At 60.7% G+C, this 54,690-nt stretch carries 61 protein-coding genes (1 of these 61 only partly in view); 35 read left to right on the top strand and 26 right to left on the bottom strand.

Going from position 1 to position 54,690, the window contains the following annotated elements; genetic code table 11:
• Window positions 1–70: the beginning of a chorismate mutase gene (locus QDY28_RS24590; protein ID WP_028751355.1), read on the bottom strand. 233 nt of this gene lie to the left of the window's left edge; only the first 70 of its 303 coding nucleotides appear in the window; the start codon lies at window positions 68–70; its stop codon lies off the left edge, out of view.
• Between the two features lie 18 nt (window positions 71–88).
• Window positions 89–1,678, bottom strand: coding sequence for a signal recognition particle protein (ffh, locus tag QDY28_RS24585; protein ID WP_331384103.1), 1,590 nt, complete (start codon window positions 1,676–1,678; stop codon window positions 89–91).
• Between the two features lie 325 nt (window positions 1,679–2,003).
• Here ffh and QDY28_RS24580 point away from each other — a divergent pair, with 325 nt between their 5' ends.
• Window positions 2,004–3,023 carry an MBL fold metallo-hydrolase gene (locus tag QDY28_RS24580; RefSeq protein WP_331384102.1) on the top strand — a complete coding sequence of 340 codons (1,020 nt, stop codon included), beginning with the start codon at window positions 2,004–2,006 and terminating at the stop codon, window positions 3,021–3,023.
• Between the two features lie 75 nt (window positions 3,024–3,098).
• Here the strand turns inward: QDY28_RS24580 and QDY28_RS24575 are convergent, their stop codons facing one another.
• A complete protein-coding gene (locus QDY28_RS24575) occupies window positions 3,099–3,410 on the bottom strand; it encodes a hypothetical protein (protein ID WP_331384101.1) in 312 nt (103 codons plus the stop codon).
• Between the two features lie 99 nt (window positions 3,411–3,509).
• Window positions 3,510–4,610: a porin gene (locus tag QDY28_RS24570; RefSeq protein ID WP_331384100.1), complete on the bottom strand. Its 1,101-nt coding sequence runs from the start codon at window positions 4,608–4,610 to the stop codon at window positions 3,510–3,512.
• A gap of 400 nt (window positions 4,611–5,010) precedes the next feature.
• On the opposite strand from QDY28_RS24570, the gene dapF reads away from it, so the two are divergent.
• From dapF to QDY28_RS24545, 5 genes are read left to right on the top strand one after another with little or no spacing between them, the layout of a single operon-like run.
• Window positions 5,011–5,916, top strand: a complete 906-nt coding sequence (gene dapF, locus QDY28_RS24565) for a diaminopimelate epimerase (protein WP_331384112.1) — start codon at window positions 5,011–5,013, stop codon at window positions 5,914–5,916.
• Entirely contained in the window at window positions 5,913–7,187 is a 1,275-nt protein-coding gene (gene mtaB / locus QDY28_RS24560) for a tRNA (N(6)-L-threonylcarbamoyladenosine(37)-C(2))-methylthiotransferase MtaB (protein ID WP_331384099.1), read from the top strand. Before dapF ends, mtaB begins: the two co-directional genes overlap by 4 nt.
• A 23-nt stretch (window positions 7,188–7,210) precedes the next feature.
• Window positions 7,211–8,686, top strand: a complete 1,476-nt coding sequence (gene ftsY, locus QDY28_RS24555) for a signal recognition particle-docking protein FtsY (RefSeq protein ID WP_331384098.1) — start codon at window positions 7,211–7,213, stop codon at window positions 8,684–8,686.
• A gap of 56 nt (window positions 8,687–8,742) precedes the next feature.
• Window positions 8,743–9,420 (top strand): septation protein A, encoded by a 678-nt coding sequence (locus QDY28_RS24550; protein WP_331384111.1) that lies wholly within the window; start codon window positions 8,743–8,745, stop codon window positions 9,418–9,420.
• A complete protein-coding gene (locus tag QDY28_RS24545; RefSeq protein ID WP_331384097.1) occupies window positions 9,417–10,007 on the top strand; it encodes a DUF2585 domain-containing protein in 591 nt (196 codons plus the stop codon). Before QDY28_RS24550 ends, QDY28_RS24545 begins: the two co-directional genes overlap by 4 nt.
• Before the next feature lie 169 nt (window positions 10,008–10,176).
• Here QDY28_RS24545 and QDY28_RS24540 read toward each other — a convergent pair whose 3' ends face one another.
• The 5 genes from QDY28_RS24540 to ccmA form a co-directional block, all read right to left on the bottom strand.
• The gene (locus QDY28_RS24540) at window positions 10,177–10,788 is read right to left on the bottom strand and encodes a DsbE family thiol:disulfide interchange protein (protein ID WP_331384096.1); all 612 of its coding nucleotides are present in this window, start codon (window positions 10,786–10,788) and stop codon (window positions 10,177–10,179) included.
• Window positions 10,785–10,958: a heme exporter protein CcmD gene (gene ccmD / locus QDY28_RS24535; protein ID WP_331384095.1), complete on the bottom strand. Its 174-nt coding sequence runs from the start codon at window positions 10,956–10,958 to the stop codon at window positions 10,785–10,787. The genes QDY28_RS24540 and ccmD overlap by 4 nt, the downstream gene beginning before the upstream one ends.
• A gap of 1 nt (window position 10,959) precedes the next feature.
• On the bottom strand, window positions 10,960–11,721 hold the full coding sequence (locus QDY28_RS24530; protein WP_331384094.1) for a heme ABC transporter permease: 762 nt from the start codon (window positions 11,719–11,721) through the stop codon (window positions 10,960–10,962).
• Between the two features lie 58 nt (window positions 11,722–11,779).
• Window positions 11,780–12,439 carry a heme exporter protein CcmB gene (gene ccmB / locus QDY28_RS24525; protein ID WP_331384093.1) on the bottom strand — a complete coding sequence of 220 codons (660 nt, stop codon included), beginning with the start codon at window positions 12,437–12,439 and terminating at the stop codon, window positions 11,780–11,782.
• A 328-nt stretch (window positions 12,440–12,767) separates the two neighbouring features.
• Complete coding sequence (ccmA, locus tag QDY28_RS24520; RefSeq protein WP_331384092.1) at window positions 12,768–13,415, bottom strand: heme ABC exporter ATP-binding protein CcmA; 648 nt, start codon at window positions 13,413–13,415, stop codon at window positions 12,768–12,770.
• A gap of 263 nt (window positions 13,416–13,678) precedes the next feature.
• Here ccmA and acnA point away from each other — a divergent pair, with 263 nt between their 5' ends.
• From acnA to QDY28_RS24505, 3 genes are all read left to right on the top strand, one after another.
• Window positions 13,679–16,369, top strand: coding sequence for an aconitate hydratase AcnA (gene acnA, locus QDY28_RS24515; RefSeq protein WP_331384091.1), 2,691 nt, complete (start codon window positions 13,679–13,681; stop codon window positions 16,367–16,369).
• Between the two features lie 262 nt (window positions 16,370–16,631).
• Window positions 16,632–17,375 (top strand): DUF1223 domain-containing protein, encoded by a 744-nt coding sequence (locus QDY28_RS24510; protein WP_331384090.1) that lies wholly within the window; start codon window positions 16,632–16,634, stop codon window positions 17,373–17,375.
• A 360-nt stretch (window positions 17,376–17,735) separates the two neighbouring features.
• Window positions 17,736–18,137 carry a DUF2794 domain-containing protein gene (locus QDY28_RS24505; protein WP_331384089.1) on the top strand — a complete coding sequence of 134 codons (402 nt, stop codon included), beginning with the start codon at window positions 17,736–17,738 and terminating at the stop codon, window positions 18,135–18,137.
• A 257-nt stretch (window positions 18,138–18,394) separates the two neighbouring features.
• Here QDY28_RS24505 and QDY28_RS24500 read toward each other — a convergent pair whose 3' ends face one another.
• The 4 genes from QDY28_RS24500 to QDY28_RS24485 all read right to left on the bottom strand — a co-directional run bounded on the left by QDY28_RS24500 (window position 18,395) and on the right by QDY28_RS24485 (window position 23,315).
• The gene (locus QDY28_RS24500; protein WP_331384088.1) at window positions 18,395–18,952 is read right to left on the bottom strand and encodes a GNAT family N-acetyltransferase; all 558 of its coding nucleotides are present in this window, start codon (window positions 18,950–18,952) and stop codon (window positions 18,395–18,397) included.
• A 122-nt stretch (window positions 18,953–19,074) separates the two neighbouring features.
• A complete protein-coding gene (locus tag QDY28_RS24495) occupies window positions 19,075–19,818 on the bottom strand; it encodes a Bax inhibitor-1/YccA family protein (RefSeq protein WP_331384087.1) in 744 nt (247 codons plus the stop codon).
• A gap of 243 nt (window positions 19,819–20,061) precedes the next feature.
• Window positions 20,062–22,608: an ABC transporter permease gene (locus tag QDY28_RS24490; RefSeq protein WP_331384086.1), complete on the bottom strand. Its 2,547-nt coding sequence runs from the start codon at window positions 22,606–22,608 to the stop codon at window positions 20,062–20,064.
• Complete coding sequence (locus QDY28_RS24485) at window positions 22,605–23,315, bottom strand: ABC transporter ATP-binding protein (RefSeq protein ID WP_331384085.1); 711 nt, start codon at window positions 23,313–23,315, stop codon at window positions 22,605–22,607. Before QDY28_RS24485 ends, QDY28_RS24490 begins: the two co-directional genes overlap by 4 nt.
• Window positions 23,316–23,389: 74 nt before the next feature.
• Between QDY28_RS24485 and QDY28_RS24480 the strand changes: the two genes are divergently transcribed.
• Complete coding sequence (locus tag QDY28_RS24480; RefSeq protein ID WP_331384084.1) at window positions 23,390–24,040, top strand: arylesterase; 651 nt, start codon at window positions 23,390–23,392, stop codon at window positions 24,038–24,040.
• 68 nt (window positions 24,041–24,108) lie between these two features.
• On the top strand, window positions 24,109–24,705 hold the full coding sequence (thpR, locus tag QDY28_RS24475; protein ID WP_331384083.1) for an RNA 2',3'-cyclic phosphodiesterase: 597 nt from the start codon (window positions 24,109–24,111) through the stop codon (window positions 24,703–24,705).
• Here thpR and QDY28_RS24470 read toward each other — a convergent pair.
• Window positions 24,636–25,118 carry a low molecular weight protein-tyrosine-phosphatase gene (locus QDY28_RS24470; protein ID WP_331384082.1) on the bottom strand — a complete coding sequence of 161 codons (483 nt, stop codon included), beginning with the start codon at window positions 25,116–25,118 and terminating at the stop codon, window positions 24,636–24,638. The genes thpR and QDY28_RS24470 overlap by 70 nt on opposite strands.
• Window positions 25,119–25,154: 36 nt before the next feature.
• Here QDY28_RS24470 and QDY28_RS24465 point away from each other — a divergent pair, with 36 nt between their 5' ends.
• The 5 genes from QDY28_RS24465 to QDY28_RS24445 all read left to right on the top strand — a co-directional run bounded on the left by QDY28_RS24465 (window position 25,155) and on the right by QDY28_RS24445 (window position 28,742).
• Window positions 25,155–25,460, top strand: coding sequence for a 4a-hydroxytetrahydrobiopterin dehydratase (locus QDY28_RS24465; protein ID WP_331384081.1), 306 nt, complete (start codon window positions 25,155–25,157; stop codon window positions 25,458–25,460).
• 67 nt (window positions 25,461–25,527) lie between these two features.
• A complete protein-coding gene (locus QDY28_RS24460) occupies window positions 25,528–25,917 on the top strand; it encodes a YkvA family protein (protein ID WP_331384080.1) in 390 nt (129 codons plus the stop codon).
• A gap of 329 nt (window positions 25,918–26,246) precedes the next feature.
• Entirely contained in the window at window positions 26,247–26,807 is a 561-nt protein-coding gene (locus QDY28_RS24455; RefSeq protein WP_331384079.1) for an invasion associated locus B family protein, read from the top strand.
• Window positions 26,808–27,072: 265 nt separating this feature from the next.
• Entirely contained in the window at window positions 27,073–28,308 is a 1,236-nt protein-coding gene (gene rlmN / locus QDY28_RS24450) for a 23S rRNA (adenine(2503)-C(2))-methyltransferase RlmN (protein ID WP_331384078.1), read from the top strand.
• Between the two features lie 5 nt (window positions 28,309–28,313).
• On the top strand, window positions 28,314–28,742 hold the full coding sequence (locus QDY28_RS24445) for a hypothetical protein (RefSeq protein ID WP_331384077.1): 429 nt from the start codon (window positions 28,314–28,316) through the stop codon (window positions 28,740–28,742).
• On the opposite strand, the gene QDY28_RS24440 is transcribed toward QDY28_RS24445, so the two are convergent.
• Together QDY28_RS24440 and QDY28_RS24435 are read right to left on the bottom strand one after the other, a co-directional pair.
• A complete protein-coding gene (locus tag QDY28_RS24440) occupies window positions 28,726–29,367 on the bottom strand; it encodes a LysE family translocator (protein WP_331384076.1) in 642 nt (213 codons plus the stop codon). The two genes, QDY28_RS24445 and QDY28_RS24440, sit on opposite strands and share 17 nt — an antisense overlap.
• Before the next feature lie 63 nt (window positions 29,368–29,430).
• Window positions 29,431–30,285, bottom strand: coding sequence for an SDR family NAD(P)-dependent oxidoreductase (locus QDY28_RS24435; RefSeq protein ID WP_331384075.1), 855 nt, complete (start codon window positions 30,283–30,285; stop codon window positions 29,431–29,433).
• Between the two features lie 83 nt (window positions 30,286–30,368).
• Here QDY28_RS24435 and QDY28_RS24430 point away from each other — a divergent pair, with 83 nt between their 5' ends.
• The 3 genes from QDY28_RS24430 (at window position 30,369) to QDY28_RS24420 (ending at window position 32,249) form a co-directional block, all read left to right on the top strand.
• Entirely contained in the window at window positions 30,369–30,614 is a 246-nt protein-coding gene (locus tag QDY28_RS24430) for a type II toxin-antitoxin system ParD family antitoxin (RefSeq protein ID WP_331384074.1), read from the top strand.
• A complete protein-coding gene (locus tag QDY28_RS24425) occupies window positions 30,611–30,901 on the top strand; it encodes a type II toxin-antitoxin system RelE/ParE family toxin (RefSeq protein WP_331384073.1) in 291 nt (96 codons plus the stop codon). The genes QDY28_RS24430 and QDY28_RS24425 overlap by 4 nt, the downstream gene beginning before the upstream one ends.
• 124 nt (window positions 30,902–31,025) lie before the next feature.
• Window positions 31,026–32,249, top strand: a complete 1,224-nt coding sequence (locus QDY28_RS24420) for an argininosuccinate synthase (RefSeq protein ID WP_331384072.1) — start codon at window positions 31,026–31,028, stop codon at window positions 32,247–32,249.
• Between the two features lie 77 nt (window positions 32,250–32,326).
• Here QDY28_RS24420 and QDY28_RS24415 read toward each other — a convergent pair whose 3' ends face one another.
• The gene (locus QDY28_RS24415) at window positions 32,327–32,809 is read right to left on the bottom strand and encodes a MarR family winged helix-turn-helix transcriptional regulator (protein WP_028751321.1); all 483 of its coding nucleotides are present in this window, start codon (window positions 32,807–32,809) and stop codon (window positions 32,327–32,329) included.
• Between the two features lie 160 nt (window positions 32,810–32,969).
• Here QDY28_RS24415 and QDY28_RS24410 point away from each other — a divergent pair, with 160 nt between their 5' ends.
• Together QDY28_RS24410 and QDY28_RS24405 are read left to right on the top strand one after the other, a co-directional pair.
• Complete coding sequence (locus tag QDY28_RS24410; RefSeq protein ID WP_331384071.1) at window positions 32,970–33,611, top strand: LysE family translocator; 642 nt, start codon at window positions 32,970–32,972, stop codon at window positions 33,609–33,611.
• A gap of 96 nt (window positions 33,612–33,707) precedes the next feature.
• Window positions 33,708–35,771, top strand: a complete 2,064-nt coding sequence (locus QDY28_RS24405; RefSeq protein ID WP_331384070.1) for a M3 family metallopeptidase — start codon at window positions 33,708–33,710, stop codon at window positions 35,769–35,771.
• 97 nt (window positions 35,772–35,868) lie between these two features.
• Here the strand turns inward: QDY28_RS24405 and QDY28_RS24400 are convergent, their stop codons facing one another.
• Complete coding sequence (locus QDY28_RS24400) at window positions 35,869–36,324, bottom strand: MarR family winged helix-turn-helix transcriptional regulator (protein ID WP_331384069.1); 456 nt, start codon at window positions 36,322–36,324, stop codon at window positions 35,869–35,871.
• A gap of 120 nt (window positions 36,325–36,444) precedes the next feature.
• Here QDY28_RS24400 and QDY28_RS24395 point away from each other — a divergent pair, with 120 nt between their 5' ends.
• The 4 genes from QDY28_RS24395 (at window position 36,445) to ppa (ending at window position 40,598) form a co-directional block, all read left to right on the top strand.
• A complete protein-coding gene (locus QDY28_RS24395) occupies window positions 36,445–37,128 on the top strand; it encodes a glutathione S-transferase family protein (RefSeq protein WP_331384068.1) in 684 nt (227 codons plus the stop codon).
• Window positions 37,129–37,316: 188 nt separating this feature from the next.
• Entirely contained in the window at window positions 37,317–39,134 is a 1,818-nt protein-coding gene (gene typA, locus QDY28_RS24390; protein ID WP_331384067.1) for a translational GTPase TypA, read from the top strand.
• Between the two features lie 207 nt (window positions 39,135–39,341).
• Window positions 39,342–39,848: a GNAT family N-acetyltransferase gene (locus QDY28_RS24385; RefSeq protein ID WP_028751315.1), complete on the top strand. Its 507-nt coding sequence runs from the start codon at window positions 39,342–39,344 to the stop codon at window positions 39,846–39,848.
• Window positions 39,849–40,064: 216 nt separating this feature from the next.
• A complete protein-coding gene (gene ppa, locus QDY28_RS24380) occupies window positions 40,065–40,598 on the top strand; it encodes an inorganic diphosphatase (protein ID WP_028751314.1) in 534 nt (177 codons plus the stop codon).
• Here the strand turns inward: ppa and QDY28_RS24375 are convergent, their stop codons facing one another.
• Window positions 40,599–40,913 carry a DUF167 domain-containing protein gene (locus QDY28_RS24375; RefSeq protein ID WP_331384066.1) on the bottom strand — a complete coding sequence of 105 codons (315 nt, stop codon included), beginning with the start codon at window positions 40,911–40,913 and terminating at the stop codon, window positions 40,599–40,601. It lies immediately after the preceding gene.
• On the bottom strand, window positions 40,910–41,203 hold the full coding sequence (locus QDY28_RS24370; RefSeq protein ID WP_028751312.1) for a YggT family protein: 294 nt from the start codon (window positions 41,201–41,203) through the stop codon (window positions 40,910–40,912). Before QDY28_RS24370 ends, QDY28_RS24375 begins: the two co-directional genes overlap by 4 nt.
• A 133-nt stretch (window positions 41,204–41,336) precedes the next feature.
• Between QDY28_RS24370 and QDY28_RS24365 the strand changes: the two genes are divergently transcribed.
• From QDY28_RS24365 to QDY28_RS24355, 3 genes are read left to right on the top strand one after another with little or no spacing between them, the layout of a single operon-like run.
• Entirely contained in the window at window positions 41,337–42,593 is a 1,257-nt protein-coding gene (locus tag QDY28_RS24365) for an MFS transporter (protein ID WP_331384065.1), read from the top strand.
• Window positions 42,594–42,641: 48 nt separating this feature from the next.
• On the top strand, window positions 42,642–43,646 hold the full coding sequence (locus tag QDY28_RS24360) for an HlyD family secretion protein (protein WP_331384064.1): 1,005 nt from the start codon (window positions 42,642–42,644) through the stop codon (window positions 43,644–43,646).
• Window positions 43,643–44,743, top strand: a complete 1,101-nt coding sequence (locus QDY28_RS24355) for an FUSC family protein (protein ID WP_331384063.1) — start codon at window positions 43,643–43,645, stop codon at window positions 44,741–44,743. Before QDY28_RS24360 ends, QDY28_RS24355 begins: the two co-directional genes overlap by 4 nt.
• A 28-nt stretch (window positions 44,744–44,771) precedes the next feature.
• Here QDY28_RS24355 and QDY28_RS24350 read toward each other — a convergent pair whose 3' ends face one another.
• The 6 genes from QDY28_RS24350 to hemC form a co-directional block, all read right to left on the bottom strand.
• A complete protein-coding gene (locus QDY28_RS24350; RefSeq protein ID WP_331384110.1) occupies window positions 44,772–45,503 on the bottom strand; it encodes a glutamine amidotransferase in 732 nt (243 codons plus the stop codon).
• The gene (locus QDY28_RS24345) at window positions 45,496–45,981 is read right to left on the bottom strand and encodes a tellurite resistance TerB family protein (protein ID WP_028751307.1); all 486 of its coding nucleotides are present in this window, start codon (window positions 45,979–45,981) and stop codon (window positions 45,496–45,498) included. Before QDY28_RS24345 ends, QDY28_RS24350 begins: the two co-directional genes overlap by 8 nt.
• Before the next feature lie 12 nt (window positions 45,982–45,993).
• Entirely contained in the window at window positions 45,994–47,595 is a 1,602-nt protein-coding gene (locus tag QDY28_RS24340; protein WP_331384062.1) for a heme biosynthesis protein HemY, read from the bottom strand.
• A 14-nt stretch (window positions 47,596–47,609) separates the two neighbouring features.
• Window positions 47,610–48,881, bottom strand: a complete 1,272-nt coding sequence (locus QDY28_RS24335; RefSeq protein WP_331384061.1) for a COG4223 family protein — start codon at window positions 48,879–48,881, stop codon at window positions 47,610–47,612.
• Between the two features lie 79 nt (window positions 48,882–48,960).
• Window positions 48,961–49,689, bottom strand: a complete 729-nt coding sequence (locus QDY28_RS24330) for a uroporphyrinogen-III synthase (protein WP_331384060.1) — start codon at window positions 49,687–49,689, stop codon at window positions 48,961–48,963.
• A 6-nt stretch (window positions 49,690–49,695) separates the two neighbouring features.
• On the bottom strand, window positions 49,696–50,625 hold the full coding sequence (gene hemC, locus QDY28_RS24325; RefSeq protein WP_331384059.1) for a hydroxymethylbilane synthase: 930 nt from the start codon (window positions 50,623–50,625) through the stop codon (window positions 49,696–49,698).
• Between the two features lie 83 nt (window positions 50,626–50,708).
• Between hemC and tsaD the strand changes: the two genes are divergently transcribed.
• The 7 genes from tsaD to QDY28_RS24290 all read left to right on the top strand — a co-directional run.
• Window positions 50,709–51,806: a tRNA (adenosine(37)-N6)-threonylcarbamoyltransferase complex transferase subunit TsaD gene (tsaD, locus tag QDY28_RS24320; protein WP_331384058.1), complete on the top strand. Its 1,098-nt coding sequence runs from the start codon at window positions 50,709–50,711 to the stop codon at window positions 51,804–51,806.
• Complete coding sequence (locus QDY28_RS24315; RefSeq protein WP_331384057.1) at window positions 51,803–52,792, top strand: NAD(P)H-dependent glycerol-3-phosphate dehydrogenase; 990 nt, start codon at window positions 51,803–51,805, stop codon at window positions 52,790–52,792. Before tsaD ends, QDY28_RS24315 begins: the two co-directional genes overlap by 4 nt.
• Window positions 52,793–52,851: 59 nt before the next feature.
• Window positions 52,852–53,151: a hypothetical protein gene (locus tag QDY28_RS24310; RefSeq protein WP_331384056.1), complete on the top strand. Its 300-nt coding sequence runs from the start codon at window positions 52,852–52,854 to the stop codon at window positions 53,149–53,151.
• Window positions 53,148–53,582 carry a PIN domain-containing protein gene (locus QDY28_RS24305; RefSeq protein ID WP_331384055.1) on the top strand — a complete coding sequence of 145 codons (435 nt, stop codon included), beginning with the start codon at window positions 53,148–53,150 and terminating at the stop codon, window positions 53,580–53,582. The genes QDY28_RS24310 and QDY28_RS24305 overlap by 4 nt, the downstream gene beginning before the upstream one ends.
• 67 nt (window positions 53,583–53,649) lie before the next feature.
• Window positions 53,650–53,943, top strand: a complete 294-nt coding sequence (locus tag QDY28_RS24300; RefSeq protein ID WP_331384054.1) for a YciI-like protein — start codon at window positions 53,650–53,652, stop codon at window positions 53,941–53,943.
• Between the two features lie 3 nt (window positions 53,944–53,946).
• Window positions 53,947–54,378 carry an EVE domain-containing protein gene (locus QDY28_RS24295; RefSeq protein WP_107109598.1) on the top strand — a complete coding sequence of 144 codons (432 nt, stop codon included), beginning with the start codon at window positions 53,947–53,949 and terminating at the stop codon, window positions 54,376–54,378.
• A gap of 119 nt (window positions 54,379–54,497) precedes the next feature.
• On the top strand, window positions 54,498–54,690 hold a 193-nt coding region (locus tag QDY28_RS24290; RefSeq protein WP_442967579.1), incomplete at its 3' end, for a class I SAM-dependent methyltransferase.

Raw genomic sequence — 54,690 nt, 5'->3', positions numbered from 1 at the left:
GTGCGGCATCGATATTGTCGATCGACTGGCGGTAGTTGCCCAATTGGGCTTTGACGTCTGGATCAATCATGGGGGTCCGCGATCCTTCTCACTTCTTCTTCGGCAAACCGGGCAATCCCGGGAAACCACCGCCGAGGCCGGGGAGCTTAGCGCCGCCGAGACCCGGCAAACCACCGCCGCCGCCAAGACCCGGCAATCCGCCCGGCATGCCGCCGGGACGGCCGAGGCCGGCGGCTTCGGCCTGCTTCTGCAGGGCTTCCAACTGCTTGGGATCGATGTTCGACAGATCGGGCATGCCGCCCATTCCACCCATGCCGCCGCCGAGGCCCATCTTGCCGGCAAGGCCGCCCATGAGCTGCTTCATCATGCCGCCTTTGCCCTTGCCGCCCATCATCTTCATCATGTCCGCCATCTGGCGGTGCATCTTCAGAAGCTTGTTGATGTCGGCGGCATCGGTGCCGGAGCCGCTAGCGATGCGCTTCTTGCGCGAATGCTTCAAAAGGTCCGGATTGGCGCGCTCGGCCTTGGTCATCGACGAGATGATGGCGAGCTGGCGGCCGAACAGCTTGTCGTTGAGCCCTGCGGCAGCCATCTTGTCCTTCATGCCGGCCATGCCGGGCATCAGGCCCATGATGCCGCCCATGCCGCCCATCTTCTGCATCTGCCTGAGCTGATCGGCGAGATCGTTCAGGTCGAACTTGCCCTTGGCCATCTTGGCGGCCATGGCAGCGGCCTTCTCGGCGTCGATGTTCTCGGCGGCCTTTTCGACGAGCGAGACGATATCGCCCATGCCAAGGATGCGGTCGGCGATACGGCGAGGGTGAAACTCCTCGAGCTCGCCCATCTTTTCGCCGACACCGATCAGCTTGATCGGCTTGCCGGTGACGGCGCGCATCGAAAGGGCGGCACCGCCGCGGCCGTCGCCGTCCATGCGGGTCAGCACGAGGCCGGTGATGCCGACGCGCTCGTCGAAATTGCGGGCGAGATTGACGGCGTCCTGACCGGTCAAGCTATCGGCGACCAGCAGGATTTCATGCGGATTGGACTTCTTCTTGATGTCCGCCATCTCGACCATGAGCGGCTCGTCGATATGCGTCCGGCCGGCGGTGTCGAGGATGACGATGTCATGGCCGCCGAGCTTGGCGGCCTGCACGGCGCGAGCGGCAATATCGGTCGGCGATTGGCCGGCGATGATCGGCAGCGTATCGACGCCCGTCTGGACGCCGAGCTGGCGCAACTGCTCCTGCGCGGCCGGACGGCGTGTGTCGAGCGAGGCCATCAGCACCTTCTTGCGGTCGCGGCTCGTCATGCGGCTGGCGATCTTCGCCGTGGTGGTCGTCTTACCAGAACCCTGCAGACCAACCATCATGACGACGACCGGGGCTGGCGCGTTGAGGTCGATGCCGACGCCTTCGCCGCCGAGCATTTCGATCAGCTCGTCATGGACGATCTTGACGACCATCTGGCCGGGCTTGATCGACTTCAGGATTTCGGCGCCGACGGCCTTTTCACGGACGCGGTCGGTGAAGGAGCGTACGACATCCAGAGCCACGTCGGCTTCAAGAAGCGCGCGGCGAACCTCGCGAAGTGCTGCGGAAACATCGGCTTCCGAAAGCGCGCCGCGGCCTGTCAGTCCATTCAGAATGGAACCAAGACGGTCCTGGAGGTTTTCAAACATCGGTTCTTCCTTATCGATCGCTTGGGATTGGCTTTGCGCAACTTGCGCGGTTCCTCGCCCGAAAACGTCGTGCTTTTCCATGACGAAAACAAGACGCAAAGCCAAAAAGCACCCGAGGGCGCATCGCGCTGTCGGGTGTGGACCTCCGGGATCTCTTTATACCTTAACGGGTCCCGGTCGGTGGCTCGGAGGCTTGTGCTCGTCGCAGATTGGCGGGGATAAACAGGAAACGGCTGGGAAAGTCAAGCCAAGAGGGCGGAAAGGCTTTCAAAAGCCTGATGTTTACCCCACATCTGCGCCAACAGAAAAATCCAACGGCGCATTCATGACAGATAGATCCGGCTCCCGGAAGACATCGAACCCCTATTATCAAGGTCCAATTTCCGATCACTTCGACGGGCTACGCTTCTTCAACCCAGACGGCGTGGAACCGGGTGGTTTTCGGGACCTGTTGAAATGGCAACTCGGCGGCGGGCGGGCGCGTTGGCCGCGTCCGGTCGTCAGCCTGTTTCCGCCGGCGAAGCCCGACAGCCGTGTTTTCGGCGACGCATTGCGGGTGACGATGGTTGGCCATGCCACGATGCTGATCCAGGCGGCCGGTCTCAATATATTGACCGATCCGGTGTGGTCGGACCGCGTGAGCCCTTTCACCTTCATCGGGCCCAAGCGGGCGGTTCCGCCCGGCATCCGCTTCGAAGACTTGCCGCCGATCGATCTCGTGTTGGTCTCGCACAATCACTATGACCATCTCGACCTCGCGACGCTGAAGCGATTGCACGAGACGCATGCGCCGAAAATCCTCACGCCGCTCGGCAATGATGCCATTATCCGCCGCGGGGCGCCCGACGCGCGGATCGCGACGATGGATTGGGGCGATCGCATCAGCGTCACCGACAAGGTGGTCGTCGACGCCGAGCCCTGCCATCACTGGTCGGCGCGTGGCACCGGCGATCGCCGCATGGCGCTCTGGGCCGCTTTCGTCATCACGACTCCCGCCGGCAAGATCTACCATATCGGCGACACCGGCTTTCATGGCGGCTTGAATTATGAGGCGGCGCGGCAAAAGCATGGTGGCTTCCGCCTCGCCATCCTGCCTTTCGGCGCCTATGAGCCGCGCTGGTTCATGAAGGGCCAGCATCAGAATCCGGAAGAAGCGGTCAAGGGCATGAAGCTCTGCAATGCCGCTCACGTCGCCGGCCACCATTTCGCGACCTTCCAGCTCACCGACGAGGCGATCGATGCGCCGGTCAAGGCGCTGGATGCGGCGCTGCGGGAGGAAGGCGTGGAGGCGGATCGCTTCAGGCCGCTGAGGGCAGGGGAAGTCTTCGACGTACCGGTTGTCTGAGCGTTTCAGCTTTCATGGAAACGCTGAAACGCTCTATCTCTTTATTTTCCGCAATTCCGGACGGAAACGGATACGCTAGTGGTTCTTATTCGGACCTTTTCCGGTGGTGAAATTGCAGGTCTTCATTTTGCATTTCGGATCGTCGCTGGTGGGAACGCTGGCGCTGGCCATCGCTCCTTGTCCGAGGCAGGACATCGAATTCGATACGTAACGATTGTACATCATAAGGCCCGGATGGCTTGACGGATATTGCAGCACCACAGTGCCTTCCTGCGCCATTTTATCGCGGACCGACGAACAGGTCATCGATTTGGAATTATACATGGGTCCGGCGATCGCGTTGGTGCAAACCATTCCCATTGCCGCGAGCATGATGATCTTCTTCATGGGTTTTCCTTTAGTCGTTCCGACATCTCGAATGAAAGACCCAACGGGGAGGCGCGGACCTGTCATTCTTCGTGGGTGTTCAGGCAAATGCGGTAGGCATTAGAACGTGCGCTCAAAACGAAGGATGCCGGAGAAGGTGTCATCGCCCGGCAGGTCGTAATGAACGTATGTGACTTCCGGCTCTATGAGCAGGTTCTTGACGGGGTTGAACTTCACGTTCGTCGTTGCTTCGAAGATCTTCGAGTCGGTGTAGGCGAGCTGCAGGTTCCACTTCAGCTTTTCGTTGATCGGAACGCCAACACCGCCCCAAAGCGCCCAGTCGCCCCAGCCGCAATCTGCGCCGTGAACAACGCCGTCAGACGTGGTGCATGCGGAGACGTTCTGGTTCGAACCGGCATACTGGTTCAGCTTGTCGCCATCGGTGTTCCAGCCGCCCATCAAGAAGGCCGAGAAGGCGCCGAAGTCAGTGTCCACACGGGCCTTGATGGCGCCTTCTTCGACGATGGAGTCATAACCGCCGACAATGCGGAACTGCCAAGCGCCAGCCTTGTAGCCAGCACCGGCAACGACGTTCGGAGCATAGTGGTCAGCCTCGGACAACTGCCAGGCGCCGCCATAAGCGGTGCTGGTGGTGCCGGAGTTGCTGTCTTCCAGCGAGATGACCGCCGTAAAGCCGTTGCCGGCGTCGTAGTTGTAGGTCAACTGGTTGAGTTCGTACGGGCCGTCATAGATCACGTCGTCCTGAATGACGTCGCCGGCATATCCCATGAACAGGTTGTATTGCGAGTCAAGCTTGCCAACGCTGAAGCCGCCAAGGTTGATATAGGCCCATAGCAGGTTCGTACCGGTGGAGCCGCCGTCATTCCAGTCCCAACGAACGATGGTTTCGGTCTTCAGCGGGCCGTATTCGGTGTCGGTTGCCGTGTTGACGTTCAATTCTGCGCGGGTATGCCATTTCGTGCCGAAGTTGCTGTCGCGATTGTAGGGATCCTTCCACTGACCCTCGGTGCGAACCTTGCCGCCGATCCTAAGGCAGGTTTCGGTGCCCGGAATGAAGAAGTAGCCTGCACCGAATGCGTCGCAGATGCGAACGTATTCGAGCGGCTCCGGTTCAGCGGCAACGATGGCGTCGGCTGCGTGAGCGCTGGATACTGCTGCGAGCGCAGCAGCGGAGCCGAGAAGAAGGCCCTTAATATGCATTGTGACTTCCCTCTTGATATGGATTTGAGCGGCATTCGAAGCAGAAGAGCTCGTTCGACATTCAAGATTTCGTTCGCTTACCCGAAGCGTCGCGGCTCTGATGCGGCCGCGAATGCACCACGATTTTCCCTCGGCAACGCCGCCATGATACTTGATGTATATGTCAGTAATATACGAATTTAAGTTGCTGAGTTGCCACGCTTAAAGCCAGGGCCATCGTTCTGAAATGTAACCGGGGCTCCAATGGTGAGCGGCCCGTAAGACTGGCCACGCAGGGCACATTCTGCGTCTCTCAATGAGGAGGCCCGCGGCGTCGCAATCCGCCCCCCTGATCATGGCACTGGTAATTCCCATGCGTTTCCGCCATATACATCGCGATACAGAGACGGACTGGCACACCATGAGCAACACGGTCGAATTCGCGCGGATGAACGGGCTTGGCAACAAGATCCTGGTTGTCGACATGCGTGGCCGCAAAGACGTGGTGACAGCGGCTGCAGCGATTGCGCTGAATGCAGATCCGGCCACGGAATTCGATCAGATCATGGCGATCCACGATCCGAAGGCAGAGGGTACCGACGCCTGGATCGATATTCTGAATTCCGACGGCACCAAGGCGCAGGCCTGCGGCAACGGCACGCGCTGCGTCGTGCAGGCGCTTGCCGCCGAGACCGGCAAGAAGATGTTCACCTTCCAGACCGTCGCCGGCATTCTGAATGCCGTCGAGCACGAGGACGGCACGATTTCGGTCGATATGGGCAAGCCGATCTTCGCGTGGGACAAGATCCCGCTCGCGGAGGAGTTTGCCGATACGCGCCGCATCGAGCTGCAGATCGGGCCGATCGACAATCCTGTCTTGCATTCGCCTTCGGCCATGTCGATGGGCAATCCGCATGCGGTCTTCTGGGTCGACAAGGATCCGATGTCCTACGATCTCGCCCGCTTCGGGCCGCTGCTCGAAAACCATCCGATGTTTCCCGAGCGTGCCAATATCACCTTGGCGCAGGTGCTTTCGCCGACCATGCTGCGCACGTGCACTTGGGAGCGTGGCGCGGGGCTGACGCTGGCCTGCGGTTCGGCCGCCTGTTCAGCCGCCGTCAGCGCGGCGCGCACGGGTCGGACCGGCCGCAAGGTGACGATCGACGTCGCCTCTGCCCCTGCCTCGGGCCAGCTCACCATAGAGTGGCGGGAAAGCGACGATCATGTCGTCATGACCGGTCCGGCGGAATGGGAATGGTCAGGCTCCGTCGATCCCGTGACGGGTCGCTGGACGCGCGATCAGGAGCAGGGAGCTCAGGCGCAGTGAGCGGGGTCGAGGTCATCACCTTCGGCTGCCGTCTCAACACCTATGAGTCAGAAGTGATGCGGGCCGAGGCCGAGAAAGCCGGGCTCAACAACGCCATCCTAGTCAATACCTGCGCCGTCACCGGCGAGGCGGTGCGCCAAGCGCGCCAGGCGATCCGCCGCGCACGGCGCGACAATCCCCATGCCCGCATTATCGTCACCGGCTGCGCCGCGCAGACGGAAAAACAGACTTTCGCCGAAATGGCCGAAGTGGATGCCGTGCTCGGCAATGAGGAGAAGCTGGCGAGCGCTTCCTATCGTTCCCTGCCGGATTTCGGCGTTTCGGCCGAAGAGAAGCTGCGCGTCAACGACATCATGAGCGTGCGGGCAACCGCGCCGCAGATGATCAGGCATATTGACGGGCATGTACGCGCCTTTATCCAGGTACAGAATGGCTGCGACCACCGCTGCACCTTCTGCATCATTCCCTATGGCCGCGGCAATTCCCGTTCCGTGCCGATGGGCGCGGTGGTGAGCCAGGCGCGCAATCTCGTCGAAAGCGGTTATCGCGAGATCGTCTTGACCGGCGTCGATGCCACCAGCTACGGCGCCGACCTGCCCGGTCAGCCGACGCTGGGCCTTCTGGCGAAGACGCTGCTGAAACAGATTTCTGAGATCCGCCGCTTGCGGCTTTCCTCGATCGACAGCATCGAGGCCGATCAACATCTGATGGACCTGATCGCCGACGAGCCGCGCTTCATGCCGCATTTGCATCTGTCGCTGCAGCATGGCGACGACATGATCCTGAAGCGGATGAAGCGGCGACATTTGCGCGCCGATGCCGTTCGTTTCATAGCGGATGCTCGCCGTCTGCGGCCGGAAATGAGTTTTGGCGCCGATATGATCGCCGGTTTTCCGACCGAAACGGAAGCGATGTTCGAAAACGCCGTCAGCCTGGCGGAAGAGGTTGGCATTGCGCATCTGCATGTCTTTCCCTATAGCCCGCGTCCCGGCACGCCGGCCGCGCGGATGCCGCAACTCGACCGGGCGCTGGTCAAGGAACGCGCTGGCCGCCTGCGCTCGACTGGACAAAAGCTGCATCAGTCCCATCTCGACTCCATGGTCGGCACGCGGCAATGGCTGCTCGTGGAAAATAACGGGCTGGCGCATACGGAAAACTTCACGCTTGTCGCAGCCCCAAGCCTCAGACCGCGCGACCTTGTGCAGGTGGCGATCACCGGCCACAATGGCAAGCATCTCGACATGCAACTTGCGGCCGCCGACGCGGCCTGATCCTACTCGCTCACGGAATTTTCATGGCGCTCAATTTCATCAAAAAAGTCTTCACCTTCGGCCGCGAAAAGCCGACGGAAGAGCAGGCGCCGGGTGTTGAAACGTCCGTTCCGGAGCAAGTGGCGCCTATCGCGGAACGTTCTATTAACTCCGAGTTTGCCGAGCCGGCGTCACCCCCCTCTGTCCCTTCGGGACATCTCCCCCTCAAGGGGGGAGATCGTTTGGAGAGTGATGCGCCTTCGGAACCAGAAGGGCAGGTAGAAGACATTCGCGCTGCGTTGAATGCTCAGGTGATCGAGGCTGAGAAAGCTGCTACGGCAGAGCATCCTGTGGCGAGCGAAGTTGGTGATGAACCTGATGAGACCGCCTCCGAAACGATCTCCCTTGTGGGGGAGATGTCCGCCAGGACAGAGGGGGGTGAGAAAGCCTCGGCCGACGCGGAACTTTCGTCGGAAATCACCGAAGCTCCTGCAGACTCCGAGCCTTCATCCGAAACCCCTGCCGACGCTCCTATCCTTCCCAAAGGCTTCATCACTGCCTCCAGCATTCCCGAGCCGGCACCTGAAGCCCCGAGGCAAAGGCAGACCTGGTTCCAGCGCCTGCGCGCCGGCCTGGCGCGCACCTCATCGCAGCTCACCGGCCAGATCACGGCGCTTTTCACCAAGCGCAAGCTTGACGATCAGACGCTGCAGGATTTGGAAGACCTGCTGATCCAGGCCGATCTTGGCGTCGAGACCGCGATGCGGGTCACCGATACGCTGGCCTCGGAACGCTACGGCAAGGATGTGACCGGCGAGGATGTCAGCCGGATCATGGCGCAGGAAATCGCCAAGGTGCTGAAGCCGGTTGCCAAGCCGTTGCAGCTCGATCTCAGTCACAAGCCGCATGTCATCCTCATAGTCGGCGTCAACGGCACCGGCAAGACGACGACGATCGGCAAGCTGGCGGCGAAATTGTCCGGCGCGGGCCTGAAGGTCATGGTGGCCGCCGGCGATACCTTCCGCGCCGCTGCCATCGAGCAGTTGAAGATCTGGGCCGACCGCACCAAGTCGGAATTCATCGGCACCAAGCTCGGCGCCGATGCCGCCGGCCTTGCTTTCGATGCCTTTCAGCAGGCCAAGGCCAATAAGAGTGACGTGCTGATCATCGACACCGCCGGGCGGCTGCAGAACAAGGCGGAGCTGATGGCGGAGTTGGAAAAGATTGTCCGGGTTCTCGGCAAGCTCGATCCGGATGCGCCGCACACCGTCCTGCAGACGCTGGATGCGACCACTGGCCAGAATGCGCTCAATCAGGTGGAAATCTTCCGCAATGTCGCGGGCGTCAACGGTCTGATCATGACCAAGCTCGACGGCACGGCACGGGGCGGCATCCTGGTGGCCATCTCGGCCAAGCACAAGCTGCCGGTCTATTTCATCGGCGTCGGCGAAGGTGTAGACGATCTCGAGCCCTTCGAGGCTGAGGATTTTGCCCAGGCCATTGCCGGGATCGGTCAATGAACGACAAGATGAAATTCGATGACAATGCCCAGTCCCATGACCATGAAAGTGCCGCGATGACGACCAGCGACAGTGATCTCACCCCAAGTGCTGCCGACAAGCATCATCCGCTGCTGAAGCTGGTGCTGGAGCTCGGGCCGCTGCTGGTCTTCTATTTCGGCAATCTGCGCGGCGAATGGCTGGCGCAGCATTTTCCGCAACTGGCGGCGCTCGGCGGACCTCTCTTCGTTGCCACCGGCCTCTTCATGGCTGCAACGGTGATCTCGCTCGTCGTCTCGAAAGTCATGCTCGGCCACCTGCCGCTAATGCCTTTCATCTCCGGCATCGTCGTCGTCACTTTCGGCGCGCTCGGCATCTATCTGCAGAATGAGACCTTCATCAAGATGAAGCCGACCATCATCAACGCCCTTCTCGGCGTGGTGCTGCTCGGCGGGCTTGCCTTTGGCAGATCGCTGCTCGGCTATGTCTTCAACGCTGCCTTCCAGTTGGATAGCGACGGCTGGCGCAAGCTCACCATGCGCTGGGGCGTCTTCTTTCTGTTTCTCGCCGTGCTCAACGAAATCGTCTGGCGCGGGTCGAACTGGTATTACCTGCCCGATGCCAAAGCCGCGGATAATCTCTGGGTGCTGTTCAAGGTCTGGGGTACGACGCCGATCACCATCATCTTCACCCTGTCGCAGATGCCGCTGATCATGAAGCATACGGTCAATCCGCCGGCGGAAACCGAAGAATGACGGCGCTGGCTGACGCCGAAAATCGCTACCGGCAGCAGAGCTTCTGGTTGATTGCCTGTGCTGTGGTTCTGCTCGTCCAGATCGTCGCGGAATATATGATGGGCCGGGTGCCGATCTGCACCTGCGGCTATGTCAAGCTCTTCGAGCCCGTCGTCAATTCCAGCGGCAATTCGCAGCATCTCGCCGACTGGTATACGCCGTCGCATATCATTCACGGTTTCCTGTTCTTTGGGCTGACGCATCTCGCCATGCGCCGCAAGCCGCTGTCGATGCGCTTGTTCGTTGCTATGCTGATCGAATCCGGCTGGGAGCTGCTTGAGAATTCGCCGATCATCATCAACCGCTACCGCGCAGCAACGATCTCGCTCGATTATGTCGGCGACAGCATCTTGAATTCCGCGATGGACGCGGTGTTCATGGTCGGCGGCTTCCTGTTCGCATGGCGTGCGCCGGTCGCGCTGACCGTCGTGATCGCCATCTTCTTCGAGCTGCTCACCGGCTGGCTGATCCGCGACAATCTCACGCTGAACATCATCATGCTGGTCTGGCCGATCGAGGCGATCAAGACCTGGCAGGGCGGGCTTTAACCCTCGCCCCATCGGGGAGAGGGTGGCGCCCCTGAGTTTATCGAAGGCGCCGGGTGAGGGGGCGTTACTGGCAGATTGCCTTTCGCTTGCCGCTCAACGCCCTCGTCGCTTCGCTACTCGGCCCCCTCATCCGCCCTTCGGGCACCTTCTCCCCGAGGGGAGAAGGTATTCAAGACGCCGGCTTGGCCAGGGCCCTTTCGATCGCCGGATACAGCCCTTCCTTCAGGCTGGTCGCGGTAAAAGGCCCGACCTGTTTGTAGAGGATCGTACCGTCGGGGGAAACGAGATAGGATTCGGGGATGCCGTAGACGCCCCAGTCGATGGCCGCCGAACCATTCGGATCGACACCGATGGCACTATAGGGATTGCCGAGTTCGCCGAGGAAACGCAGGGCGTTTTCGCCCGTGTCCTTATAGTTGATGGCGACGATGTTCAGTCGTCCGTCCTTGGCGAGTTGTTTCAGGACCGGATGTTCCTCGCGGCAGGGGAGGCACCAGGAGGCGAAGACGTTGACGAGCGTCAGCTTGCCCTTGATGGCATTGTCTGTCAGCGCCGGCAGGTTGGAGCCGCCGAGCGGAGCGAGCGCCAATGTCGGGGCTTTTGTGCCGATCAGGGCAGAGGGGATGGCGGAAATATCGGTGCCGTGGACTTCCTGATCATACATCACCTTGCCGACGGCAAGGGCAATGCAGGCAAAGACGATCAGCGGAATGAGCGCCAGCAGATAGCGGCCGGTGCCCGCCGATTTCGGCTTGTTGCCTTCTTCGGTTCCCAAGCTCATTTCGCCTTGCCTTCCGGCGTGCGCTGCGACCGGCGGCGGATTCCGGAGGCTTCGAGTGCGGCGATTTCCTTGCGGCGCAGACGCCCGTCGATCCAGGTCCAGGCGATAACGGCGATGATCATGGCGGCGGTAAAACCATAGGAGCCGTAGACATAGAAGGGATGCGTCATGCTATTCCTCCCGGGCGGCCATGCGCGCGGCGATACGGCGCTGCGCGGCGATACGGCGACGCCAGATCTCGTTGCGGATCGCCATCAGATGCAGCGTGAAGAATAGCAGCGTGAAGGCAAGCGCCATAGTGAAGAGCGGCCACAGGAATTGCGCATCGATGGTCGGGCCGCCCACGCGCATAATGCTTTCGGACTGGTGTAGCGTGTTCCACCAATCGACCGAGAACTTGATGATCGGAATGTTGATGAAACCGACAAGGATCAGCACGGCGCTGACCCGCGCTGCCTTCGACGGATCGTCCATGGCGCGGTTCAGCGCGATCAACCCGAGATACATCAGGAAAAGGATAAAGACCGAAGTGAGCCGGGCATCCCAGACCCAATAGGTGCCCCACATCGGCTTGCCCCAGAGCGAGCCGGTCACGAGGGCAACCAGGGTAAAGGCGGCGCCGAGCGGCGCGGCAGCCTTGGCGGCGACATCGGCGAGCGGATGGCGCCAGACCAGCGTGCCGATCGCCGACATGCTCATGATCGTATAGCACATCATCGACAGCCAGGCGGCCGGCACGTGGATATACATGATGCGGACGGTATCGCCCTGTTGGTAGTCGCCCTCGGTCGAGAAGGCGAGATAGAGGCCGATCGCGAAGAGCACGGCCGATATGGCCGCCAGCCAGGGAATAAGACGCGCCGAAAGCGCCAGGAACCGTGTCGGGTTGGCGAGGTCGGAAAATCGGCTGATCGCAGGACTGATATCGCTCATTTTTCCTGTTTAAACTGATATCGCTTATACGGCAATCGACCCCAGCATTTCCGGGCGATCAATCCGTCGTGTTGCGCAAGGCAAGAGCCGCCGCCGCAGGCCCGAGCACGGCAAAGAATAAGGTCAGGGCCATCAGGATCAGGAAAGGTGGCAGGAAGGGCTGAGGACCTTGGACGGCGGCATAGGTGGCGCTGACGCCGAAGATCAGCACGGGAATGGTCAGCGGCAGCACCAGGATCGACACGAGCAGCCCGCCACGCGGCAAGGCGACGGCAACGGCGGCGCCGACCGCGCCGATGAAGGTGATCGCCGGCGAGCCGACGAGCAAAGTCAGCGCTGTCGCGCCGATCGCCATCTCGTTCATGTTCATGAAGAGGCCGAGCAATGGCGAGGCGATGACCAGCGGCAGGCCGGTCGCCGTCCAGTGCGCGGCGCATTTGGTGAGCACGGTCAGCACGAGCGGCGTTTCCTGCATGACCAGCAGATCGAGCGATCCGTCATCGCGTTCGGCCTGAAACAGGCGATCGAGGCCGAGCAAGGCGGACAGCAGCGCGCCGATCCAGACGATGGCCGGGCCGATACGCGACAAGAGCTTCAGGTCGGGGCCGACGCCAAAGGGAATGACGGCGACGACGGTGAGAAAGAAGAGGATGCCGATGAGCGCGCCGCCACCGGCGCGGACCGAAAGTCGGAGGTCGCGGAGGAAGAGGGCGGTCATGGGTGATGGCTTTCCGGGAACGTCGCGAGATTGCCTTTCGCAGTGCTCAAGGCGCGAGAAGCTTTGGCTTCTCGCCACCCCCCTCTGTCATTTCGTGACATCTCCCCCACAAGGGGGGAGATTGGTAACCTGCGGCTCGGCTCCCTCCAGGTAATCGCTTCCCGAATTCGCAGAGCATTTTGAAGTTGAGCGAGGTGAGAGGTTGCCGCTCGTGATCTCCCCCCTTGTGGGGGAGATGCCCCGAAGGGGTAGAGGGGGGTCGCTCGGAGCGTCAGCGATGAGCGTCTTGAGCGAGGCGAAAGACAATCTTTGCTTATATGCGGAGCTATCATCCCCAAACCCCCGCACTCACTCCAGCAAACCCGGTCATCCGCATTTCCCGCGCATTCGAAAGACCCAGCGGCTGATGGGTCGCCGCCAATACGATGCCTCCGGACCTCTGATGGGCTGTGATCAGATCCGCAAGCAGCCGATCCGCCGCCGCGTCCAGCGCTGCCGTCGGTTCATCGAGGATCCAGATCGGGCGATGGGCGACCAGCAGTTTGGCGAAGGCGATGCGGCGTTGCTGGCCGGCGGAGAGATAGCCGAAGGGCAGGTGGGTAATGCCGGCAAGGCCGACAGCTTCGGCCGCTTCGTCGACATCCAGACCGAAGCCGCCTGCCATGTCGCCGAGAAAGGTTTTCCAGAAGGCCAGATTTTCGGCCACGCTGAGTTCGGATTTCATCGCATTGCGATGGCCGAGATAGTGACTGACCTCGCATGGCGGGCGGTCTGATTCGCCCTCGGAATCGATGAAAACGACGCGGCCCTTTTCCTGCTTTAGCAGGCCCGCAACAACACGCAGAAGCGTCGATTTTCCCGAGCCGTTGCGGCCGGTCAAAATGAGGGCCTCACCATTGCCCAAGCTAAAGGAAACATTCGTGAAAATCAGGTCTTCGCCCCGCCTTGCCGCCAGGTTTTCAGCGCTTAGATGCATCCGCTCAGGCTTTCCCCGTTTTCGTTGCCGCAGCGCGCAAAAAATTGTCCAAATTTGCGCTTTGTCACTCTGGCAAGTCTTTACGAAATTATCTATAAGACCCGCAACCACGCCAGCGGTCGGCGTGAATTTCATCCTTGCGCCGAACATAAGGTTTTCTGCCTTACGTGCGGACAGCGGAAATGGCCGTACCCGCATCCTGATGTGCATAAAGTGCATAGGCGTTCGCACGACTGTGTTGGCTATCAGAAACGGGGTCTCTCGTGTCTAAATCTCTTGACAGTTTCAATTGTCGTTCCACGCTGACCGTGAACGGGAAAGACTATGTCTATTTCAGCCTGCCCAAGGCTGAAGCCAATGGTCTGCCCGGTGTGTCCAAATTGCCTTATTCCATGAAGGTATTGCTGGAAAACCTGCTGCGCTTCGAGGATGGGCAGTCGGTCACCAAGGACCATATCGTTGCGATCGCCGAATGGCTGACCAACAAGGGCACCGTCGAGAACGAAATCGCCTATCGCCCGGCGCGCGTGCTGATGCAGGACTTCACCGGCGTTCCGGCCGTGGTCGATCTCGCTGCCATGCGCGACGCGATGGTGTCGCTCGGCGGCGATCCGGAAAAGATCAATCCGCTGGTTCCCGTCGACCTCGTCATCGACCACTCGGTTATCGTCGACGAATTCGGCACGCCGCAAGCCTTCGCCAAGAACGTCGAGCTGGAATATCAGCGCAACGGCGAGCGCTACCGCTTCCTGAAATGGGGCCAGCAGGCATTCAAGAACTTCCGCGTCGTTCCCCCCGGCACCGGCATCTGTCACCAGGTCAACCTCGAATATCTCGGCCAGACCGTCTGGACGAAGGAAGAAGACGGCGAAACCATCGCCTATCCGGACACCTGCGTCGGTACAGACTCGCACACGACCATGATCAACGGTCTCGGCGTTCTCGGCTGGGGCGTTGGCGGTATCGAAGCTGAAGCTGCCATGCTCGGCCAGCCGGTCTCCATGCTGCTGCCCGAAGTCATCGGCTTCAAGCTGACCGGCAAGCTCAAGGAAGGCGTCACCGCGACCGACCTCGTGCTGACGGTCGTGCAGATGCTGCGCAAGAAGGGCGTCGTTTCGAAGTTCGTCGAATTCTTCGGTCCCGGCCTCGACAACATGCCGCTCGCCGACCGCGCCACCATCGGCAACATGGGTCCGGAATACGGTGCGACCTGCGGCTTCTTCCCGGTCGACAAGGAAACGTTGAACTATCTCAACATGTCCGGCCGTGCGAAGGACCGTATTGCTCTCGTCGAAGCCTATTCGAAGGCTCAGGGCATGTGGCGCGAAGGCGACGGTTCCGATCTCGTATTCACCGACACGCTGGAACTCGACCTCAACGACGTCGTGCCGTCGATGGCTGGCCCGAAGCGCCCGGAAGGCCGCATTGCGCTGGAAAACATCGCTTCCGGTTTCGCGACCTCGATGGACACCGAATACAAGAAGCCCGGCCAGCTTTCGAACCGTTATGCTGTCGAAGGCACGGATTTCGATCTCGGCCATGGCGACGTCGCCATCGCCGCCATCACCTCCTGCACCAACACCTCGAACCCATCGGTGCTGATCGCTGCCGGCCTGCTCGCCCGCAACGCCGTTGCCAAGGGCCTGAAGACCAAGCCCTGGGTCAAGACCTCGCTGGCGCCTGGATCGCAGGTTGTTGGCGAATATCTCGCCAAGTCTGGCTTGCAGGCCGATCTCGATAAACTCGGCTTCAACTTGGTCGGCTTCGGCTGCACCACCTGCATCGGCAATTCCGGCCCGCTGCCGGCGCCGATCTCGAAGACGATCAACGACAAGGGCCTTATCGTTTCCGGCGTTCTCTCCGGCAACCGCAACTTCGAAGGCCGTATCTCGCCGGACGTCCAGGCAAACTACCTTGCTTCCCCGCCGCTCGTCGTCGCTTATGCGCTCGCCGGCACGGTGCAGATGGATCTGACGAAGGAGCCGATCGGCGAGGACCAGAACGGCAAGCCGGTCTTCCTCAAGGACATCTGGCCGACCTCGCAGGAAGTGCAGGAATTCATCCTGAAATACGTCACCCGCGAACTTTATGAAACCAAGTACGCCGACGTCTTCAAGGGCGATGCCAACTGGCAGGCCGTGCAGGTTCCTCCGGGCCAGACCTATGCCTGGGACGACAACTCGACCTATGTGCAGAATCCGCCTTACTTCGTCGGCATGGGCAAGACCGGCGCCGGCGTTTCCGACATCAAGGGCGCTCGCGTTCTCGGCCTCTTCGGCGACAAGATCACCACCGACCACATTTCCCCGGCCGGTTCGATCAAGGCTGCTTCACCAGCCGGTTCCTATCTGATCGGCCATGGCGTCGGCGTTGCCGACTTCAACCAGTACGGCACGCGCCGCGGCAATCATGAGGTCATGATGCGCGGCACCTTCGCCAACATCCGCATCCGCAACCACATGCTCGGACCGAACGGCAAGGAAGGTGGCTACACCATCCATTATCCGTCCAAGGAAGAGACGTCGATCTACGATGCGGCCATGCAGTACAAGGCTGAGGGCGTTCCGCTCGTGATCTTCGCCGGCGTCGAATACGGCAACGGTTCGTCGCGCGACTGGGCTGCCAAGGGCACGAACCTGCTCGGCGTACGCGCCGTGATCGCCCAGTCCTTCGAGCGTATCCACCGCTCGAACCTGGTCGGCATGGGCGTTATCCCCTTCGTCTTCGAGGACGGCACCACCTGGGCAAGCCTCGCCCTGAAGGGCGACGAGCTAGTCACGATCGAAGGCCTGGAACATATCAAGCCGCGTGAACGCAAGATCGCCAAGATCACCTATGGCGACGGCACGGTGAAGGACGTTCCGATCATCTGCCGCATCGATACGCTGGATGAGGTGACCTACGTCAACAACGGCGGCATCCTGCAGACCGTTCTGCGCGATCTCGCGGCCTGATTGGCATTGAAATGACTTATACACGCCGCCGGAGCACAGCTCTCCGGCGGTGTCTTGTTTTTCACGCCGATGTGTACGACGCTAACCTCTCCGGGCCTCCGTCTCACCCCTTCGTGACTTTGCGTCATCGTGCTTAGCGATTATCTCTTGTTTCAGATTTATCAGGCTTGATGAGGCCCTTCGGATATCCTGAGAAGCGCTAAGCGGTTCGGGTGTCCCGCCAGCACATGGCTTTAGAGGTCTGAGAAAGAGGTAAAACGGCATGCGCTTACGGTTTTTGGTTCCACTTCTAGCAGGCATCGCGCTCGCAAGTTCGCTGCATGCGCAGGAGCTTGCCAAAATCAAGGGCGTCGTCGAACTCTTCACGTCTCAGGGCTGCGCCTCCTGCCCGCCGGCCGATGCTGCGTTTCAGAAGCTGATCCGCCAGGGCGACGTCGTCGCACTCGCCTATCACGTCGATTATTGGAATTATCTCGGCTGGAACGACACGATGGCGTCCAAGGACAATACGGCTCGGCAATATGCCTATGCCCGTACGCTCGGCCGCAGCGGGGTCTATACGCCGCAGGCGATCATCAACGGCCGCGACCATCTGAACGGTGCCGATCTAAACGCCATCAACGTCAAGATCGACGACTTCCAGCGGCAGGGCAAGGGCCTGACGGTCCCCGTCAGTGCTGCGATGAAGGGCGATGAACTGGAGATCAAGATCGGCGCTGGTCAGGGCCGGGCCAATGTGGTTGTCGCTTATTTTGACAGGGAACAGCAGGTGTCTCCGAAGGCCGGCGAAAATAGCGGCCAGCAGATTACCTATCTCCACTCGGTTTCGGACGTCGAGACTGTCGGCATGTGGGACGGCAAGGAAATGAATGTCGTGCTGCCCGCCAATGTCTTGGAGAGAACCGGCCGGCGTGGCCTTGCAGTTCTGCTGCAGTCCTCGACGCCATCCGGCGACCCGGCGGCGATTATCGGCGCGACCGTGCTGACGATCGGGACCGACGGCTGATCTGCATTTTCGACATCAGTCGAAGTTCGCGGCTTCGGCTGGAGCCGTAAGTCCTCTCTTTCGGCTGGAGCCGAAAAGTCCTCTATTTCGGCTGGAGCCGAAAAGAGGGGAGTGCCCGGCGAGGGCGCATTCGGGGCTGGGGTTCGGTCGACACGCCCCCGACCGGGCTCGGTCTGGCGCGGCGGCACCAAACCGAGCCCTATAGTTCCGCTAAATGGGGCGTGGTTTTGACTGAAATACGGCGGCCCCAAGATGCTTTCCTGCAAGCGCAAGAAATTGTGAGTGGCTCCTGGTCTTGCAATTTGGTGTGGCTGAGGCAAACTGTCATCTTCTTGTCATGACACAACCCCTGGGGGATTGATGACTGATCAGCCGGAATTGCGACACGGCGAAAGCCGTTCCGTCGACACCACTTCTTCCGTCGTCGTTGATCTCAGAGAATACAAACAGAGTAGGGACCCGCTGCCGGTGACCTTCCATCGCAGGGAGCTGGACGCGATCCTGTGGATCTACGGCCGCATGGTCGGCGAGGGCGAATGGCGGGACTACGCCATCGACCATCTCCGGGAAAAGGCGGTTTTCTCTGTCTTCAAGCGCTCGGGCGAGCTGCCACTCTTCCGCATCGAGAAAAATCCCAAGCTCGCCGCCAAGCAGGGTGCGTTTTCGGTGATCAATACCAACGGCATGATCCTGAAGCGCGGCCATGACCTGAACCAGGTGCTGAAGGTTTTCGATAAGCAGCTCAAGCTTGTTGAGAAGTAGTTTCTCTTCACTGGCTATATGTTTGCGGAGAGTGCGGTACCCCCTCTGTCACTGTCGTGACATCTCCCCCACAAGGGGGAGATCATTGGGGGTTTGCCGATCGTCACCCACAAAACAACAAACGGCAATTTCAACAGGTTCGATGTTTGTTTGAGGCAATAGGGCGCTACGGATTACTAATCACCCCCTTGTGGGGGAGATGCCAGCGAAGCTGACAGAGGGGGGTATCAGGGGCTCGGCATATAAGCAGGCCGATACTACCCCCCAAACAACGTCCCCGGATAGACTGAGGGATCCGGGTCGGTTTCCGCGCCCTCGCCCAGCACCTTTTGCATCAACATCGTGTCCAGCCAGCGGCCGTGCTTGTAGCCGGTGCCCTTCAACAGGCCCGTCTCCGTAAAGCCGGCGGCGCGGTGAAGGGCGACGGAGGCCGGGTGGGCGCCGCCAATGACGGCGATCATCTGGCGGAAGCCGAGGGTCTGGCAGGTTTCCACCAGACTTGCCAGCAGCGCTTTGCCGATGCCACGGCCGCGCGCTTCGGGCGCGAGATAGATCGAATCCTCCACCATCCAGCGGTAGGCCGGGCGCGTGCGAAATGCGGAGGCGTAGGCATAGCCCAGAAAGGCGCCGTCCTCGCCTTCGGCGGCGATATAAGGGTAACCCTTGTCGCGGATCGCCTGGAAACGGCCCGCCATCTCCTCTTCGCCGGGCGGGACGATCTCATAACTTGCCGTGCCGTTCAAAACGGAGTCGCGATAGATGGCGGTGATGAAGGGAAGGTCGGCTGATGTGGCGTTGCGAAGGCGGAAGGACATCTGCGTTTTATTGCCTGATCTGCGATTTCAAGAAGCAGATATAAAGCCGCGTGCGAAGCCGCAAGGCAAATAGAAAAGGCGGCCGGAGCCGCCTTTTCGAGCGATCATTCATGTCGCAGCAGTTATTTGCGGTTGCCCATAAACTGCAGCAGGAACATGAACAGGTTGATGAAGTCTAGGTAGAGCGTCAGCGCGCCCATGATCGCCTTGCGGCCAGCAACGGCAACGTCGTCGGCTTCATAGTACATTTCCTTGATCCGCTGCGTATCCCAGGCGGTCAGGCCTGCGAAGATCAGTACGCCGATCACCGAGATGGCGAACTGCAGAGCGGACGAATGCAGGAAAATGTTGACGAGCATGGCGATGATCAGGCCGAAAAGACCCATCATCATGAATGAGCCCATCGCCGACAGGTTACGCTTGGTCGTGTAGCCGAACAGCGACAGCGCGCCGAAGGAGGCGGCGGTCACGAAGAAAGTCTGCACGACGCTCTGGCCGGTGTAGATGATGAAGATCGACGACAGCGACAGGCCCACCAATGCGGCATAGACCCAGAAGGTGGTCGTCGCGGCGGCAACGCTCATGCTATTGATCCTGAAGCTCAGGAAGAACACCATCGCCAAGGGAGCGAGGATGACCACCCAACGCAGCGGGCTCAGATAGATCGCCTGGCCGAAAGCTGTGATCTGCCCGTCAGCGAAGGCGAGCGAAAATGCGACATAGGCAGCCAAACCCGTGATCGCCAGACCCAGCGCCATCAGGTTATAGACCTTGAGCATGTAAGCTCGAAGGCCCTCATCTATCATCGCACCGGTTTGCGCGCCGCTCTGGGGCGCCCGGTTTTGGTAATTGCGGAAGTCAGCCATGTTTTCCTCTTTCAAGCTCCGATGTGAGTAGCGTGTCGGGCACTTTCGTCCCAGGCGCCGCTGCGGAGCTCCAGCATGCCTGCACAGAATATGAGGCTTTCACGCCGCATGCACAAGGGCTAAGCGGTGGCGGCAGGGTTAAATCGGCGTAATATCGAGCAATTTCCCGACGCGCGGTTAAGGCCCGGCATCTTGGCCGTAGGCACGCCTTTCCGAAAATCCATAGCGGTTTTCGTATTGCGCTCAGAGTTCACGCAGGACCGGCGCGGCCTTCTGGCCGAGAATGCGCCAGGTGCCGATCAACCCGATGCCGACGGTCAGCAGCAGCGCGATGATGAGGGTCGAGAAGGCGACCTCGGGAAGGAAAGCCGAAGGCAGATGCATGATGCGGCTGACGATGTACCAGGCGGCGACGGAGCCGGCGAGCAACGCGAAAACGGCGGTCGCTGCACCCAGCATCAGATATTCATAGCTGAAGGCGCGGATCAGCATGGCCCGCGTCGCGCCGAGCGTCTTCAGTACGACCGCGTCATGCGTGCGGGCGCGATTTCCCGCCGCAAGCGCTCCCGCCAGCACGAGCACGGATGCGATCAGGGCGACCGACGCCGCGGCGCGAATGGCGGCGGCAAGCTGGCCGACGAGGGTGTTGACGATATCAAGCGCATCCTTGACGCGGACGCTGGTGATCGTCGGATAGGTGTTGGTGACATTCTTCAGGATCGCGGCTTCCTGCGCCGACGTCGCTGTGGAATCAGTGAGTGTTGCGAGCCAGGCATGCGGCGCGCCCTTGAAGGTGTTGGGCGAGAAGATCATGACGAAATTGATGGACAGCGACTGCCACTGGACCTTGCGGAAGCTGGCGATCCTGGCCGTTACATTGCGGCCGAGCACGTTGACGGTCACCGTATCGCCGAGCTTCAGGCCGAGCGCCTTGCCTTCTTCGTCGGAGAAGGAGACCAGCGGTTCGCCGCTGTAATCCTTGCCCCACCATTGCCCTTCGGTGAGCGCAGCGTTCTCGGGGATCGTCTCCGCATAGGTGATGCCTCGGTCGCCGCGCAACACCCATTGGCCGGCTGGCTGCACCTTCATCTTGCTCACGTCTTCGCCATTGAAGGCGACGATGCGGCCGCGCAGCATTGGCACTTCGACGAGCTTGCCCTCAGGCGCCTGCGCCTGCACGACCTTGCGGAAGCCGTCGAGCTCCGAGCCCTGGATATCGACGAAGAAGAAATTCGGCGCCTGTTCGCTCATGCGCCCGGTGAGCTCGTGACGCATGTTGCTGTCGATCAGCGTCAAGGTCACCAGAAGCGCCAGGCCGAGACCGAGCGAGAGGACCACGGAGGCGGTGAGGGCGCCCGGCCGATGGATGTTGCCGATCGCCAATCGCAGTGCCGGCGAATGGACGCGCGGGCTGCGGCGGGCAAGCCACGCCAGCAGGGCGGCAACGGCGCGCAGCACGACGAAGGCGACGGCGATGGAGACGACGAAGACAACCGCAATGAAGCGGTCATAGGCGGTGAAGATCGCAAGCATCGCAAGTGCTGCCATCAGCAGACCGGCGGCAAGCAGATAAGGCCAGCTTGGAAGTCGGCGGGTTTCGAAACCCTGCTCCCGGAACAGCGCCGTCGCGGGCACTTCGCGGGCATGGCCGAGCGGCAGGATGGCGAAGGCAAGCGTCGTCAGCAGGCCGAAAAGCGCTGCCAGTGTCAGCGGGCCTGGATAAAGCCGCGGCGCGGTCGAAATCGGCAGGAATTCCGCCATGAACTGCGAGGCGAGCAATGGCGCGATGGCGCCGAGCACCAGACCGAAGGCGATGCCGGCGAGCGCAATCAGGGCAATCTGGATCAGGTAGATCATCACCACGACCAAGGCCGGTGCGCCCAAGCATTTGAAGGTTGCGATGGTGGTGCGCTTGGAATCGAGGAAAGCGCGCACGGCGTTGGCGACACCGACACCGCCGACGATGAGCGCCGTCAGTCCCACCAGGGTCAAAAATTGCGAAAAGCGGGTGATGTTGTCGGCGAGCGCGGGTGCGGCCCGGTTGCTGGTTCTGATGGACCAGCCCGCCTGCGGGAAGGCTGTATTGGCGCGGGCGGCGATGTTGCTCAGGCCATTGGCGGGATCGTCCATGCGGATCTTATAGACCTGCTCGACGAGACTTCCGGTCGTGATCAGGCCCGAGGCGACCAAAGCGTCACGGCTGGTGAGCAATCGCGGCGCAAAGCCGAAACCTTCCGATACCGAATCCGGCTCCATCTTCACCGTGCCGGTGATCCGCAGTTTGGCATTACCGAGCAACAGTTCGCTGCCGATCTTAAGGTTCAGCCGCTCCAGCAGCAGCGGAGCGACGACGGCGCCGTAGGTGCCGTCCTTGGCTGCGAGCAGCTTTGTCAGCGGCTGGTCTGGATCGGCCTCGAAGGTGCCGTAGAGCGGATAGGCGCCGTCGACTGCCTTGACCTCGACCAGCGCCTGATCGGAGCCGTCGGGCAGGCGAGCCATGGAGCGCAGGCCGGTGGATTGGGAGAGCTGGCCGAGACTGTTGAGATAGGTCAGTTCGTCCGGCGTCGCTTCGCGATTGTTGAGTTCGAAGCGGACGTCGCCGGCGAGCAGTGACTGGCCCTGCGTCGAGATCGCGTCGGTGATCGAGCGAGAGACGGAGTTGACGGCGGCGATTGCGCCTGTGCCGAGGGCGATGCAGGCGAGAAATATGTAGAAACCGGCAAGACCGCCGCGCAATTCGCGCAGCGCCAGGCGAAAGGCAAGCGTCAGGCGCTCTCCCGCCGCAGTCATGCCATCGCCGCCTGATTGGCCCGCGCGCGGGCGCTGTCGCCCTCGATTTCTCCGGAGCGAACGTGGATTTGGCGCGAGCAGCGGGCGGCAAGCGCCGGGTCATGGGTGACGAGCAGCAGCGTCGTGCCGCGCTCTGCCTGCTCAGCGAAAAGCAGATCGGCGATCTGCCGGCCGGTATCGGTATCGAGATTGCCGGTCGGCTCGTCGGCGATCAGCAGCGCAGGCGACGGGGCGAGCGCACGCGCGATCGCCACGCGTTGCTGTTCGCCGCCGGAAAGCTGGCCGGGATAGTGGCTCAGTCGCTCGCCAAGGCCGACGGCCTGCAATTCGCGCCGGGCAAGGTCGAAGGCGTCGCGAACATTGGCGAGCTCCAGCGGCACGGCGACATTTTCCAGCGCGGTCATGTTGGCGATGAGATGGAAGGACTGGAAGACGATGCCGATGTTGCGGCCTCGGAAATCGGCGACGCGGTCTTCGCTGAGGCTATGCAGGGGCGTGTCGCGGATCAACAGTTCGCCGCTGTCGAGTTTTTCAAGGCCGGCGAGCACCATCAGCAAGGTCGACTTGCCGGAACCGGAGGGGCCGACAATGCCGACGGATTCGCCTTCGGCAACGGTGAGGTCGATGCCTTTCAGCACGTGGACGGAGGCGGCGGCATTGCCGAGCGTCAAATCCGCCTTCTTCAGTTCGATGATGGTTTTTGCCAATGCGAACGCCCTATATACGTCAGAGACCGTGGCGGGCGCGATTTGGCCCTTACCGCGAATTTAGGGAATGGATCATGAGTTTTAAAGTTGCCGCGTTTCACTTCGCTGTCATTGCTTTCGGTCTTTTCTTTGGCGCTGCGGGTGCCGCCGATGCGCGGACCATCCAATTGGTCGGCCTCGGCGACAGCCTGATGGCCGGCTACCAGCTACCGCCGGGCGACGGATTTCCCGCCAAGCTCGAGGCGGCGCTGAAGGCCAAGGGCCTGGATGTGGCGATTGCCGATGCCGGGGTGTCCGGCGATACCAGCTCCGGCGGCCTATCGCGCGTCGACTGGTCGGTGCCGGATGGAACCGACGGTGTGATCCTCGAACTCGGCGCCAACGATGCATTGCGCGGCATTCCGCCCGAACAGACGGAGAAAAACCTCGATGCCATCATCGGCCGGCTGAAGGAGCGCAACATTCCCGTGCTGCTGGCCGGCATGCTGGCGCCGCCGAACATGGGTCCGGACTATGCAGCCAAGTTCAATCCGATCTACCAACGGCTTGCCGACAAATATCAACTGCCGCTCTATCCATTTTTTCTCGATGGCGTCGCGATGCATGCCGACTTACAATTGAATGACGGTATGCATCCGAACCCGCAGGGTATCGATGTGATGGTGCAGCGCTTTCAACCCGCCGTGACGAGTTTCATTGGGACGATTGTCGCACATGCGAAATAGGAGCTTGCACCGGCTGCAATTGCATGATTCCCTGCTGTTATCTGCAAGAGATTCGGGGAGTGCTCGTTATGCCGAGACTTTTTACCGCCCTCGAAATTCCGCGCAACGCGGCCATGAGCCTTTCGTTGTTGCGCGGCGGTCTTCCCGGAGCCCGGTGGATCGACGTTGAAAATTATCACATCACTTTGCGTTTCATTGGCGATGTCGACGGTCGTACCGCCGACGAAATCGTCGAGCGCCTGGACCGCATCGACCGGCCGGAATTCCAGCTCCGGCTGGAAGGCATCGGCTCTTTCGGCTCGAAGAAGCCGCATTCGGTCTGGGCCGGCGTCACGCAGACGCCCGATATGTACGCGCTGCAGGGCGAAATCGAGCGCATCTGCCAGCGCATCGGTTTGCCCCCGGACCCGCGCAAGTTCACGCCGCATGTCACGCTCGCGCGGCTGAAGTCATCGCGGGTCGATGATGTCGTGCACTATCTCTCCGGTCGCGGCAACTTCCACACAGCGCCGTTCACGGTCGCGCGTTTCGTGCTGTTGTCTTCGCGCGAATCGGTCGGCGGCGGTCCCTATCTCACCGAAGAGATCTTCCCGCTTCACGAGGCCCGCAGCGCTTTTCCCGCCATGGGCAACAGCGCTCTGCAGCCAGCCAAGAGCATGGTATAGACCGCTTCGAAGTCCTGGTGGCCTCCATAATAGGGGTCCGGAATGTCTTTGAGGCTGCCAAGCGTGAAGGCGTTGAAAAGGTGCAGCTTGCCGAGCGCATCGGCAGGCGCGATCTTGCGCAAATTCTTCAAATTGTCTTGATCCATTGCCAGGATCAGGTCGAACCGATGAAAATCGGCTGCCTCGATGCGGCGTGCGCGTTGAGCGGAAATATCGACGCCATGGCCTGACGCCACTTCCATGGAGCGGCGGTCCGGCCTTTCGCCCTGATGCCAGCCGCCGGTGCCGGCCGAATCGATCTCGAACTCGGAGCTTCGCCCGGCTTCGGTCGCAAGATACCGGAAGATGCCTTCGGCAAGCGGTGAACGGCAGATATTGCCGGCGCAAACAAACAGAATTCTGTGACGGTCCATAGTATCGTTCGATCGGTAGAGAGGAGTGATGTTGCTATGAAATACGAAAAGCTGGAACCGGCGGCAATCGATGAAAACCTGGCTGGCCTTAGCGGCTGGACGTTGGCCGCCGATCGCCTTTCGATGTCGAAGAGCTTCAAATTCCGCAATTTCGTCGAAGCTTTCGGCTTCATGACGGAGGCGGCTCTCGCGGCGGAGAAGCTCAATCACCATCCTGAATGGTTCAACGTCTATTCCCGCGTCGACGTAAACCTGACGACGCATGACGCGAGCGGCCTGACGGAACAGGACATCAAACTTGCCAAGGCGATGGAAAAGGCGGCGGCACGGCGAGCCGATTGAATAGCTGGTGCCGATCACCATATGTTTATGCGGCCCGGCAAAGGGCTTCCTACAGGGATGACGTGGAATGGATGACATCAAGTATGGGGAAATCCTGATGCCTGGTGACGAAGAGACACAAGAACGGCAGGAGAAGTCGGTGCGCAGCAAGTTCTGGCCGACCTTGCGCAAGGCGGCGCGGTATATCCCGTTTTCGCGCGACGTCGTTGCGGCTTTCTATTGTGCGCTCGATCCGCAGACACCGACACGCGTTCGCGGCATTCTGCTGGCCGCGCTTGGCTATTTCGTCATGCCGGTCGACATCATCCCCGACTTCTTCGCCGTTATCGGCTTTTCGGATGATGTTGCGGTGCTGACGCTCGCCTTCGGCATGATTCAAAGCCACATCCGCCAGGAGCATTATGACGCCGCCGACCGGGCCCTCGCCAACGAGCCCGAGGCCGTAAAAACGGCTTAAGTCCCGTCTCATGGACGCCGGCGGGATTCCTGCCGGGTTTCCAGACCTTTATGAGGTCTTCCTGATTTTAGAGAGGTCAAACTCTTGCCTGAATCTTTCTGTCTTAAATCGATCCCATAGGGTGGTGTTCCGCCATCCGGGTTTTCCAATTCCTCCTGATGCATTTCAGGCCCGGCCCACTTGGGTTGAAACGGCACAGATCGGGGGCAATCACCGCCCGTTGACGGTTTGGTAACCTAAATAAAGTCAAAATAGGGCAGCTCACGAGCATAGGCGTGCGTTATTTAAATCGCCTCGAGCTCTGGACCGCAAGAAATCGGCAGGAAACCATGTTTGTAAAAAGCTTCGCAATCGCCCTCTCGCTCGTTCTGGCCGGCACCGGTATCGCATCCGCGCAGACCAAGACCAAGAAGCAGGCAGCGCCCGCCCAGGCGCAGGCGGCAGCACCGGCAGCTCCGACACGCATCCAGCAGTTCGATGCCTGGGGCGCCTATTCCTACCAGTCCGGCGCCGGCAAGGTCTGCTACGTCCTTTCGGTGCCGACGGCAAAGTTGCCGGCTTCGGGCATCGACCATGGCGACAACTTCTTCATCGTTTCCCAGCGTCCGGGTCAGAACATCTCCTACGAACCGCAGGCGATGATGGGCTATCCGCTCAAGGAAAATTCCAAGGTTGATGTCGTCATCGACAACAAGACTTTCGTGATGTTCACCAAGGACAAGGCCGCCTGGGTCGAGAATGCCGCGCAGGAGCCGGCACTTGTCGCAGCGCTGAAGTCCGGCCATTCGCTGAAGGTCACCGCCACTTCGAAGAAAGGCACCGGCACGTCCTACACCTACTCCCTGAAGGGCGTCAGCGCTGCGCTGAAGCAGATCGAAAGCTGCAAGTAAGGTCAATGATGTCTCGATCACGTCAAAGTGATCGGCGTTTCCGTCGAAACCAAAGCGATGAGGCCGGCCTGGATGGCTGGCCTTTCGTCTTTCTTCAAGAGGGATGACGCGGGCCGAAATTAATGCTAAAGGCCGCGCCGACGAGCGGTGTAATTGCAATTTCCTGTCCCGCTACCAGATGAACCTTCTGATCTCAGTGCCTTGCCCGCGCCCGTAGCTTTCCGGCTTTTGGGGCATCGCCGATATGAACCATTGGAATGATCCTATGCCTGCGATCGATGTCATAACCCCATCCAAGCTGAAGCCGATGCCCGTGTCGCAGCCGGTCGAGCTTTCGCCGAAGCCCTCGCTGATCGGCTTGACGCGCGAGGAGATGGGTGCGGCGCTCAAGGAAAAGGGTGTTGCCGACAAGCAGATCAAGATGCGCGTCAGCCAGCTCTGGAACTGGATCTATGTGCGCGGCGTCTCCGACTTCGATGCCATGGCGAATGTGTCGAAGGACATGCGGGAAATGCTGAAGACGCATTTCACCATCGCCCGTCCCGAAATCGTCGAGGAGCAGGTCTCCAATGATGGCACCCGCAAATGGTTGCTGCGCTTCCCGCCGCGGGGCGCCGGCCGGCCGGTCGAGGTGGAAACCGTATATATTCCGGAAGAGGGCCGCGGCACGCTTTGCATTTCCAGCCAGGTCGGCTGTTCGCTCACCTGTTCCTTCTGTCACACCGGCACGCAGCGTCTCGTCCGCAACCTGACGGCGGAGGAGATCCTGTCGCAGCTCCTACTGGCGCGCGACCGCCTCGGCGATTTCCCGGATCGCGAGGCGCCGCAGGGGACAATCATGCCCGCCGAAGGTCGCAAGGTCAGCAATATCGTCATGATGGGCATGGGCGAGCCGCTCTATAATTTCGACAGCGTCAAGACGGCGCTGCTGATCGCCTCCGATGGCGACGGCCTGTCGCTCTCCAAGCGCCGTATCACGCTTTCGACCTCAGGCGTCGTACCGGAAATTTATCGGACCGGCGAGGAGATCGGCGTCATGCTGGCGATCTCGCTGCATGCGGTGCGCGACGATCTGCGCGACATGCTGGTGCCGATCAACAAGAAATATCCGCTGAAGGAATTGATGGACGCCTGCCGCGCCTATCCCGGCCTTTCGAACGCGCGTCGCATCACCTTCGAATATGTGATGCTGAAGGGCGTCAACGACAGCCTTGAGGACGCCAAAGGGCTCATCCAGCTCCTGAAGGGCATTCCGGCTAAGATCAATCTCATCCCCTTCAATCCGTGGCCGGGCACGAACTACCAGTGTTCCGACTGGGAGCAGATCGAGAAATTTGCCGATTTCATCAATTCGGCCGGTTACGCCTCGCCGATCCGCACGCCGCGCGGCCGAGACATTCTGGCCGCCTGCGGTCAGTTGAAGTCGGAGTCGGAGCGCATGCGCAAGACCGAACGGCTGGCTTTCGAAGCCATGATGATCGCCAACCATGGCGAGGATTGAGATCGGTGCTTCTCGGTTTGCGTAGGCCGATGCGGCTCCTGTGGGGCTATCTCGGGGCCTGTGTTCTGATGGGCTTCGTGCTGGCTTGCGTTGCCGCCTGGACGATGCCAGGAACTGCCGCCCCCGAGCTCTTCGTGCTTACCGTTGCGCTGACCAAGCTCGCAATGATCGTCAGCGTCCTGCCATCGCTTGTCGTCATTGCGATTTTCGAATGGCGCGGCATGCGCCGCTGGTACGGTTATGCCATCTACGGCGCCATACTGTCAGCGTCGGCATCCGTTCTGATCTCGGGGGGCGTCGAACGGCCGCAGACCCTCAATCTGATCACCATCGTCGTTTGCTTTGCCTTCTTGGGCATCGCCAGCGCCACCGTCTACTGGTGGATCGCCGGCCGGTTTGCTGGTCGCGGCCCCATTCTCAGCGGGAATGGGTGAGGAAGATCTTCACGGCGAAGAGCGAAAAGACGCTCGCAAAGACATAGTCGAGGCCACGCATGACGCCGCGGTTCTTTTGCAGCCACGTCGACAGACTATCGGCGGCAAGGACGACGAGCGTGTTGACCGGCATGCCGATCACGATGAAGAAGAAGCCCAGGAACAGAAGCTTTTGCGTGACGGCCGGATCACCCGCCGTGACGAACTGCGGCAGGAAGGTCATGAAGAAGATGATGACCTTCGGATTGAGCAGGTTCACCCAGAAACCCGTGGAGACATTGGCGATCGGCGTGCCCTTTGCCATATCGACCTTCTTGACCGACAGGCTGGAGCCGAAACGGATCGCTTGGATCGCCAGCCACAGCAAATAGGCAGCGCCACCGGTCTTCAGCACGGTGAAGGCGAGCGGCGAGGCGGTAATCAGCGCCGAAACGCCGAAAGCCACCAGAAACGTATGCACGACGATGCCAAGGCTGGTGCCGAGGACCACGAAGAGCGCTGCCTTCTTGCCCTGCGCCAGTGCACGGCTGATCGACAGGGTCATATCGGGGCCGGGGGTGGCCGCCAGCAGCAGGCTTGCGGCCGAGAAAGCAAGAAGGGTCGGCAGGCTGGGTATGAAGTCCATGGCATGCTCCGAAAGCCGGATAAAAGGATCAACGTTTTTATCCGGCTTTCTGAGCTTTGCCAATCAATCCTTCTTTTCCAGGAATGCCTTGAACTTCTCGGCGTAATCGGGATGCCAGCGCGATAGCGGCGGGCGGTTTTCGATGATATCGCCTGCGGCCCAGAGCATGCGGCGCTCGTCCGTCGGCCGTGCAACATCATTGTCCGGGCAGAGGATGTAGAAGTCGCCGCGTTGCAGGCTCTCGACCATGAAATCGACCGTCTGTTCCGCTGTCCAGGCGCCTGCCGGCTTTTCTTGGCGCTCGCCCTTGGTCAGGCCGGTGAAGACGAAGCCGGGGATGAGGAGATGCGCGGAAATCTTCGAGCCCGCAGTGTTGCGCAGCTCGTGCTGCAGCGCCTCGGTGAAGACTTTCACGCCGGCTTTGGAGACATTGTAGGCGGGGTTTCCGGGCGGCGTGGTGATGCCCTGCTTCGAGCCGGTATTGATGATCAGGCCAGGCTCGCCGTGGGCCAGCATACCGGGACCAAAAGTGCGCGTGCCATTGATGACCCCCAGCAGATTGACGCCGAGAATATTGTCCCAACCGGCCTGCGCGCTGAAGATCGAGGTTTCCGGCCCGATGCCGGCATTGTTCATCAGCACATGCACCCGGCCGAAACGCTGCAGGACGGCGCGTTCAAGAGCTTCGAGGGACTCCTTCCGAGCAACGTCGGTTTCGACGGCCATGATCTGGTCTTCGCCGGCGATTGCCTCAAGCTCGGCGCGTGCCTCGGCCAGCCGATCACCGCCGAGATCGGCGATGGCGACGCTCATGCCAAGCCTTGCGAAATATTTCGCCGCGGCAAGGCCGATCCCAGAGGCGCCGCCAGTGATGACGGCAACATTGGCTTTCTTGAAAATCTCTTTGATATCGGTCACGAGCGGCGCCCTCCCCAGCATTGTTTGGTCGCCGCCGAATATGGTACTTTCGAAAGCCAAGTCAAACCGCCGGAGGTCGCGCTGTGACAAAGCATGTGTCCGTAGAGATCGACGAGCAGATGGAGGCATTCATCGGCGAGCAGATCAGCCATGGCCACTACGGTTCGCCTAGCGAGGTGATCGACGCCGCGCTGAAGCTATTGCGCAGCCGGGCGGAAATAGAAGCCATTGCGGCCGCTATTGCTGAAGGCGAGGCTTCGGGAGAGCCGGAGGAGTTTGACTTCGACGGATTTATCGAAGGAAAGCGAAAGTTGCGCAATCAGCAATGAAGAAATTGGTCTTCTTGCCCAAGGCAGCGTCCGACATCGATCAAATCTACGATTATACCGAGGAAAAATGGGGTTACGAGCAGGCGGAGGATTATGTCTTCGCTCTGCGTGATCGTTGTCATGCTTTGGTAAAGGGCATTGCGCGCGGTCGTAAGGTTGGTGGTATCAAACCCGACTATCTCGCTTTGGTCTCCGGCTCACACTTCATTATCTACAAAGACGCCGCCCAGACGATTACGATCGTTCGCATCCTGCATCAGCGGATGAATATCGGCGCACACCTCTGAGCTCGCTCTGCTACACACTCCACGGCGCTTCCCCTTGCGCCTCGCGATAATCTCGCTAAAAGTGCCGCGACAAAGGCTTTGCGGGGCGTCTCCGCGAGCTCGCACTGAAACGGACCTCATCACCATGGCATCACATAAAAACGTGAAGAAAGTCGTTCTCGCCTATTCCGGCGGTCTCGACACCTCGATTATCCTGAAGTGGCTGCAGACGGAGCTCGGCGCAGAAGTCGTCACCTTCACCGCCGATCTCGGCCAGGGCGAAGAGCTGGAGCCGGCGCGCAAGAAGGCCGAGATGCTCGGCATCAAGGAAATCTATATCGAGGACGTGCGCGAAGAATTCGTGCGCGATTTCGTGTTCCCGATGTTCCGCGCCAACGCCGTTTATGAAGGCGTCTACCTACTCGGTACGTCGATTGCCCGGCCGCTGATCTCCAAGCACCTGATCGATATTGCCAAGAAGACCGGCGCCGATGCGATTGCCCATGGCGCGACCGGCAAGGGCAACGACCAGGTCCGTTTCGAATTGTCGGCCTATGCGCTGAATCCCGACATCAAGATCATCGCGCCATGGCGCGACTGGTCGTTCAAGAGCCGCACCGACCTGCTCGAATTTGCCGAGAAGCACCAGATTCCGGTTGCCAAGGACAAGAAGGGCGAGGCGCCGTTCTCCGTCGATGCCAACCTGCTGCACTCCTCGTCCGAGGGCAAGGTTCTGGAAGACCCGTCACAGGAAGCGCCGGAATATGTGCACATGCGCACGATCTCGCCGGAGGCCGCTCCCGACAAGGCGACGATCATCAAGGTCGGCTTCGAAAAGGGCGATGCCGTTTCGATCAACGGTGAGCGCATGAGCCCGGCAACACTGCTCGCAACGCTCAACAATTACGGGCGTGACAACGGTATTGGTCGCCTCGACCTTGTCGAGAACCGTTATGTCGGCATGAAGTCGCGCGGCGTCTACGAGACCCCCGGCGGCACGATCCTGCTCGCCGCCCACCGCGCCGTCGAATCCATCACGCTCGATCGCGGTGCCGCTCATCTCAAGGATGAGCTGATGCCGCGTTATGCCGAGCTGATCTATTACGGATTCTGGTTCTCGCCGGAGCGCGAGATGCTGCAGGCGCTGATCGACAAGAGCCAGGAGCATGTCGAAGGCGAAGTGACGCTGAAACTCTACAAGGGCAATGTCATGGTCATCGGCCGCGAAAGCCCGAAGTCGCTCTATTCCGACAAGCTCGTCACTTTCGAAGACGACCAGGGCGCCTACGACCAGAAGGATGCGGCAGGCTTCATCAAGCTCAACGCGTTGCGTCTGCGCACGCTCGGCAAGCGCAATCTGTCGAAGTAATCAGCTTCGCGATGAAATACGAACCCGCTTCCGATTGTCGGAGGCGGGTTTTTATTTTTGGATAGAAAAGGGCCGGATTACTCGGCGGCCCTCAATTCGCGTTCCATCTCTGCCGGCAGCTCCGCATTCTGCAGATTGCTGCGGAACGCGCGGAGCGCATGATGGAGCTCATCCTGCAGGCCGTGATCGAAGCCTTGCATCGCATCCTTTTCCACTGCGTAGATCTCGCAACCGATCTGCTTCAGCTTGGCACCGGCCGCCTCCGACAGCACGATGCGTTTGGCGCGGCGGTCGAGCGGATCGGGCTGACGCTCGATCAGGCCTCGGGCCTGCAACTTGTCGAGGAAGGCGCTGACCGTCATCGGCTCCAGCCCCATCCGCGTGGCAATATCGAGTTGTCGGCTGCCATTGACGGCGGCGACCTGGATCAGCGTGCGCGCTTCACCCGCCGTCAAACCCAATCCCGCGACCATAATGCGCCGCTCAAAGGCCGCTCGCATCAATCGGGCGCAATCCGCCACCAGAAAGGCAAGCGAATCCGTATCTATCCTGCTGCTCATAAGCGCTTCCCTACTTACGCTTTGTTTTTAGGCCCCGATCAATCTTTAGTGATTTCGCCCCCCAAATTCAACGGATTCTTCCTTTTTCAAGGGACTCGTTTAGCTTGACCCGATTCGATGCGTGATTAATCTGTCGCGATCACCAGCGGGAACTTCCAATATGACGCAATCACTTCTCGTCGGCGCCTTTTTGGCGGCGCTGTTCTACGTGCTCATTCCCGGACCAGCTTTCCTGGCACTGCTCGGCATCGGCGCAGGGCAGGGGCGCAAGGCTGGCGCCCTCTTCGTAAGCGGTCATTTGGTCGGGGACATCGTTTGGTCTTCGCTCGCTTTGGTTGCAATCATTGGCGCAAAAACTATCGGTACCGTCGTATTCGACGTGCTCGGCTTGCTCTGCGGTTTCTATCTAGCCTGGATCGGCTGGAATGCCTTCACGGCCAAGCCGAAGAAGGATGGCAAGGCCTTGCTGAATGTCGATCGTCCCTTCCGGCGTGGCCTGATCTTCGGCGTCACCAATCCGAAAGGATATCCCGTGGCGCTGGCAACATTTACCGCGCTGGTGGCCGGTTCGGCTGGTGCATTGACGTTCAGTGCGTTGCCGCTGCTGCTCACCGTTTCTTTCGTCGGCTTCGTCACGGCCGACATCATCCTCATCGGCGTTATCGGGGCGGGTGCTGTCCGGCGTTTCTACCGTGCGCATGAGCGGCTGATCGTGCGCTGTTCCGGCGTGCTGTTCATGGGCTTTGCGGCTCAGGCGTTGTGGCATGCGGCGCCTGGCCTGCTCGGCTGGCGCAAGGCCTGACCATTCCTCTTTTTTGTTCCGCCCTCGCCATACCAATTTGGCGGAGAGGGTCTTATATCGTGCTTCGATCAGATGCCTGCCGAAAGGATCCCTTGCATGTCTTCCCAAACCGTCCTCAACCCAGCGCTCGTCGAATGGACCGGACATCAGGGATTGCCGCGTTTCGATGCCGTGAAGGACGCCGACTTCGCGCCTGCCTTTGACGCTGCTCTTGCAGCTCACGATGCGGAGATCGATACGATCGCTGACAATGTCGAGGCGCCGACTTTTGCCAACACCGTTACCGCGCTCGAAATCGCCGGTGACGAGCTGTCGCGGGTCTCCGCTCTGTTCTGGAACAGGGCTGGGGCGCATACCAACGAGGTGATCCAGGCGTTGGAGCGTGAGATCGCGCCGAAGATGTCGCGGCATTATTCGAAGATCGGCATGAATGCCGCGCTTTTCGCCCGCATCGATGCGCTGTGGGAAGCGCGTGAGGACCTAGGCCTGACGGTGGAAGAGACCCGCATGCTGGAACGGCATTGGAAAGGTTTCGTGAAATCGGGCGCCAAGCTGGCGAAGGCAGAGCAGGAACGGCTCGCGGAGATCAACGAGAAGCTGGCGGGCCTCGGCGCACAGTTCGGACAGAATGTCCTTGCCGACGAAAAGGGCTGGGCATTGATCCTCTCCGAAGAATCCGATCTTGCCGGCCTTCCCGATTTCCTGAGGGATGCGATGGCCGCGGCGGCGCGGGAGCGCGGGGAAGAGGGCAAATTTGCCGTCACTCTGTCGCGTTCCATTATCGAGCCCTTTCTGGCTTCGTCCGAGCGTCGGGATCTACGCGAGCAGGCGTTCAAGGCATGGGTGGCGCGCGGCGCCAATGGTGGCCAGACGGATAACCGCACGATCATCAAGGAGACGCTGGCGCTGAGAGCCGAGAAGTCCGAACTGCTCGGCTACGGCAATTATGCCGAACTGAAGCTCGACAACACCATGGCCAAGACTCCGGAGGCGGTGAACCAACTACTGAGGACGGTCTGGGCGAAAGCGGTGGAGCGCGCTCGCGAGGAAGAACGCGATATCGCCGCGCTGATTGCCGAGGAAGGCCGCAATCATGAGGTCATGCCCTGGGATTGGCGGCACTATGCCGAGAAGATCAGGACACGAAAGTTCGATTTCTCCGAGACGGAGCTGAAGCCCTATCTGCAGCTCGAAAAGATCATCGCGGCCTGCTTCGATGTTGCCGGCCGCCTTTTCGGCGTCCGCGCCGTCGAGCAGAAGGGCGTTCCTGCCTATCATCCCGACGTGCGCGTTTTCGAGATCCGCGATCGCTCGGACAGGCTGGTGGCGCTGTTCCTCGGCGATTATTTCGCCCGTAGCTCCAAGCGTTCCGGCGCTTGGATGAGTTCGTTTCAATCGCAGCATAAATTGCCGCTGAAGAATGGCCATGTCGGAGAACTGCCGATCATCTATAATGTCTGCAATTTCGCCAAGCCGGCGGAGGGCAAGCCGGCGCTGCTGTCGCTCGATGACGCCCGCACGCTATTCCACGAATTCGGCCATGCCCTACACGGAATGCTCTCGAACGTCACCTATCCATCGGTGTCGGGCACCGGCGTTTCCCGCGATTTCGTCGAGCTGCCGTCGCAACTCTACGAACATTGGCTGACCGTACCGGCAATCCTCAAGGAATATGCCGTGCACTACGAGACCGGTGCGCCGATGCCGCAGGCTTTGCTCGACAAGATTCTTGCCGCCCGCACCTTCAATGCCGGCTTCAACACGGTGGAATTCACCTCCTCGGCGCTCGTCGATATGGCGTTTCACACGCGTGGCGCGGTCGAAGACCCGATGGCGGTGCAGGCCGAAGTGCTCTCGGACATCGGCATGCCGAATTCGATCGTCATGCGCCACGCCACGCCGCATTTCCAGCATGTGTTTTCCGGCGACGGCTATTCGGCCGGCTATTATTCCTACATGTGGTCGGAAGTGCTGGATGCCGACGCCTTCGCCGCATTTGAGGAAACCGGCGACGCCTTCAATTCGGATATGGCCGGAAAGCTGAAGGCAAATATCTATTCCGTTGGCGGCTCAATCGATCCGGAAGATGCCTATAAGGCCTTCCGCGGCAAGCTACCGAGCCCGGATGCGATGCTGAAGAAGAAGGGGCTAGCGGCCTGATCCTTGCTTTCGGTATGTCGCAAAGTCAGTCGCGAAAGGTCAACTTTCGCGGCCGATGTGTGCGGCAGCGTCTGATTGATTGATTTTGCCGGGTAAATCAGGATCTGCGCGAGAGCAGAGCTAACAGCTCGCTCAATTGATCGGCTTGGGTGTCGTCCAGCTTGTCACCCAGATGGCGTTGAAGCGCCGAGGCATAAACAGTCCACATGTGGCTCCGCATGGCAATTCCTGCCTCGGTGATAACCACCCAGCGGCCTCGGCCATCCTCCGAAAATATCTCACGGTGAACAAAACCAGCCTTTTCCATGCGGTCGAGAAGGCGAGACAGATTGTGTTGGGCTAGGAGCGTGCGCTCCTCAATCTCGTAGGGCCGCAGTCTGCCGTCCGCCGCCCGTGTCAATTCCAGCAGCACGTCATACCAACCGAGCGGCGGCAGGCCAGCCGCTTTCAAGTCCTGCTCGATCGCCGCAAGGACGATTTGCTGAGTGCGCATAAGGCGCACCCATGCTCGAGTGATGGCTGGGGAGGGCTGTGGGGATTCGAAATTGGACATAGATGCAATTACATCTATATTGACCAATTTGGCAAGCGCGGATATAGATGCAACTACATCTACATCAGATGGAGATATTTCCGGCCCCGTTCGCTGGGGCAGACAATAGGAGATTTGATCATGTTCGACGCAAAGTTGACCCTCGTCAGCCACCATCTTTGCCCCTACGTTCAGCGGGCCGTCATCACGCTTACTGAGAAGGCCGTGCCGTTCGAGCTCCGTTATGTCGATCTGTCGGCAAAGCCCGATTGGTTTCTCGCCATTTCTCCGCTCGGCAAGGTGCCCCTCCTGATCGTGACGGAAGGCGACGGGACAGAAACAGTGTTGTTCGAGAGTGCCGTGATCTGCGAATATCTCGAGGAAACCCAATCGGGTGCCAAGCTCCATCCGGCAAATCCGCTGGCTCGTGCCCGGCATCGCGGCTGGGTCGAGTTCGGCTCCTCCGTCCTTTCGGATTTGTGGGGTTTTGAGACCGCCAAAGATGAACGGACCTATGAGGCTACGCGCAAAGCGCTGATCGAAAAGTTCGGTCGTGTTGAGACCGAACTGAACCACGGACCATTTTTCGCTGGCGGAGCCTTCAGCTTGGTCGATGCGGTGTTCGCACCGATCTTCCGTTATTTTGACGTGTTCGACACCATCATACCGACCGGCATATTCGATGCGCTTCCGCGTGTCACGGCATGGCGTGCAGAATTGGCATCACGGCAAAGCGTGCGAGATGCGGTGACGCACGACTATCCCGATCGTCTCAAAGTCTTCCTGATGGATCATGATGCGTGGTTGCTGAAGCGCGCTGCCTAGGGATTCGCGGAATCAGGACCAAGGCGACTGCGTACACACAGGTTGATGTGTTCATGATGCCCAAAGGAGGCTTGCCGCGGCTTTCTTGCCTCCCCCCTTTCGCAAACGCGAAAAAAAGGGTATGAGCGCGCCAAACGTAATTGGCGTGTTCATTTTTTACAGCGCCTCAGCCTCAGAGATACAAGATTATGGCACTTCGCAACATCGCGATCATCGCGCACGTTGACCATGGGAAAACCACCCTCGTTGACGAGCTTCTGAAGCAGTCCGGCTCCTTCCGCGAGAACCAGCGCGTTGCCGAACGCGTCATGGACTCGAACGATCTGGAAAAGGAACGCGGCATTACCATTCTCGCCAAGGCGACCTCGGTCGTCTGGAAGGATACCCGCATCAACATCGTCGACACTCCCGGCCACGCCGACTTCGGCGGTGAAGTTGAGCGCATCCTGTCGATGGTGGACGGCGCGATCGTTCTCGTCGACGCTGCCGAAGGCCCGATGCCGCAAACCAAGTTCGTCGTCGGCAAGGCGCTGAAGGTCGGTCTTCGCCCGATCGTTGCGATCAACAAGATCGACCGCCCGGATGCCCGCGCCGATGAAGTCATCAACGAAGTCTTCGATCTCTTCGCCAATCTCGACGCCACCGACGAGCAGCTCGACTTCCCGATCCTCTACGGCTCCGGCCGTAACGGCTGGATGAACTATTCGCCGGAAGGTCCGAAGGATGAAGGTCTGGCGCCGCTGCTCGATCTCGTCGTCAAGCACGTTCCGGAGCCGACCGTCGGCGAAGGCCCGTTCCGCATGATCGGCACTATCCTGGAAGCCAACCCCTTCCTCGGCCGCATTATCACCGGCCGCATCCATTCCGGCTCGATCAAGCCGAACCAGGCCGTCAAGGTTCTGGGCGCTGACGGCAACCTCATCGAAACCGGCCGTATCTCCAAGATCCTCGCCTTCCGCGGCATCGAGCGTCAGCCGATCGAAGAAGCGCAGGCAGGTGACATCGTCGCCATCGCCGGCCTTTCCAAGGGCACGGTCGCTGACACCTTCTGCGACCCGCAGGTTAGCGAGCCGCTCGTCGCGCAGCCGATCGATCCGCCGACCGTCACCATGTCCTTTATCGTCAACGACAGTCCCTATGCCGGCACCGAAGGCGACAAGGTCACCTCGCGCGTTATCCGCGACCGCCTGTTCAAGGAAGCCGAAGGCAACGTTGCGCTGAAAATCGAAGAAGCCGAAGGCAAGGACTCGTTTTACGTATCCGGCCGCGGCGAATTGCAGCTCGCCGTTCTGATCGAAACCATGCGCCGCGAAGGCTTCGAGCTTGCCGTCTCGCGTCCGCGCGTCGTCATGCACAAGGATGAGAGCGGCCAGTTGCTCGAGCCGATCGAAGAAGTCGTGATCGACGTCGACGAAGAGCATTCCGGTATCGTTGTGCAGAAGATGTCGGAGCGCAAGGCCGAAATGGCCGAGCTGCGTCCGTCCGGCGGCAATCGCGTCCGCCTCGTGTTCTTCGCGCCGACCCGTGGCCTGATCGGTTACCAGTCGGAACTGCTGACGGATACGCGCGGCACCGCCGTCATGAACCGTCTGTTCCATGACTACCAGCCGTACAAGGGCGAAATCGGCGGCCGCGTCAACGGCGTGCTGCTTGCCAACGAAGCCGGCGAAGCCGTTGCCTATGCCCTGTTCAACCTGGAAGACCGCGGCCCGATGATCATCGACGCCGGCGAGAAGGTCTATGCCGGCATGATCATCGGCATTCACTCCCGCGACAACGACCTCGAAGTGAACGTGCTGAAGGGCAAGAAGCTCACCAACATCCGCGCCGCAGGCAAGGACGAAGCCGTGAAGCTGACGCCGCCGATCCGCATGACGCTCGACCGCGCACTCTCCTGGATCCAGGACGACGAGCTGGTCGAAGTCACGCCGAAGTCGATCCGCCTGCGCAAAATGTACCTCGATCCCAACGAACGTAAGCGTTTCGAGAAGGCTCGCTACGCATAATAGAGCGACTTGTACCGCTTCGGACGAATTGACCCCGGCCCCTGTGCCGGGGTTTTATTTTGTGTGTTCGATTTTTGAGCCCTTGTCGCAAAGGTTAAAAAGGCGTTAATTTTCAGCAGTCGTCCACAGGTAAAGACTGTGGGCAAATCATCTGTCCGCATGATTTGTGGATGGTTAATTTTCGCTGGCGGGACCAGAGTAGACGTTATGAAGACGTTGTCGATCGATGTTCGGCGGGCCGAACCGCATGATGCCCGGGCCATTTCCGAGGTGCACCGCCAGTCGTGGCAGTACGCCTATACTGGCATCATTCCGCATCGCGCGCTCAGCCAGATGATCGAGCGCCGCGGCGAAGCCTGGTGGCGCAAGGCGACCAGCGGCCCGGCGACACTTCTGGTTCTCGATGTCGCGGGCGAGATCGCCGGCTACGCCACGCTCGGCCTCAACCGTGCCCGTGCGCTGCCTCAGGAAGGCGAGATCTACGAACTCTATCTTCGCCCGGAATATCAGGGCATCGGCCTTGGCCGGCTTCTCTTCGGCGAAGCGCGCCGGCTCCTGAAGTCACTCGGCTGCAAGGGGTTGGTCGTCTGGTGCCTCGAGGAAAACGAGAATGCCGACCGCTTCTATCGCGGCCAAGGCGGCGCGGATTTCTGCGAGGGCATCGAGACCTTCGACCGCAAGCAGCTCAAGAAAATCGGCTTCGTCTGGCCCTAAAGCGTGTCGCGGTCTTTCAGACTCGCTCTTTGCGCTTTAGGCTCTTGATTTTGCGCATGTCGTTATCGCAAAACCGCTGCGCACTTTTGCGCGACATGCGTTAAGCCGCCCGCTGCGACAATCGATTAAAATCCCGCACCGTCCCAATGCCTTGTTGCGTTGCGTCATGATTCCGATTATTTGGCTGGCAGCAACCATCCTTATTAGGGGAGACGCATGCGCATCGACGCGATTTCCATTGGCAAGAACCCGCCCGAAGACGTCAACGTCATCGTTGAAGTTCCGGTCGGCGGTCATCCGATCAAGTATGAAATGGACAAGGACGCCGGCACGCTAGTCGTCGACCGTTTCCTCTACACGCCGATGACCTATCCGGGCAATTACGGCTTTGTCCCGCACACGCTCTCCGAAGACGGCGACCCGATTGACGTGCTGATCGCCAGCACCCGCCCGCTGGTTCCCGGCTGCGTCATCAACGTTCGCCCGATCGGCGTGCTGATGATGGAAGACAATTCCGGCAAGGACGAAAAGATCATTGCCGTTCCCTCGCCGAAGCTGACGCTGCGCTACGAGAAGGTCAGGGAATATACCGACCTGCCGGAAATCACGGTGAAGCAGATCGAGCATTTCTTCGAGCACTACAAGGATCTAGAGCCCGGCAAGTGGGTGAAGATCTACGGCTGGAAGGGCTCCAAGGAAGCCGGCGAGCTCATTCTCGAAGCTATCGAGCGCGCCAAGAAGGCGAAGTGATCAGCCCTTCGCTATAGCGTTCAGCTTGCCTATCAAATCCTCCGGGTCGCCATCGATCCGGAGGATTTTTTTACGCGCAGTGTCGCCGGAAATCAGGCTGACCGAGGATTTGGAGATACTGAGGCTCTTGGCGATGAGTGCGATCAGTGCCTTGTTGGCTTTGCCCTTTTCCGGCACGGCAGAGACGCGCGCCTTGAGATAGGCCTCGCCATCGGCACCTATCTCCAATCCGTCGATCGCATCACGCCCACCATTGGGCGTGAGCCGCACCGATAATCTCACATGATCGGCAAGAACCTGCCAGGCTTCGCTCACCGGCCGACGAGCGGATAAAGCGTGTTCCACATCAGCGAACGGAAGAAGAAGATGATCAGCAGCAGAATGATCGGCGAAATGTCGATGCCGCCGAGATCGGGCAGCACGCGCCGGATCGGACGGAGCGCCGGCTCGGTGACCGCATAGAGGAAACTTCCGACCGAGTTGACGAACTGGTTGCTCGAATTGATGACATTGAATGCATAGAGCCATGAAAAAATGGCGCTGGCGATCAGCACCCAGGTATAAAGATTCAAAGCCAGATCAATGGTTTGAAATAAGGCGAGCATATCCGTCTCCATTTCGCGGTTGACAGACATGTAGACATTGGCGACTTAACGGGCAAGTCCCATGCTTTGAAGCACGCTGAATCATGTTTAACAGGCCGAGGTCTCAGCGGCTCCGGCCGGAAAGCCTCTTCTCATGTCGTCGGTTCCCAGCGGAGACCGGTTTGCCGCGTTCAGGCATGTCGCCTACACCTATTTCTTCTTTGCCCGTTTTCTGACGGCTTTCGCAACGCAAGTGGTCAGCGTCTCCGTCGGCTGGCAGATGTATGATCATACCGGCAATCCGATCTATCTCGGCCTGATCGGGCTGGTCCAGTTCCTGCCTTCGCTGCTCCTGATCCTGGTGACGGGCACCGTCGCTGACCGCTACAACAGGCGCATGGTGGCGGCCATCTGCATTTTCGTCGGCACGATCTGTACAGCGGCGTTGCTGTTCCTGACCGTTTCCGGCACCTTCGCGCCGCTTCCGGTGTTCGTGATCCTCGCCGTCTTCGGCATCGAGCGCGCCTTCATGACACCGGCAACGCAATCGCTGGCGCCCAACCTCATTCCGCCGGAAGATCTGTCGAATGCGGTGACCTGGAATTCGATGTCCTGGGACGCGGCCGCCATTCTCGGCCCCGTTGCCGGCGGCCTGCTCTACGGCATCGGTCCGAGCATTTCCTATACCGTCGCCGTCCTGTTCTTCGCCGCCGGTTCACTGCTGACTTTCCTTATCCCGAAACCGCAGCAACGCGTTGCGCATGAATCGAGGAGCTTGAACGAGATTCTTGCCGGCTTCCGGTTCATCTGGTCGGAAAAGGTGGTGCTCGGTGCCGTCTCGCTTGATCTCTTTGCCGTGCTGCTCGGCGGTGCCGTGGCGCTGATGCCGGTCTATGCGCGCGATATTCTGACGCTCGGTCCCTGGGGCCTTGGTTTGCTGCGCGCCGCTCCAAGCTTCGGCGCCATTGCCATGGGCCTGTTTCTGGCGACCTATCCCATACGGCACCATGCCGGGATCTACATGTTCAGCGGCGTTGCAATATTTGGTGTGGGGACATTGATCTTCGGCGTTTCGCATACGCCGTGGCTGTCGATCGCAGCGCTTACCCTCATGGGCGCCTCCGACCTGATCTCGGTCTATGTCCGCGAAACTCTGATCACGCTCTGGACGCCGGATCATGTGCGGGGACGCGTCAATGCCGTGAACATGGTCTTCGTCGGCGCATCGAACGAACTCGGCGAATTTCGCGCCGGCACCATGGCGCGCTATTTCGGCGCCGTCCCTGCGGTGGTCATCGGCGGCCTCGGCACCTTGGCCGTGGCGATCATCTGGGCGGGCGGCTTCCCGCAATTGCGCCGGATCGATAGCCTGAATGCGCCGGATCGCGGGGGCGAGCCGCAGGTGGCATAAGCCACAATTTTCTTGTCATGATGGTAACTGCGCGCGCATGTTATCGCCATGAGCAATATGACGAGCAACGAACCGATCGAACCCGAGGCATCTGCTTCGCCGCCGGCTGTGTCCACCGAGCGTCGGCGCGCGTTCCGGCTTGTCGCGGGTATAGCCTGCCTGGTGGCGCTATGGGCGGTTTGGCAGGTTTGGACTTCGTTTGTCGCCTACACCGACGATGCCTATGTCACCACGAATTTCGTGACGGTAGCCCCGCAGGTGACGGGCGCGGTCGTGAGCGTCAATGTCGCCAACGATCAGGAGGTACGGCGCGGCGATCTTTTAGCGGTGATAGACAAGGTGCCGTTCCAGCTTGTCGTCGATCAGCGCAAAGCGGCAGTTCAGGACGCGGTCGCGAACCACAAGCTTGTCAATGATGAGTTGAGGGCGGCTCAGGATCGGCTGACGGCTGCGACAGTCGCACTCCAACAGGCCGGCGACGATCAGAAACAGGTGGCCTTGACTGCTGCCGATATGATTTCCGCCAGACAGCGGGAGCAGGCAGCGGCGCAGGATGCAGTGGACAAGGCGTCGCAGTCGGTTGCCAGCCAGGACGCCATCGTCGCGCAGGCTAAGGCCGCGCTCGCCTTGGCGGAATGGCAGCTCGGCCAGACCGACATCCGTGCACCCGCCGACGGTACGGTCAACAATCTCGCCATCAGCGTCGGCGATACGGCCTCGGCCGGAAAGCCGCTCGTCGGCATCGTCGATGCGGCGGGCTGGCGCATCGTCGCGAACTACAAGGAAAACTACATCAGGAATCTTGAGCCCGGCAAAGCAGCCTGGGTGTGGCTCGACACGCATCCGTGGCGCCTCTATCGCGCGCGTATCGAGGGCGTATCGCGCGGCATCAGCAGAGGCCCTGATCAGGATGGGATATTGCCCTATGTCGCCCCGACCACCGATTGGATCAGGCTGAAACGCCGCTTCCCGGTAACGCTGAGGCTGATCGATCCGCCATCCGACCTCACCCTTTATATGGGATCGGATGCCAGCACGCTGATCTTCCCATGAGACAGGCTCTTGCAGAGCTCGTCAATGCGATCTGCGGCGAGCTGGCGGAGCTCAGCCTTTCCGGTCCCCGCATGCGGCTCGCCAATATCGCCGCACTGGCGGTCGGGCTCGCGCTCGTCCTCGCGCTGATCCTGCGGCTCAACAATCCCTGGTGGGCCGCTATCAGCGCCTTCCTTTGCGTGCAGGCAAGCCATCCGCAATCCTGGCAGAAAGGCGGGATGAGGATCATGGGAACGCTCGTCGGCGCGGCGCTGAGCTTCGTCCTTGCGCCTTGGCTCGTCTATGATCCCCTGGCAACGGTGCTGCTGCTTTTTGCGGCCGGCACGCTTGCCATTCTTGGCGCGTTGCTGAGTCCCCATGGCTATGCCTGGCTGCTCGGTGGGATCACCGCCATGATGGTCACCCTCGGCTCATTGGACGATCCGACACTGGCGCTTTCCATCGCCTTCTATCGCGCCGTCGAGATCGTGCTCGGCACCGCAACGGCGCTTCTGGTGACACGGCTGCTGGCACCTGCGGAAGGTGCGGTTGTGGCGCCGCCGCCCGGCTGGCATAGTTTGCTGGGTCGAAACTGGCACGTCCTATCGCATGCCATGCGAACCGGGATGGCTGTGGCGGCAGTGCCGCTGGTCTGGCGGCAACTGGAATTGCCAAATCTCAGCCAGATGGCGATTTCGATCGGCGCGGTCATGGCAGTTCCCACTCTCACCGGAGTCTCGGAGACGGATCAATCGGCGATTGCTCAGCGCATGTTGCAGCGGATAGCCGGATGTATCCTGGGCGGCTGCTTCGGCGCGATCGCGTTATTCCTGCCGATCAGCCAATCCTTCGTGCCCTGGCTATTGCTGCTGATGGCGGGCACCTGGCTTGCCATGCAGATCCAGAACGGGCGGTATGGCATCGCCGGCGTCGGCTCGCAGGCCGGTATCGCTTTGATCCTGACGCTCGTTCAGGATACGGGCCCGGCGGACAGCCTGCTGCCGGCTATCAATCGCATCGCCGGCATGATGGGGGCCATAGGGCTTTTGGTGCTCATCAACCTGTTACTGGGTCCGCCGATCAGTGCTCGGCCGGCAAGTGAAGAAAAGCAGGGCTGACGTCAAGGACGCGATGAAGCGGAGCCGGTCAGGCCGCCATCGCCTGCTTGCCCTCGAAAACGAGGTCGAGGAATTCGGATAGCCAGGCTTTGAGCGGCGGGTCGAAGATCATGCGGCCCTCCAGATGCTCGCGACCCTGCTGGGCGTTCGGCATGCAGAAGCGGTGTTCGCCGTGCACGACCCAGCGCTGCATCATGGCGCGGGTGAGTTCTGCGTGGAACTGCAAACCCCAGGCATTGGCGCCATAGCGATAGGCCTGATTGGGATAGGTGTCTCCGGTCGCCAGCAGATCGGCGCCGTGGGGCAGGTCGAAACCTTCACGGTGAAAATGATAGACCATTTGTGGCCAATGGCGCATCAAAAGCCGGCCCTTTTCCGTCGGCTGCAGGGGATACCAGCCGATTTCGGTCTTGCCGTCATCGCGGGCCTTCACCTTGGCGCCGAGATGGCGGGCAAGCATCTGCGCGCCGAGACAGATGCCGAGATAGGGGCGGTTTTCCTTCAGCGGCACGTCGAGCCAATTGATCTCGGTCCTGACGAAATCGTCAGGATCATTGGCGCTCATCGGGCCGCCAAAGACGACCGCGCCGGCATGCCCCTCCAGTGTCGTCGGCAGTCCTTCGCCGAGCACCGGCCGACGGATGTCGAGATCATAGCCCTTGTCCAAAAGCATCTGGCCGACACGGCCGGCGCTGGAACGCTCCTGGTGCAGGACGATCAATACGGGGCGGTTGCCACCGCCCTGCGGCGCCTCAATCATCATCCCCGGTTTCCTTCCTGGGGCCCGGGGCACGGGCGGCTGCTTCCTGGCGCTTGACGACGCGGTCGCGGTCGGAGATGCCCATGAGATCGGCGATGCGCCAGATCGCATGATCCTCCATTTCGCTGCGTTCGCCATCGGCATAAACGATGTCCCAGAGGATGCCGAGGAGTTCGAGGCGCTGTTCGCTATTGAGATGGCGCTTCAGATCGGAGGTGAAACGATAGTAGTCGACCGCCTCGCTTTCGGCTTCCTGGCCCGCCGCAATCAGCGCGTCGAGTTGGCGACCGTCGAGACCGTATTGGCTCTTCAGCAGCTTGCGGAGCCGCTTCTTCTCGCTTTCCTCTATCTTGCCGTCCGCCTCCATCACCTGGAAACAGAGCGCTGCGACCGCAATACGCGGATCATCGGGAGCAAAACCGGACTTGGGGTGTTCCTTGGTCAGGTTTTGAAAGAATTCCTGAAAGCGTTCGAACATTCGACCCCATTCTTAGAAGAGCTTCAGCCGTGTCTTGGGTTCCGGTTCAAGCTTGAGATCTTTGACGCCCGGATCATCGGGCGCACCGCCGAAGAAGGGCTTTGTTTCCGGCTCCTTCGCCGGCTCCGATTTGGCGGCGGGTGGAGGCGCCGGCTTCTTGGCGGCCGGCTCCAATTCCATAACAGAGAGATCGGCAACCGGCGAAGCAACAGTTGGTGAGACAGGTTTAGCCGCAGCGGTTGCGGGAGCGGCCTCGCGCACCGGCGGCAGCGATTTTAACGCCGCATCGACCGAGGCCGTCGTGCCCTCTTCCACCGGCCCTTCGAGTTGACCGAAGGGCGCTTTCCATTCGAAGGCATCAAGGCGGCCGGTGATCGGCGACAGGGGCAGCCATTTGTCGGAGACGACACCATCGGCCAGCCAAGCCGGATCGCGCGGTGCGCGCAGCGCCTGCGCCATCCAATGGCGGACGCGGCCCTGGTCGCCGGTTTCAGCCTCTTCGATGTCGGCCAGCAGCAGGAAGGCGCCTTCGCGGGCATCGATGCGGGCCGCGGCTTCCGCCTTGTTACGGGCCTTGGCAAAGTCGCGGGCGTCGAGTGCCGCCTTTGCCGTGACCAGCAGCGCTTCGACATTGTTCGGGCGCATCGCCTCCAGCCGTTCGGCACGCTTCAGGCGATCGGCGACGGAATCGCCGCTGCGGGCGCGGACATAGGTTCGGCCGATCTCCGGATGCGGTTTTGCCTTCCAGACCTGTTCGAGAATGGAAGCGGCCTTGCGCACCTTATCTTCGCGAAACAATGCCTTGGCGGCCGTCAGCGCGGCCGGCACGAAATCGGGGGCGAGTTTCAGTGCTGCCAGCGCATCGTCGCGGGCACCGGAGGGGTCGCCTTCGAGCTTTTCATTGGCGCGCGCGGTCAGCAATACGGCGCGCTGCCGGTTGGCGGTATCCTTATCGATGACACGGGCGATCTTCTGCTGGTCGAGCAGCTTGATAGCCTCATCCCAATCGCCGGCCTGGCTTCGGTATTCCAGCGTCGCCTGCGCCGCCCAAGGCAGATAGGGTGCATGGTCGGCCGCCTTTTCGGCATAGTGCCGCGCCGCCTCGTGCGCGCCAAGGCGTTTGGCTTCGAGATAGAGGCCGCGCAGACCGAGCTCGCGGGTTTCCGGGTCGTTGGCCATCAGCTCGAATTTTTGGCGGGCCTCGTCGTGCTTGCCCTCGATTAGCGCGGCCTGCGCCTCGAGCAGGTTGATCAGCGGCTCCTGATCGGCGCGGATCAGGCCGCGCGAGCGCGCCGCCATCTTGCGGGCTAGCAGCGCATTGCCGGCACCGGCGGCGATCAGTCCCGTCGACAATGCCTGATAGCCGCGGTCGCGCTTGCGGGCGCGAAAATAGCGGGTGACGGAATGCGGCGAGGTCCAGATCAGGCGGATGAACCACCAGACCACCATGACGGCGGCGATCAGTGCGATCAGGATGCCGGCAGCGACGATGAGCTTGGTCTGATAGAGCTCGCCGCCCCACACCAGCGAAAGATCGCCCGGGCGATCTGCAAGCCAGGAAAAGCCATAGCCAAGCAGCAGGACGAGAACGGCGAAAATAAGCAGTCTGATCATTCTCTTCCTCGCCCTCAGCTTTGTTTTCCGGTGTCGGCGATCGCCTTGGACAGCGCATCGCCGACCAGGTCCTCGACCCGGATGCGAGCTTCCAATGATTGCTTGAAGGCAGCGGAGGCGGATTTGGCGGCGTCCGGAAGGCTGTTCCATTCGGTGATTGCGCCGGGGAGATCGCCGTTCTTCACCTTGTCCTCGAAGCGGGCGGTAATGGCCTCGACGCTGTCGCCAGTGACGTTGCCGACCGGGCGTACCTGCACCAGGGATTTGGCGCTGGTCAGCAGCCGGTCGCTCCAGCTCTGGTTCGGATCGTCCTGCTGCGTCGAAGTGACGATCGCCGTCGCAACGTCAGATACCCGGCGGATGAGATCGGCGCGCGAGGGAATGCCGGTCTGGGCGAAAGCCTTGAGATCAGCAATGGCAGGGTCATCAGGCGCGACATTGGCGTAGGTATCAAGCTCGGGCTGAAAGGGGCCGCCGCGATCGATTGCCGCCTTCAGTGCCGCAGCCGCAATGGCACGGGCGACGGCGCTTTCCTGGCTCGGCGCGTTCAGCTTCTTTTCGGCGTCCTCCAGACGCTTGCTGACATCGGCGTCGGACGAGGCCTGACTTTGCGTCGCCTGAGCAAGGCTCGCCTTCAATTGGTCCACTTCGGCGCTGAGCGCTGCGATCTTCTGGTCGGCATCTCCGCTGCTAGTGCCGGACGCTGCGCTTGTGCCCGTGTTGTTGGCGGCGGCTGTCTCCAGGGCTGCGACGCGGGCGATAAGAGCGGTGCCGGATGCTGCGGCGGGAGCAGTGGCAAGATTGGACACGGTCTGTTTCAGGCCGTCGATTTCGGCGGAAAGCGCTGCGATATCAGCGGAATGGTCCTTTGCCGGCCTGCCGCCGGGCAGGAGACCGGCATATTGGATAGCGCCGACGCAGATGAGGGAGATCAGACCACCGACAATGCCGGCGGCGATCAGGCCGGACGTTGCGCCTGGCTGCCGCTGGGACGCGGGAGGTTGTTCGGCATAAGGGCGGGAGGGTTCCGGTTCCCTGACGGTCTCGGTTTTGGGCTCTTCTGCCGCAGTGTCCGCGGCGGTCTCATCGGCCTCTCCCCCAACCGGGCCGTTTTCCGGCTCCGACGATATTTCCACCTCATTGGCGGATGAGCTGCCCGGTTCGCTGTGATTGCGCTCCGGCATCTCCTCGGAAGCCGCGGTCTTAGCAGTTTCCTCAGCTTCCATATCGATCGTGATCGGCTCGTCGTTGGGCTTCGAATGGTTTGGCGGATTTCCCGATACCATGAGGTCCTCTTTTCATGCGCTGCAGCGAAAGTAGACAGACAAGTCGATTATGGAAAGAGCTTAAATCAAAATTGCGACTTCACTTCGCAGCAAGAAGCGCCAGAAGGCTGTCTTCGTCCGGCATATTAGCGATATCCACATGAGAATGTAGGGAAGCGGGGACGGCTTCGGCAATTGCTTTGCTGAGGCAAAGGAATCTTGTCGAGGCGAGCAGGTTCGAATGTTGCTGCAGGAAAGGCAGGCTGAAGAAGCGGATCGCCGTCTGATGCGAATAGAGCAGGACGGCGTCGGCGGAAGCATCGAGAAAGAGCCGGCGAAGGACCGCGTCGTCGATGACGATATCCTGCATTCGATAGCATTCGACCGTCTGGAAGGGGATATTCAGCGCCGTCAATCTTGCTTCGAAACCTGCGGCGCGCGGCGCGCCGGCAAGATAGAGCAGGGGTGCTTGAGAATTACCGGTCCATTCGCGGAAAACCAACTCCGCCAGCTCGGTGCCGCTGCCCCCCGATGCGAAAACATTGATGAAACCAATGTCTTTAGCCTCGTCAGCGGTCGCTTTGCCGACGGCGAAAAGCAGGCGGCCGAGATGAGGCTCGAGAGGGTGGCCTATTGCACCCAATGTGCGGATCGCTTCGGCGCTGGTGACGGCAATGGCCCCCCGCGTATTCGATAGGGCCTGCCAAGTCGCGTCGACATGGCGGACGGGTTTCGACAATGGCAGGAGCATCGCCTCGTGCCCCATCTCGGCAAGTCGCCGGGCGGTGCGTTCACCCGAATGCTCAGGACGGGTGACGACGACGCGCATCCGCTATCAGGTCCAGTCTTCGAAGAAGGTGCTGCCAGCCTCTGCGCGGATCGCCTGGCCGGCATTGGTGCCGAGCGCCTCGGCGTCCCGGCGGTGCCCTTCGATGGTGGTGGTGTGTACCTGCTGGCCATCGGGCGTCAGGATCATGCCGAAGAACCTGATGTGATCGCCTTCGCAGACGGCATAGCCGGCAATCGGCGTGCGGCAGGAGCCGTCGAGTGCTGCCAGAAAGCCGCGTTCGCAAGAAACGGTGTCGAAGGTCGGCCCGTCATTGATGGCGGAGAGCAGGTCGTTCGTCCGCTCATCCGCGATACGGCTTTCGATGCAGATCGCGCCTTGTGCCGGCGCCGGCGGAAATTCGTCCGGGTCGAGAATCTCGGTGATCACTTCCACCTTTCCGAGCCGCTTCAGGCCGGCAAGGGCGAGTAATGTCGCGGCGGCCTGACCTTCCTCCAGCTTGCGCAGCCGCGTTTCGACCGAGCCTCGGAAGACAATGACATTGATATCGGGACGCAGGCGCCGGATCAGCGCTTGGCGGCGCAGCGACGCGGAGCCGACGGTCGCGCCATGCGGCAGATCGATCAGCTTTGGCGCGGTACGGCCGATAAAGGAATCGCGGATATCCTCGCGCGGCAGATAGGCCGATAGCGAGAGCCCTTCCGGCAGCTTCGTCGCCATATCCTTGGCCGAGTGTACGGCAAAGTCGAGCTCGCCTGTGGCCAGTTTCTGTTCCAGCTCCTCCGTAAACAGGCCTTTGCCGCCGATCGCTGCCAGCGAACGGTCGGTAATCCGATCGCCCTTGGTGCTCAGAACGACGATCTCGAACATCTCCTCCGGCAAGCCATGCGCCGCCATCAGGCGGTCGCGGGCCTCATGTGCCTGCGCCAGCGCAAGCGGGCTGCCACGTGTGCCGATCCGGAAAGGTTTTGTTTGCATCCGCTTTGATCCGTTGTTACCGACAGTTCCCGTAACCATATTTCCGCTTCATCGCAATCGACCAACCGACAACGACAGCTTCCATGGCGCCCATTCTTCGCATTCTCGGCATCGAAACTAGCTGCGACGAAACCGCCGCGGCCATTGTCGAGCGCCGCGACGACGGCACCGCCACGATTGCCTCCGACGTCGTTTTGAGCCAGTTGGACGAGCATAGCGCCTATGGCGGCGTCGTGCCCGAAATTGCGGCGCGAGCCCATGTCGAGGCGCTGGATACGCTGATCGACGAGGCTCTGAAGCGTGCCAATGTGTCGCTGTCCGACGTCGATGCCATCGCGGCCACATCCGGCCCGGGTCTGATCGGCGGCCTGCTGGTCGGGCTGATGACCGGCAAGGCGATATCGAGGGCGACCGGCAAGCCGCTCTACGCTATCAACCATTTAGAGGGCCATGCACTGACGGCAAGGCTGACGGATGGCCTCAGCTTTCCCTATCTGATGCTGCTCGTCTCCGGCGGCCACACGCAATTGATCCTGGTGCGCGGCGTTGGCGAATATGAGCGCTGGGGCACGACCATCGACGATGCGCTGGGCGAAGCCTTCGATAAGACGGCAAAGCTGCTCGGCCTTCCCTATCCCGGCGGGCCGGCGGTCGAAGCTGCGGCGCAGAGCGGCGATCCCAATCGATTCGATTTTCCCCGGCCGCTGGTCGGCGAGACGCGGCTGGACTTTTCCTTTTCCGGCCTGAAGACCGCTGTGCGGCAGGCGGCAACCGCGATAGCGCCGGTGAGCGCGCAGGATATCGCCGACATCTGTGCCTCCTTCCAGAAGGCAATTTCGCGTACGTTGAAGGATCGGATCGGCCGTGGCCTGCAGCGCTTCAAGGCAGAGTTTCCGAAGACGGCGGACAAGCCGGCGCTGGTGGTTGCCGGCGGCGTCGCCGCCAATCTCGAGCTGCGCCGCACGCTACAGGAGCTCTGCGATCTCAATGGCTTCCGCTTCATCGCGCCGCCCCTCAGGCTCTGCACCGATAATGCCGTGATGATCGCCTGGGCGGGGTTGGAGCGTATGGCGACCGGTGCGGTACCCGACGGCCTCGATGTGCAGCCGCGCTCGCGCTGGCCGCTCGATCAGAAGGCGGAAACTCTTTTGGGGCATGGCAAACGAGGAGCGAAAGCATGAGCGGCAATGAACGCATTGCAGTGATCGGCGCCGGCGCCTTTGGCACGGCGCTCGCCGCCGTCATCGCCTTGACCGGAAAGAGCCAGGTGACGCTGGTCGGGCGCAACGCGGCTGTCATGGCTGACCTCAGCGCTGACCGGATCCATGACGCGGCCTTGCCGGGCATCGATTTGCCGGATTCGCTGCAATTTTCTGCCGAGCCGGACGCCGTTTCGGACGCCAGCATTGTGCTCTTTGCCATGCCGTCGCAGGCGCAGGCCGATGCGGCACGCCAGTACGGACCTTATCTCGCAGAGGATGCCGTCGTCGTCACCTGTGCGAAGGGCATCGACAAGGTTTCCGGCGATCTCTTGACCGACATGCTGGAGCGGGAATTGCCGCATCACACCATCGCGGTTCTCTCCGGTCCGGGCTTTGCGACCGATATTGCCAAGGGCTTGCCGACGGCAATGGCGATCGCCGCCGGCGATATGGCGGTGGCGGAACGGCTGGCGCAGGCGATTTCAGGGCCGACATTCCGCCTTTACGCGTCCGACGATCGCGTCGGCGTGCAGCTTGGCGGCGCGCTGAAGAATGTTTTGGCGATCGCCTGCGGCATTGTCGAAGGGCGCGGTATCGGCGATTCGGCCCGGGCGGCGCTGATCAGCCGCGGCTTGGCGGAAATGTCGCGCTTCGTCGTTGCCAAGGGCGGCAAGGCGGAAACGGTGCGGGGGCTCTCCGGCCTCGGCGACCTCGTGCTGACGGCGACCAGCCACCAGTCCCGCAACCTGCGTTTCGGCATTGCGCTCGGTCGCGGCGAGGCAGCCGATCCATCGCATGGCGATCTCGTCGAAGGTGCCTATGCCGCCTCCATCGCGGCGCGTCTGGCTAGCGGACTCGGCGTCGATATGCCGATCACCGAAGCGGTGTCGGCCATCATCGACGGCACGCTGGATATTCCGACGGCAATCGAGCAGTTGATGATGCGGCCAATTACGACGGAATAGGAAAGCTTGAATGCGGAGCGATTACTGGATATATTACTGGTAATAAGTCGGAGGCCGCGATGAGCAGTTCCCAAAAGCGTGCAATCCAAAATTATCGGTCGCGTCTTGAAGAACGCGGTCTGGCCCGTTTCGAAGTGCTCGGGCTTGATGGCGATCGTGCTCTCATTCGCTCATTGGCACGGCGTTTGGCGGAAGGAGGGACCGATGCGGCCTATATCCGTAATGTCCTAAACCAGGCGATCTCCGGCGAGCCGAAGAAAAAGGGTGGCGTTTATGCTTGGCTGCGCAGTTCGCCGCTCGTCGGAGCAGATCTCGATCTTGAACGGGTACGTAGCGAAGTGCGCGAGATCGATCTTTGACCCGGTATTTGCTCGATAACAATGTTATCAGCAATACGGTCAAGCCAGAGCCGGCGCCTGGTCTTGCCGGTTGGTTTCAAGCACAGATAGATGATGATCTCTTCATTGCTGCATTCACGATTGCCGAGATACAGCGCCGGATTTTGATCAAGCCAGCCGGGCGAAAACGGGACGACCTCGAAACCTGGTTTCTCGGCGCACAAGGACCGCTGGCATATTTCGCCGGACGCATTCTTCCCTTCGACGAGAGTGCGGCCTTAATATGGGCGCAACTTATGGCGGAGGGGCGAGCCGCCGGGCGTCAGCGTGACCCGATGGAAATGTTGATCGCCTCCGTCGCAATCGCGAATGAATGCACTATCGCAACGGACAATGAGGCGGACTTTTGGGGCCTCGATATCGTCAACCCCCTTCGCGCAGAGACAGGATGACTGGCAGCATGCAAGGCTCCATCCATCACCACCAATAATCTGCTGATTTCCATAGGAGAATGAAACCATGCTGTTTGCCTTTGTCTGCAAGGACAAGCCCGGTCACCTGAATGTCCGCATGGACACGCGCCCTGCCCATCTCGAATATCTGAACAGGCTCAATGCCGAGGGCACGCTAAAGATGGCAGGTCCTTTTCTCGATGCCGAGGGCAAGTCCAACGGGACCCTGGCTATCGTAAGCGCCGAGACGATCGAGGCGGCGAAGGCGATCGCGGATGCCGATCCCTATACCAAGGCCGGCCTGTTCGAGAGCGTCGAGATCAAGCCGTTCAACTGGGTCTTCAACAATCCGGAGGCATGAGACATGGCGCATTGGCTTTATAAATCCGAGCCGTCTTCCTGGTCCTGGGAGGCCCAGAAGAAGGCTGGAGAGAAGGGCACCGAATGGACCGGCGTGCGCAACTATCTCGCCCGCAACAACATGCGGGCGATGCAGATCGGCGACAAGGGTTTCTTCTATCATTCCAATGACGGGCTGGAGATCGTCGGCATCGTCGAAGTCTGCGCGCTCTCGCATCCCGATTCGACCGCCAAGGACGATCCGCGCTGGGACTGCGTGGACATCCGCGCCGTGTGCGATATGCCGAAACCGGTGTCGCTGAAGGATATCAAAGCCAATCCGAAGCTCTCGCAGATGTCGCTCGTCACCTCAATGCGGCTTTCCGTGCAACCGGTGACCGATGAGGAATATCTCGAAGTCTGCCGCATGGGCGAACTCGACAATCCGCCTGTCTGACACTTAGAGCGGTTCAGCGTTTTATGGGATCGCTTTCCCGCTCTACCCCTTTGTTTTACGCATTCCGGACGGAAAACCGCTTCGCACTTTTCCCGGAATTGCTTTAGTTCGAGGATGATTTGAAGACCGATCCGGAGAGTTTCATCCGCGCAAATACCAGTCGCATGGCACCGCCGCATGTGCCGGAGATCCGGCTGCATCTGGCGAGCGAGGCCCATGAACTCTGGCTGAAGACGGAGGAAGAACTCGAAGAGATCGGTCTGCCGCCGCCCTTCTGGGCTTTCGCCTGGGCGGGCGGGCAGGGGCTTGCGC

Origin of the sequence: Rhizobium sp. BR 362 (genome assembly GCF_036528765.1) — a bacterium.
Lineage (GTDB): Bacteria > Pseudomonadota > Alphaproteobacteria > Rhizobiales > Rhizobiaceae > Rhizobium.
This window is presented reverse-complemented; position numbering and strand designations above follow the sequence as displayed.

Coding starts and splice junctions, on each gene's coding strand:
- QDY28_RS24345 (WP_028751307.1), bottom strand. CDS start 45,981: ATGTTCGAACGCTTTCAGGAATTCTTTCAAAACCTGACCAAGGAACAC.
- hemC (WP_331384059.1), bottom strand. CDS start 50,625: ATGCAAACAAAACCTTTCCGGATCGGCACACGTGGCAGCCCGCTTGCG.
- ppa (WP_028751314.1), top strand. CDS start 40,065: ATGCGCATCGACGCGATTTCCATTGGCAAGAACCCGCCCGAAGACGTC.
- QDY28_RS24455 (WP_331384079.1), top strand. CDS start 26,247: ATGTTTGTAAAAAGCTTCGCAATCGCCCTCTCGCTCGTTCTGGCCGGC.
- QDY28_RS24350 (WP_331384110.1), bottom strand. CDS start 45,503: ATGATTGAGGCGCCGCAGGGCGGTGGCAACCGCCCCGTATTGATCGTC.
- QDY28_RS24385 (WP_028751315.1), top strand. CDS start 39,342: ATGAAGACGTTGTCGATCGATGTTCGGCGGGCCGAACCGCATGATGCC.
- QDY28_RS24400 (WP_331384069.1), bottom strand. CDS start 36,324: ATGTCCAATTTCGAATCCCCACAGCCCTCCCCAGCCATCACTCGAGCA.
- QDY28_RS24410 (WP_331384071.1), top strand. CDS start 32,970: ATGACGCAATCACTTCTCGTCGGCGCCTTTTTGGCGGCGCTGTTCTAC.
- ffh (WP_331384103.1), bottom strand. CDS start 1,678: ATGTTTGAAAACCTCCAGGACCGTCTTGGTTCCATTCTGAATGGACTG.
- QDY28_RS24365 (WP_331384065.1), top strand. CDS start 41,337: ATGTCGTCGGTTCCCAGCGGAGACCGGTTTGCCGCGTTCAGGCATGTC.
- QDY28_RS24465 (WP_331384081.1), top strand. CDS start 25,155: ATGAAATACGAAAAGCTGGAACCGGCGGCAATCGATGAAAACCTGGCT.
- rlmN (WP_331384078.1), top strand. CDS start 27,073: ATGCCTGCGATCGATGTCATAACCCCATCCAAGCTGAAGCCGATGCCC.
- QDY28_RS24360 (WP_331384064.1), top strand. CDS start 42,642: ATGAGCAATATGACGAGCAACGAACCGATCGAACCCGAGGCATCTGCT.
- dapF (WP_331384112.1), top strand. CDS start 5,011: ATGAGCAACACGGTCGAATTCGCGCGGATGAACGGGCTTGGCAACAAG.
- QDY28_RS24570 (WP_331384100.1), bottom strand. CDS start 4,610: ATGCATATTAAGGGCCTTCTTCTCGGCTCCGCTGCTGCGCTCGCAGCA.
- QDY28_RS24395 (WP_331384068.1), top strand. CDS start 36,445: ATGTTCGACGCAAAGTTGACCCTCGTCAGCCACCATCTTTGCCCCTAC.
- QDY28_RS24340 (WP_331384062.1), bottom strand. CDS start 47,595: ATGATCAGACTGCTTATTTTCGCCGTTCTCGTCCTGCTGCTTGGCTAT.
- QDY28_RS24490 (WP_331384086.1), bottom strand. CDS start 22,608: ATGACTGCGGCGGGAGAGCGCCTGACGCTTGCCTTTCGCCTGGCGCTG.
- QDY28_RS24415 (WP_028751321.1), bottom strand. CDS start 32,809: ATGAGCAGCAGGATAGATACGGATTCGCTTGCCTTTCTGGTGGCGGAT.
- ccmD (WP_331384095.1), bottom strand. CDS start 10,958: ATGACGCATCCCTTCTATGTCTACGGCTCCTATGGTTTTACCGCCGCC.
- QDY28_RS24355 (WP_331384063.1), top strand. CDS start 43,643: ATGAGACAGGCTCTTGCAGAGCTCGTCAATGCGATCTGCGGCGAGCTG.
- QDY28_RS24420 (WP_331384072.1), top strand. CDS start 31,026: ATGGCATCACATAAAAACGTGAAGAAAGTCGTTCTCGCCTATTCCGGC.
- QDY28_RS24480 (WP_331384084.1), top strand. CDS start 23,390: ATGAGTTTTAAAGTTGCCGCGTTTCACTTCGCTGTCATTGCTTTCGGT.
- QDY28_RS24315 (WP_331384057.1), top strand. CDS start 51,803: ATGAGCGGCAATGAACGCATTGCAGTGATCGGCGCCGGCGCCTTTGGC.
- QDY28_RS24440 (WP_331384076.1), bottom strand. CDS start 29,367: ATGGACTTCATACCCAGCCTGCCGACCCTTCTTGCTTTCTCGGCCGCA.
- QDY28_RS24580 (WP_331384102.1), top strand. CDS start 2,004: ATGACAGATAGATCCGGCTCCCGGAAGACATCGAACCCCTATTATCAA.
- QDY28_RS24545 (WP_331384097.1), top strand. CDS start 9,417: ATGACGGCGCTGGCTGACGCCGAAAATCGCTACCGGCAGCAGAGCTTC.
- QDY28_RS24550 (WP_331384111.1), top strand. CDS start 8,743: ATGACGACCAGCGACAGTGATCTCACCCCAAGTGCTGCCGACAAGCAT.
- QDY28_RS24405 (WP_331384070.1), top strand. CDS start 33,708: ATGTCTTCCCAAACCGTCCTCAACCCAGCGCTCGTCGAATGGACCGGA.
- QDY28_RS24500 (WP_331384088.1), bottom strand. CDS start 18,952: ATGTCCTTCCGCCTTCGCAACGCCACATCAGCCGACCTTCCCTTCATC.
- QDY28_RS24505 (WP_331384089.1), top strand. CDS start 17,736: ATGACTGATCAGCCGGAATTGCGACACGGCGAAAGCCGTTCCGTCGAC.
- ftsY (WP_331384098.1), top strand. CDS start 7,211: ATGGCGCTCAATTTCATCAAAAAAGTCTTCACCTTCGGCCGCGAAAAG.
- QDY28_RS24335 (WP_331384061.1), bottom strand. CDS start 48,881: ATGGTATCGGGAAATCCGCCAAACCATTCGAAGCCCAACGACGAGCCG.
- QDY28_RS24370 (WP_028751312.1), bottom strand. CDS start 41,203: ATGCTCGCCTTATTTCAAACCATTGATCTGGCTTTGAATCTTTATACC.
- ccmB (WP_331384093.1), bottom strand. CDS start 12,439: ATGACCGCCCTCTTCCTCCGCGACCTCCGACTTTCGGTCCGCGCCGGT.
- QDY28_RS24460 (WP_331384080.1), top strand. CDS start 25,528: ATGGATGACATCAAGTATGGGGAAATCCTGATGCCTGGTGACGAAGAG.
- QDY28_RS24530 (WP_331384094.1), bottom strand. CDS start 11,721: ATGAGCGATATCAGTCCTGCGATCAGCCGATTTTCCGACCTCGCCAAC.
- tsaD (WP_331384058.1), top strand. CDS start 50,709: ATGGCGCCCATTCTTCGCATTCTCGGCATCGAAACTAGCTGCGACGAA.
- thpR (WP_331384083.1), top strand. CDS start 24,109: ATGCCGAGACTTTTTACCGCCCTCGAAATTCCGCGCAACGCGGCCATG.
- QDY28_RS24425 (WP_331384073.1), top strand. CDS start 30,611: ATGAAGAAATTGGTCTTCTTGCCCAAGGCAGCGTCCGACATCGATCAA.
- QDY28_RS24540 (WP_331384096.1), bottom strand. CDS start 10,788: ATGAGCTTGGGAACCGAAGAAGGCAACAAGCCGAAATCGGCGGGCACC.
- QDY28_RS24310 (WP_331384056.1), top strand. CDS start 52,852: ATGAGCAGTTCCCAAAAGCGTGCAATCCAAAATTATCGGTCGCGTCTT.
- QDY28_RS24300 (WP_331384054.1), top strand. CDS start 53,650: ATGCTGTTTGCCTTTGTCTGCAAGGACAAGCCCGGTCACCTGAATGTC.
- QDY28_RS24470 (WP_331384082.1), bottom strand. CDS start 25,118: ATGGACCGTCACAGAATTCTGTTTGTTTGCGCCGGCAATATCTGCCGT.
- QDY28_RS24510 (WP_331384090.1), top strand. CDS start 16,632: ATGCGCTTACGGTTTTTGGTTCCACTTCTAGCAGGCATCGCGCTCGCA.
- QDY28_RS24575 (WP_331384101.1), bottom strand. CDS start 3,410: ATGAAGAAGATCATCATGCTCGCGGCAATGGGAATGGTTTGCACCAAC.
- typA (WP_331384067.1), top strand. CDS start 37,317: ATGGCACTTCGCAACATCGCGATCATCGCGCACGTTGACCATGGGAAA.
- ccmA (WP_331384092.1), bottom strand. CDS start 13,415: ATGCATCTAAGCGCTGAAAACCTGGCGGCAAGGCGGGGCGAAGACCTG.
- QDY28_RS24330 (WP_331384060.1), bottom strand. CDS start 49,689: ATGCGCGTCGTCGTCACCCGTCCTGAGCATTCGGGTGAACGCACCGCC.
- QDY28_RS24295 (WP_107109598.1), top strand. CDS start 53,947: ATGGCGCATTGGCTTTATAAATCCGAGCCGTCTTCCTGGTCCTGGGAG.
- QDY28_RS24495 (WP_331384087.1), bottom strand. CDS start 19,818: ATGGCTGACTTCCGCAATTACCAAAACCGGGCGCCCCAGAGCGGCGCG.